General features: G+C 69.6%; 49 protein-coding genes (2 of these 49 only partly in view). 28 read left to right on the top strand and 21 right to left on the bottom strand.

What is annotated here, in order from left to right:
• The 3 genes in view from OEB96_RS14860 to OEB96_RS14870 are tightly spaced (at most 31 nt apart) and all read right to left on the bottom strand, a layout consistent with a single transcriptional unit that may run on beyond the window.
• On the bottom strand, positions 1 to 1192 hold the 5' end (the start) of the coding sequence (locus tag OEB96_RS14860) for an ATP-binding protein (RefSeq protein ID WP_266216452.1). 1670 nt of this gene lie to the left of the window's left edge; only the first 1192 of its 2862 coding nucleotides appear in the window; it begins with the start codon at positions 1190 to 1192; its stop codon lies off the left edge, out of view.
• Between the two features lie 22 nt (positions 1193 to 1214).
• Positions 1215 to 2915, bottom strand: a complete 1701-nt coding sequence (locus OEB96_RS14865) for an acyl-CoA carboxylase subunit beta (protein ID WP_266216453.1) — start codon at positions 2913 to 2915, stop codon at positions 1215 to 1217.
• A gap of 31 nt (positions 2916 to 2946) precedes the next feature.
• The gene (locus OEB96_RS14870; RefSeq protein ID WP_266216454.1) at positions 2947 to 3180 is read right to left on the bottom strand and encodes a GMC oxidoreductase; all 234 of its coding nucleotides are present in this window, start codon (positions 3178 to 3180) and stop codon (positions 2947 to 2949) included.
• A gap of 200 nt (positions 3181 to 3380) precedes the next feature.
• Here OEB96_RS14870 and OEB96_RS14875 point away from each other — a divergent pair, with 200 nt between their 5' ends.
• From OEB96_RS14875 to OEB96_RS14905, 7 genes are all read left to right on the top strand, one after another.
• Positions 3381 to 4397, top strand: a complete 1017-nt coding sequence (locus tag OEB96_RS14875; RefSeq protein ID WP_266216455.1) for a LamG domain-containing protein — start codon at positions 3381 to 3383, stop codon at positions 4395 to 4397.
• A 175-nt stretch (positions 4398 to 4572) separates the two neighbouring features.
• The gene (locus OEB96_RS14880; protein WP_266216456.1) at positions 4573 to 5691 is read left to right on the top strand and encodes a fatty acid desaturase family protein; all 1119 of its coding nucleotides are present in this window, start codon (positions 4573 to 4575) and stop codon (positions 5689 to 5691) included.
• A gap of 95 nt (positions 5692 to 5786) precedes the next feature.
• Positions 5787 to 6200, top strand: coding sequence for a VOC family protein (locus OEB96_RS14885; protein ID WP_266216457.1), 414 nt, complete (start codon positions 5787 to 5789; stop codon positions 6198 to 6200).
• On the top strand, positions 6187 to 6867 hold the full coding sequence (locus tag OEB96_RS14890; RefSeq protein ID WP_266216458.1) for a helix-turn-helix transcriptional regulator: 681 nt from the start codon (positions 6187 to 6189) through the stop codon (positions 6865 to 6867). Before OEB96_RS14885 ends, OEB96_RS14890 begins: the two co-directional genes overlap by 14 nt.
• Before the next feature lie 324 nt (positions 6868 to 7191).
• Positions 7192 to 10641, top strand: coding sequence for a response regulator (locus tag OEB96_RS14895; RefSeq protein WP_266216459.1), 3450 nt, complete (start codon positions 7192 to 7194; stop codon positions 10639 to 10641).
• Positions 10638 to 11462, top strand: coding sequence for a CheR family methyltransferase (locus tag OEB96_RS14900; protein ID WP_266216460.1), 825 nt, complete (start codon positions 10638 to 10640; stop codon positions 11460 to 11462). Before OEB96_RS14895 ends, OEB96_RS14900 begins: the two co-directional genes overlap by 4 nt.
• Positions 11459 to 12559 carry a hybrid sensor histidine kinase/response regulator gene (locus OEB96_RS14905; protein ID WP_266216461.1) on the top strand — a complete coding sequence of 367 codons (1101 nt, stop codon included), beginning with the start codon at positions 11459 to 11461 and terminating at the stop codon, positions 12557 to 12559. Before OEB96_RS14900 ends, OEB96_RS14905 begins: the two co-directional genes overlap by 4 nt.
• A gap of 25 nt (positions 12560 to 12584) precedes the next feature.
• Here OEB96_RS14905 and OEB96_RS14910 read toward each other — a convergent pair whose 3' ends face one another.
• Positions 12585 to 13076, bottom strand: coding sequence for a hypothetical protein (locus tag OEB96_RS14910; protein ID WP_266216462.1), 492 nt, complete (start codon positions 13074 to 13076; stop codon positions 12585 to 12587).
• Between the two features lie 78 nt (positions 13077 to 13154).
• Between OEB96_RS14910 and OEB96_RS14915 the strand changes: the two genes are divergently transcribed.
• The 4 genes from OEB96_RS14915 to OEB96_RS14930 all read left to right on the top strand — a co-directional run bounded on the left by OEB96_RS14915 (position 13155) and on the right by OEB96_RS14930 (position 19315).
• The gene (locus tag OEB96_RS14915; protein ID WP_266216463.1) at positions 13155 to 14942 is read left to right on the top strand and encodes a hypothetical protein; all 1788 of its coding nucleotides are present in this window, start codon (positions 13155 to 13157) and stop codon (positions 14940 to 14942) included.
• Between the two features lie 129 nt (positions 14943 to 15071).
• On the top strand, positions 15072 to 15665 hold the full coding sequence (locus tag OEB96_RS14920) for a hypothetical protein (protein ID WP_266216464.1): 594 nt from the start codon (positions 15072 to 15074) through the stop codon (positions 15663 to 15665).
• Positions 15666 to 15755: 90 nt separating this feature from the next.
• Positions 15756 to 17189 carry a hypothetical protein gene (locus tag OEB96_RS14925; RefSeq protein WP_266216465.1) on the top strand — a complete coding sequence of 478 codons (1434 nt, stop codon included), beginning with the start codon at positions 15756 to 15758 and terminating at the stop codon, positions 17187 to 17189.
• Complete coding sequence (locus OEB96_RS14930) at positions 17186 to 19315, top strand: 4Fe-4S binding protein (RefSeq protein WP_266216466.1); 2130 nt, start codon at positions 17186 to 17188, stop codon at positions 19313 to 19315. Before OEB96_RS14925 ends, OEB96_RS14930 begins: the two co-directional genes overlap by 4 nt.
• Positions 19316 to 19327: 12 nt before the next feature.
• Here the strand turns inward: OEB96_RS14930 and OEB96_RS14935 are convergent, their stop codons facing one another.
• The 4 genes from OEB96_RS14935 to OEB96_RS14950 all read right to left on the bottom strand — a co-directional run bounded on the left by OEB96_RS14935 (position 19328) and on the right by OEB96_RS14950 (position 25362).
• Positions 19328 to 21523, bottom strand: a complete 2196-nt coding sequence (locus tag OEB96_RS14935) for a putative bifunctional diguanylate cyclase/phosphodiesterase (protein WP_266216467.1) — start codon at positions 21521 to 21523, stop codon at positions 19328 to 19330.
• A 55-nt stretch (positions 21524 to 21578) separates the two neighbouring features.
• Positions 21579 to 21881 carry a His-Xaa-Ser repeat protein HxsA4 gene (gene hxsA4, locus OEB96_RS14940; protein WP_266216468.1) on the bottom strand — a complete coding sequence of 101 codons (303 nt, stop codon included), beginning with the start codon at positions 21879 to 21881 and terminating at the stop codon, positions 21579 to 21581.
• A 171-nt stretch (positions 21882 to 22052) separates the two neighbouring features.
• On the bottom strand, positions 22053 to 22274 hold the full coding sequence (locus tag OEB96_RS14945; RefSeq protein WP_266216469.1) for an HxsD-like protein: 222 nt from the start codon (positions 22272 to 22274) through the stop codon (positions 22053 to 22055).
• A 73-nt stretch (positions 22275 to 22347) separates the two neighbouring features.
• Entirely contained in the window at positions 22348 to 25362 is a 3015-nt protein-coding gene (locus OEB96_RS14950) for a serine/threonine-protein kinase (RefSeq protein WP_266216470.1), read from the bottom strand.
• Positions 25363 to 25559: 197 nt separating this feature from the next.
• Here OEB96_RS14950 and OEB96_RS14955 point away from each other — a divergent pair, with 197 nt between their 5' ends.
• Positions 25560 to 27062 (top strand): phosphodiester glycosidase family protein, encoded by a 1503-nt coding sequence (locus tag OEB96_RS14955; RefSeq protein WP_266216471.1) that lies wholly within the window; start codon positions 25560 to 25562, stop codon positions 27060 to 27062.
• Between the two features lie 11 nt (positions 27063 to 27073).
• Here OEB96_RS14955 and OEB96_RS14960 read toward each other — a convergent pair whose 3' ends face one another.
• Both OEB96_RS14960 and OEB96_RS14965 read right to left on the bottom strand, forming a co-directional pair.
• The gene (locus tag OEB96_RS14960) at positions 27074 to 27496 is read right to left on the bottom strand and encodes a YkvA family protein (RefSeq protein ID WP_266216472.1); all 423 of its coding nucleotides are present in this window, start codon (positions 27494 to 27496) and stop codon (positions 27074 to 27076) included.
• A gap of 11 nt (positions 27497 to 27507) precedes the next feature.
• Positions 27508 to 30087, bottom strand: coding sequence for an Ig-like domain-containing protein (locus OEB96_RS14965; RefSeq protein WP_266216473.1), 2580 nt, complete (start codon positions 30085 to 30087; stop codon positions 27508 to 27510).
• Between the two features lie 62 nt (positions 30088 to 30149).
• Here OEB96_RS14965 and OEB96_RS14970 point away from each other — a divergent pair, with 62 nt between their 5' ends.
• A complete protein-coding gene (locus OEB96_RS14970) occupies positions 30150 to 31376 on the top strand; it encodes a penicillin-insensitive murein endopeptidase (RefSeq protein ID WP_266216474.1) in 1227 nt (408 codons plus the stop codon).
• A gap of 7 nt (positions 31377 to 31383) precedes the next feature.
• Here the strand turns inward: OEB96_RS14970 and OEB96_RS14975 are convergent, their stop codons facing one another.
• Positions 31384 to 32232 (bottom strand): SDR family NAD(P)-dependent oxidoreductase, encoded by an 849-nt coding sequence (locus OEB96_RS14975; protein ID WP_266216475.1) that lies wholly within the window; start codon positions 32230 to 32232, stop codon positions 31384 to 31386.
• Positions 32233 to 32395: 163 nt separating this feature from the next.
• On the opposite strand from OEB96_RS14975, the gene OEB96_RS14980 reads away from it, so the two are divergent.
• Positions 32396 to 33457, top strand: coding sequence for a vWA domain-containing protein (locus tag OEB96_RS14980; RefSeq protein WP_266216476.1), 1062 nt, complete (start codon positions 32396 to 32398; stop codon positions 33455 to 33457).
• A 20-nt stretch (positions 33458 to 33477) separates the two neighbouring features.
• On the opposite strand, the gene OEB96_RS14985 is transcribed toward OEB96_RS14980, so the two are convergent.
• Together OEB96_RS14985 and OEB96_RS14990 are read right to left on the bottom strand one after the other, a co-directional pair.
• Positions 33478 to 34551, bottom strand: a complete 1074-nt coding sequence (locus tag OEB96_RS14985; RefSeq protein ID WP_266216477.1) for a hypothetical protein — start codon at positions 34549 to 34551, stop codon at positions 33478 to 33480.
• A gap of 205 nt (positions 34552 to 34756) precedes the next feature.
• Positions 34757 to 35509 (bottom strand): peroxiredoxin family protein, encoded by a 753-nt coding sequence (locus OEB96_RS14990; protein WP_266216478.1) that lies wholly within the window; start codon positions 35507 to 35509, stop codon positions 34757 to 34759.
• A 75-nt stretch (positions 35510 to 35584) separates the two neighbouring features.
• Here OEB96_RS14990 and OEB96_RS14995 point away from each other — a divergent pair, with 75 nt between their 5' ends.
• On the top strand, positions 35585 to 36940 hold the full coding sequence (locus tag OEB96_RS14995) for a M20/M25/M40 family metallo-hydrolase (protein ID WP_266216479.1): 1356 nt from the start codon (positions 35585 to 35587) through the stop codon (positions 36938 to 36940).
• A gap of 126 nt (positions 36941 to 37066) precedes the next feature.
• Positions 37067 to 37546 (top strand): hypothetical protein, encoded by a 480-nt coding sequence (locus OEB96_RS15000; RefSeq protein ID WP_266216480.1) that lies wholly within the window; start codon positions 37067 to 37069, stop codon positions 37544 to 37546.
• 28 nt (positions 37547 to 37574) lie between these two features.
• On the opposite strand, the gene OEB96_RS15005 is transcribed toward OEB96_RS15000, so the two are convergent.
• From OEB96_RS15005 to OEB96_RS15015, 3 genes are all read right to left on the bottom strand, one after another.
• On the bottom strand, positions 37575 to 38648 hold the full coding sequence (locus tag OEB96_RS15005; protein WP_266216481.1) for a 3-oxoacyl-ACP synthase III family protein: 1074 nt from the start codon (positions 38646 to 38648) through the stop codon (positions 37575 to 37577).
• A gap of 89 nt (positions 38649 to 38737) precedes the next feature.
• On the bottom strand, positions 38738 to 40525 hold the full coding sequence (locus tag OEB96_RS15010; RefSeq protein WP_266216482.1) for a thiamine pyrophosphate-dependent enzyme: 1788 nt from the start codon (positions 40523 to 40525) through the stop codon (positions 38738 to 38740).
• A gap of 417 nt (positions 40526 to 40942) precedes the next feature.
• On the bottom strand, positions 40943 to 41278 hold the full coding sequence (locus OEB96_RS15015) for a hypothetical protein (RefSeq protein ID WP_266216483.1): 336 nt from the start codon (positions 41276 to 41278) through the stop codon (positions 40943 to 40945).
• A gap of 100 nt (positions 41279 to 41378) precedes the next feature.
• On the opposite strand from OEB96_RS15015, the gene OEB96_RS15020 reads away from it, so the two are divergent.
• Positions 41379 to 42980, top strand: a complete 1602-nt coding sequence (locus tag OEB96_RS15020) for a xylulokinase (RefSeq protein WP_266216484.1) — start codon at positions 41379 to 41381, stop codon at positions 42978 to 42980.
• Positions 42977 to 44503, top strand: coding sequence for a pyridoxal phosphate-dependent decarboxylase family protein (locus tag OEB96_RS15025; protein ID WP_266216485.1), 1527 nt, complete (start codon positions 42977 to 42979; stop codon positions 44501 to 44503). The genes OEB96_RS15020 and OEB96_RS15025 overlap by 4 nt, the downstream gene beginning before the upstream one ends.
• A 20-nt stretch (positions 44504 to 44523) precedes the next feature.
• Here OEB96_RS15025 and OEB96_RS15030 read toward each other — a convergent pair whose 3' ends face one another.
• Positions 44524 to 45438 carry a hypothetical protein gene (locus OEB96_RS15030; protein WP_266216486.1) on the bottom strand — a complete coding sequence of 305 codons (915 nt, stop codon included), beginning with the start codon at positions 45436 to 45438 and terminating at the stop codon, positions 44524 to 44526.
• 175 nt (positions 45439 to 45613) lie between these two features.
• On the opposite strand from OEB96_RS15030, the gene OEB96_RS15035 reads away from it, so the two are divergent.
• Complete coding sequence (locus tag OEB96_RS15035) at positions 45614 to 46054, top strand: acyl-CoA thioesterase (protein WP_266216487.1); 441 nt, start codon at positions 45614 to 45616, stop codon at positions 46052 to 46054.
• A 33-nt stretch (positions 46055 to 46087) separates the two neighbouring features.
• Positions 46088 to 46894 carry an ATP-grasp domain-containing protein gene (locus OEB96_RS15040; protein WP_266216488.1) on the top strand — a complete coding sequence of 269 codons (807 nt, stop codon included), beginning with the start codon at positions 46088 to 46090 and terminating at the stop codon, positions 46892 to 46894.
• Positions 46895 to 46968: 74 nt separating this feature from the next.
• Here OEB96_RS15040 and OEB96_RS15045 read toward each other — a convergent pair whose 3' ends face one another.
• Positions 46969 to 47190: a hypothetical protein gene (locus OEB96_RS15045; RefSeq protein ID WP_266216489.1), complete on the bottom strand. Its 222-nt coding sequence runs from the start codon at positions 47188 to 47190 to the stop codon at positions 46969 to 46971.
• A gap of 13 nt (positions 47191 to 47203) precedes the next feature.
• Here OEB96_RS15045 and OEB96_RS15050 point away from each other — a divergent pair, with 13 nt between their 5' ends.
• The 5 genes from OEB96_RS15050 to OEB96_RS15070 all read left to right on the top strand — a co-directional run bounded on the left by OEB96_RS15050 (position 47204) and on the right by OEB96_RS15070 (position 52669).
• Entirely contained in the window at positions 47204 to 48094 is an 891-nt protein-coding gene (locus OEB96_RS15050) for a metallophosphoesterase family protein (RefSeq protein ID WP_266216490.1), read from the top strand.
• 75 nt (positions 48095 to 48169) lie between these two features.
• Positions 48170 to 48931 carry an SDR family NAD(P)-dependent oxidoreductase gene (locus OEB96_RS15055; RefSeq protein ID WP_266216491.1) on the top strand — a complete coding sequence of 254 codons (762 nt, stop codon included), beginning with the start codon at positions 48170 to 48172 and terminating at the stop codon, positions 48929 to 48931.
• A gap of 37 nt (positions 48932 to 48968) precedes the next feature.
• A complete protein-coding gene (locus tag OEB96_RS15060) occupies positions 48969 to 50183 on the top strand; it encodes an FG-GAP repeat domain-containing protein (RefSeq protein ID WP_266216492.1) in 1215 nt (404 codons plus the stop codon).
• 36 nt (positions 50184 to 50219) lie between these two features.
• Positions 50220 to 51839, top strand: coding sequence for an ABC-F family ATP-binding cassette domain-containing protein (locus OEB96_RS15065; RefSeq protein ID WP_266216493.1), 1620 nt, complete (start codon positions 50220 to 50222; stop codon positions 51837 to 51839).
• Positions 51840 to 52030: 191 nt separating this feature from the next.
• The gene (locus OEB96_RS15070; RefSeq protein WP_266216494.1) at positions 52031 to 52669 is read left to right on the top strand and encodes a PDZ domain-containing protein; all 639 of its coding nucleotides are present in this window, start codon (positions 52031 to 52033) and stop codon (positions 52667 to 52669) included.
• An 8-nt stretch (positions 52670 to 52677) separates the two neighbouring features.
• On the opposite strand, the gene OEB96_RS15075 is transcribed toward OEB96_RS15070, so the two are convergent.
• Entirely contained in the window at positions 52678 to 53421 is a 744-nt protein-coding gene (locus OEB96_RS15075) for a hypothetical protein (RefSeq protein WP_266216495.1), read from the bottom strand.
• 136 nt (positions 53422 to 53557) lie between these two features.
• On the opposite strand from OEB96_RS15075, the gene OEB96_RS15080 reads away from it, so the two are divergent.
• Positions 53558 to 53851, top strand: a complete 294-nt coding sequence (locus tag OEB96_RS15080; protein WP_266216496.1) for a carboxypeptidase-like regulatory domain-containing protein — start codon at positions 53558 to 53560, stop codon at positions 53849 to 53851.
• Positions 53852 to 53896: 45 nt separating this feature from the next.
• Here OEB96_RS15080 and OEB96_RS15085 read toward each other — a convergent pair whose 3' ends face one another.
• Positions 53897 to 54586, bottom strand: a complete 690-nt coding sequence (locus OEB96_RS15085; protein ID WP_266216497.1) for a hypothetical protein — start codon at positions 54584 to 54586, stop codon at positions 53897 to 53899.
• Between the two features lie 127 nt (positions 54587 to 54713).
• On the opposite strand from OEB96_RS15085, the gene OEB96_RS15090 reads away from it, so the two are divergent.
• Positions 54714 to 55211: a hypothetical protein gene (locus OEB96_RS15090; RefSeq protein ID WP_266216498.1), complete on the top strand. Its 498-nt coding sequence runs from the start codon at positions 54714 to 54716 to the stop codon at positions 55209 to 55211.
• Positions 55212 to 55217: 6 nt separating this feature from the next.
• Here OEB96_RS15090 and OEB96_RS15095 read toward each other — a convergent pair whose 3' ends face one another.
• Positions 55218 to 56582 carry a choice-of-anchor V domain-containing protein gene (locus tag OEB96_RS15095; RefSeq protein ID WP_266216499.1) on the bottom strand — a complete coding sequence of 455 codons (1365 nt, stop codon included), beginning with the start codon at positions 56580 to 56582 and terminating at the stop codon, positions 55218 to 55220.
• A gap of 132 nt (positions 56583 to 56714) precedes the next feature.
• On the opposite strand from OEB96_RS15095, the gene OEB96_RS15100 reads away from it, so the two are divergent.
• Positions 56715 to 57481, top strand: the 5' portion of a protein-coding gene (locus OEB96_RS15100; protein WP_266216500.1) for a hypothetical protein. The gene runs 37 nt beyond the window's last position; only the first 767 of its 804 coding nucleotides appear in the window; the start codon lies at positions 56715 to 56717; its stop codon lies off the right edge, out of view.

Consider the following 57481-nt stretch of genomic DNA (forward strand, 5'->3'; position numbering starts at 1 on the left):
GCGTGTCGATCTCCCGCTCGAGGATCCTCGCTTCCTTCGCCCTGCCGGCAGCCCGCGCCTCCGCCACGGCGCGCTCGAGCTCTTCGTGGATCACGGAGATCTCGAGCAGCTTCTGCTCGTGCATCTGCAGCGAGCAATCACGGCCTCCCATCGTGATGCACCACTCGCCATTGCCGACGACCTGGATCTCCAAGTGGCGAGTGGTCTCGATGTTGAGCTCGATCAGGATGTTCTTGTTGTCGCCCACCCCGGTGGCCTTGACCTCGCTGAGGATCTCGCGAACGAGGCCTGGCACGACGGCGGCCGCCTTCTCGATGCGCTCGCGCTCGCTGCCCTCGTGGGCGGTCGGCGCCTCCATGATGCGCTGGCCCTTGCCACCGCCGCCGCCGATCGCCTTGAGGCGGAAGCGGCTCCGCGGCGACTGCTCGAGCAGGCGGATCGCCCCCAGTCGCAGCTGCTCTGCGAGCTCCTCGATGCTGTAGAGATCGATGCCCCTGGCATACGACGCGGCCAGCACGGCATCGGCCTTGTCCTCGAGCGAGATCCCACCGTCATCGAGGTCGATGGCGACCTCCAGGCCTTCCCTGGCGACCAACGCCTTCAGCGCGGCGACATCCGGGTACCTCGCCAGCAGGGTCAGCGCGGTACCATTGTCGATTCCGGGCGTCGTCGACACGTTCACCGCCAGCGCCGTGCGCTTGGCTTCGTCCTTGAGGCCGGCCCGGTGAACCGTCTTGGAGCAGGGGCCGATGAAGCGCAGGCCCGCCCGCTCCATGGAGCCGACCATCTCCTCGTCCTCGGCCATGAAGCCGTAGCCGGCGAAGATCGAGTCGTAGCCATCGTCCTTGGCGATGCGGATGATCTGCTCGATGCGCCGGCGACGCTCTTCCTTCGTCGCCCCCGTGTAGTCGGGCACGCGGTGCACCCGCGAAGGATCGGTCAGCTTGCGCAGCTCCGGCGCGAGCGCGTTGCCGTAGGTGATGGAATCCTTCTCGGACAGCAGGATGCCGTAGCCGGCGATGCCCATCTCGTCGAACACGTCCATGGCCTCCTTGCGGATCGGGCCACGGCAGATGATGAGCGGCTTCATGTCCTCGACCCGGAAGCTGCGCACCCACGCGCTCGACGACAGCCCCAGGCGACGGTCCTCGTGGATCAGGGGGTTGCTCGAGTAGTGGTCATCGTTGGACATGCTGCCTGGCCCGAATGCCGCTCTAGTGGAACTCGCGCTGCACTCCAGACATGGGCTCCGGCGTGTAGTGCTCGAGGTGGAACCGCATGTTGTGGGCCAGCACCTTCCGCAGATCGGACGGCATGACGATCTGCGAGATCGACCCCAGGCTCAGGGCTTCGTTCGGATTCATCAGCTCGCGCTCGTAGCGCTGCGCCAGCGATGCCTCCGCCTGCTCGAGCCAGCCACGGACGGAGGCCTGCGCGGCCTCCCTCGCCTCGCGCTCGGTCAGACCGTCACGCACGAACGCCTCGCGCGCCGCGGCGACCCGCGGCTCGACCGCGCCGCGTAGCGCACGCAGCTCGTCCTTGTAGACGAACTCGACACCGGCCGGACCCATCACCGCCACGCGCGTGGTCGGCAGCGCGATGACGAAGTCGGCCCCGGTCGCATAGTTGTTGTACGAGGCATAGGCGCCGCCGAAGGCATTGCGGATCAGCACCAGGAAGCGTGGCGTACGCAGATCGATGATGGCATCGAGCATCGCGCGACCGGCCTGGACGATCCCACGGCTCTCCTGCTCGCGGCCCGGCAGGAAGCCGGTCGTGTCCTCCATGAAGATCATCGGGACGTTGTACAGGTTGCAGAAGCGAATGAAGCGCGCGTTCTTCAGCGCTGCATCGACATCGATCTGCCCCGACGCCACGGCCGAATTGTTGGCCACGAACCCGACCACGCTGCCGCCCAGGCGGCCCCACGCGCAGATCGTGTTGCGCGCCCGACCGGGCTGGAACTCGAGGTAGTCGCCGTGATCGACCAGCTGCTGAATGATGATGCCGCTGTCGAACGGCGTGTTGAAGCCGGTGGGCGAGTCGAAGGCCTTCCGCAGCAGGATGTCGACGCCCCAGGTCTCGCGATCGACCGGGTCGGACGTGGGGCGGAACGGCGCGAGCTCGGCGTGGTGGTCGGGCAGGTAGTCCAGCAGCTCGGTGACCTTGTGCAGCGCCGCGACCTCGTCATCCACCACGAAGTCGCTGACCCCCGACTGCGAGTGCACCCCCGGGCCGCCCAGCGCGTCGGGTGTCACGTCTTCACCGAGCACCGACTTGACGACACCGGCACCGGTGAGGCCGAAGAAGGTGTCGTTGGGCTGGATCATGAAGCTGCCCTGACGCGGCAGGTAGGATCCACCGCCCGCGTTGTAGCCGAACATGCACATGATCGAGGGCACGACGCCGCTGAGCTTGCGCAGCGCCGTGAATGCCTCGGCGTAGCCATCGAGGCCGCCGACCCCCGCGGGGACGTACGCGCCCGCCGAGTCGTTCAGGCCAACCACCGGAATGCGACGCTTGGCGGCCAGCTCGAACAGGCGCGCCAGCTTCTTGCCGTTGGTCGCGTCCATGGAGCCGGCTCGCACGGTGAAGTCGTGGCCATAGAGCGCGACGTGACGACCGCGGATCTCGATGATGGCCGTCACCAGCGACGCGCCGTCCAGGTTGGGGCCCCAGTTCTGGAACAGGATCGTGGGCGGCTCGTCGCTCAGAACGCGAATCCGCTCCCAGATCGTCATGCGATGCTTGTGGTGCTGACGCTCGACGTTCACCACGCTCGCCGCCTCGTTCGGGCGCCGCATCAGCTCGTGTCCGGCCTTCAGCGTGGCCTCGTAGAGGCCCGCGAGCTCCACGTGTTCGTCCTCCCCAAAGGGATTCACCAGCGAGGGAACGACCTTGGTGTTCGTCGTCATGGCGGCGGCACTCTCGTTGTTCGTCGCAAGCTCAGCGCGTGGCCAAGATCGCCCGAGCGGTGCGACGGGCCAGGGCCATGCACGTCCACATCGGGTTCGCGCCGACGGCAGTGGGGAACGCCGAGGTGTCCCCGATGAAGACGCCGCGGGCATCGTGGAGCTGGCCCAGGGGATCGGCCACCGAGGTCTTGGGGTCGCGGCCCATCCGCGCGGAGCCCATCTGGTGCGCGCAGAACGGCACCCGGCCGCCGCGCCCGAGCGGCACGTCGCGGGCCTTGGCCGCGGCTCGCTCGACGTCGTCTCCGCGCCTCGCACAGCGCCTGGAGGCCGCGTCGCTGCCTCGGGGTGAAGGGCGAGGAGGGATTGGCTCGAGTCATCGAGGGCGGAGCCCGCGGGTCATCCTACGACACTTACTTGTCGCCAACAAGTATTATGAGACCATCCACTGCCTGATACACTCGCCGCATGCGGTGGTGGCTCGGTACGGCACTCGGCACCGCCGCCGTGCTTGCGTGCAACTCGAGTGCGTTCACCTGCGCCGACGATTCCGAGTGCTCGGGCGGGGTCTGCCAGCCCACGGGTGCATGCAGCTTCCCCGATGATTCCTGCCCCTCGGGTCAGCGGTACGGTGAGCACGCCGCCGGTGATCTGGCCGGGACGTGCGTCGAGGTCGAGCAGACCGAGGGCACCATGTCGAGCACGTCGAGCACCTCGAGCCCGTCGACGGCCGGTGCCTCGACCCTGATGCTCGACGACGACTCCAGCGGCCCGCTCACCTCGACCACGGAGGGAGGGACGACGACCAGCGAGTCCTCGTCCACCGGTGAGCCCGTCGATCCCGATCTACTGCTTTGGTTTCGCTTCGAGGACCTGTCGGAGCGCGGCACGATCGACTCGGCCCATGGGTTTCAGGCCACGTGCGAGGACACCGAGTGCCCGGTCGCCGCGATGAGCCTGTTTGGGCAGGGAGCGCTCTTCGACGGCCAAGACGACGGCTTGAGCGTCCCCTTCGACCCGCTCTTCGAGGTGTCGGAGGCCTTCACCATCGCCGCGTGGATCCGCGTGGACGGAGTGCCCGGCCCGGACATCCGCATGATCTTCGGGCACCCGTTCGGCCCGGACACGTCCAACGCCTGGCTCCTCTCCGTTCGCCCCCTCTTCATGGGCTGGGGCGGCGGCATGACGATGAGCTCCGATGGTGAGCTCCACGTGGTCGTCACCCCCATGGCGTCTTCGCTCGGGGCGTGGACCCACGTGGCGGGCACCTACGACGGCTCCGAGATGACCCTGTTCGTCAATGGACAGCCGGTGGCCTCGGGCGTTGCGCCTCCTCCCGTCTTCGACGCGGGACACCCGATCACGATCGGACGCGACATCAACGCGAACCAACCGGCCGGGTTCTTCCACGGGGTGATCGACGAGGTGCGGCTGTACTCCCGGGCGCTGGATCAGGAAGAGCTCGCCGCGCTCGCAGCCGGGTGACCGGCGTGTGCCCCTTCGCACGCGCGCAATCGTCGCTTTGTCTTGGTTCGGTCGCCGTCGGGCGGGCTCGGTCACCGCTTGGTCCCCCTTTGTCCCCCTTTGTCATAGAACCGTCGCAGCGCTCCCGAGCCGTTGCCCGGTCCCCGTGCTGGTGTCCTACTGGCCCCGGCCCGACATGCGAGACGCACGAATCAGCTTCGTTCCCCGCAGCGCCTTCCATCGGCAGCTCGTCGCCCGCGTCGACGACCACTTCGAGCGCACCGGGCTGCCTCGCGACGGTGGCAGCGCGATCGTACGCAAGACGCTGGTGCTGCTCGCGACCCTCGGAGCCGGCTACTTCGCGCTCTTGCTGGGCGACCTCGGCTGGCCGGGGCTGGTCGTCGCAGCGTTGGTGGCGGGCATCGCCGTCGCCGGCCTGGGCATGGCGGTCATGCACGACGGCAGCCACGGTGCCTATGCATCGAGCGCTCGCGGCAACCTGCTCGCGGCCCGCGTGCTCGACTTCCTCGGCTGCAGCTCCTACGTCTGGAAGGTCAAGCACGTCCACGTGCACCACACCTATCCGAACATCGAGGGCGCCGACGACGACATCGCCCTCGAGCCGCTGGCCCGGTTCGCGCCGGGACAGCCCCACCACGCCGCCCACCGCTTCCAGCACCTCTACATGTTCTTCCTGTACGGGTTCGTGATCATGAAGTGGTGGATCATCGACGACTTCAAGCAGCTCGCTCGCGGCCGGATCGGCCGCCAGCCGCTGGCCGCTCCGCGGGGCGAGGAAGCCGCGGTGTTCTGGTCGTTCAAGATCATCCACGGGATCTGGGCGGTGCTGATCCCCGGGCTCGTGGTGGGCTGGCTGCCGACCCTGGCCTTCTACGTGATCTCGCAGTACACGGCCGGACTCATCCTGTCGCTCGTGTTCCAGCTCGCGCACTCCGTCGAGGAGGCCGAGTTCCTCGACCCCGAGGCCTCGGACGGCAAGCTCGAGCTGGACTTCGCGCGGCTGCAGCTGGCGACCACCGTCGACTTCGCTCCCCGTAGCCGCTGGCTCAGCTGGTACGTGGGCGGGCTGAACTTCCAGGCCATCCACCACCTGTTCCCCCGCGTCAGCCACGTGCACTATCCCGCGCTCGCGCCGATCGTCTCGCAGGTCTGCGCCGAGCACGGCGTGGAGTACAAGGTGAGGGACTCGGCCCTCTCGCTGCTGCGCTCGCACTACCGCTGGCTGCGGCGAATGGGTCGCAAGCCCGAGACGACCCCCGAGGATCAGGCGCTGCCGCTGCCCCGGGCAGCCTGATGCTCGGGCAGGCACCTCTGCTGACACCGCGCTGACAGGAGCCCCGCGGCCCCCTGACACGATGCTGTCAGGAGCCCCGCGCTAGCTTGCGCGGCATGAATCCGAACAAGCTCATCCCCCTCGTGGTCACCGACGATCTCACCGCCACCAAGGCGTTCTACGCCCAGCGTGCGGGGTTCGAGGTCAGCATCGACATGGACCAGTACCTCCAGGTCCGCTGGGGTCGCGACGCCGAAGGCCCCGAGCTGGCCTTCATGACGCCGCAGCCGGCCGGCGCGCCCATGGAGGGCCCGGAGCGCTTCGCCGGCAAGGGGCTCATCATCAGCATCCCCACCCAGGACGCCGATGCCACCCACGCGGCTCTGCGAGCGCGCGGTGCACAGCCCCGCTCGTACCCCGCCGACAAGCCCTGGGGCTGGCGTAGCTTCACCGTGGCCGACCCCAACGGAGTCGTCTTGGACTTCTTCCACGTGATCGACCAAAGTGCCGCCGCGGATGCGACGGGCTGACCGACTGTTCCAGATCGTCCAGATCCTCCAGCACCGCCGCGTCACCACGGCGGCGAGGATCGCCGAGCGGCTGCAGGTCTCGGAGCGAACCGTCTATCGGGACATCCGCGACCTCAGCCTCTCGGGCGTTCCCATCGAGGGCGAGGCCGGCGTGGGCTATCGCCTCGGCAAGGACTTCGAACTCCCTCCGCTGATGTTCACCGTCGACGAAATCCAGGCCCTCGTGCTGGGCGCACGCATGGTCGAGAGCTGGGGCGACGCCCAGCTCCAGCAGGCCGCCCTCAGCGTGCTCGAGAAGGTCGAGGCGGCCCTCCCCCACAGCGAGCGACCGCGCGTCCACAGCACGGCCCTGTTCTCGCTCGCGTTCCACGTGCCGCCCGAGGTTCGCACCCGCCTCGGCCAGCTCCGCCACGCCATCGCCGACCAGCACCACGTGTCGCTGCACTACCGCGACCGCCAGGGCGAGCTCACCACGCGCAGCGTTCGCCCCCTGGGCCTCTACTTCTGGGGCAGCACCTGGACGCTGGGGGCGTACTGCGAGCTGCGCGAGGACTTCCGCAGCTTTCGCCTCGATCGCATCGAGGACTCGAACGTGCTCGACACGACCTTCGAGCTGCAACCGCCGATCACCCTGGCCGACTACGTGCGCTCGGTGGCGGGCGATTGACCCGACTCGGCTCGACGACGCCGCACCAAGTCCACGCGCTCACGACACGACCGATCAACACTCGTTCACTGCATCGTCGGGGAATCACACGTCGGCGAGAACCCGAGACGAGCCGCGAGTCCGCCGCCGTAGGGCTTGCATCGACGACCTGGCGCGCTTGCGCATCGAGTCACTGCGGGCTAGCCTGCCGACTCGTCGTCACAACACGCGGTTTCCGTCGGGCCGCAGCGGCCCTTTCCTCGTTCGCCTTCGCAGTGCCCTCGCCTCGCCAACGACGGCACGCTCGGCGTGGCTCGTCGGTGAGGGCAACACGAGAGCGAGCCGATGAGCCACCGCATCGACAACGATCCTCCCCGCTTCCCCCAGGCGCACCGGCCGGGCAAGGGGCTCCGTGCGTCGCTGCCCCCCAAGTCCCTCGCGGGCTTCGCCGCGGCCATCCTCGCCGTCGTCGGGATCGCCCTCATCTCGCAAGAGACCCTGCACAATCGGACCGAGGGGGCCGAGCGGATGGCCCACACGCTCGAGGTCTCGATGACGCTCGAGTCGCTGCTGTCCACGATCACCGAGGCCGAGACGGGCCAGCGTGGCTACTTGCTGGCCGGTGACGGGCGCTACCTCGAGCCCTACGACGCTGCGGTCGTGGCCCTGCCCCGAGAACTCGAGCAGGCGCGCCGGGCTCTGGCACGACAGCCAGCACAGCTCGAGCGGCTCGAGGCGGCGGCCCAGCTCGCCGCCCAGCGCATGGACCGGCTCGCACGCGGGATCGAGCTCTCCCGATCCGGTCATCAACAAGACGCGCTGGCCATGATCCGCACCCACCAGGGCCGCGAGCTCATGAAGGGCCTGCGCAAGCAGCTCGCGGAGATCCGAGAGACCGAGCGCTCGCGACTGGGGCTCCACACACGGCAGTGGCGCGATGCGACCTGGTGGTCGTCGGTGGTGGTCCTCGGGGGCGCGACCATGTTGCTGTGCCTCATCGGGACCGCGGCGCTGCTGTCGTCCAGGGACTTCCGCCAGCAGCGGGTCGAGGCCTGGATCCGCACCGGACAGACCAGGCTCGCGCAGCAGATGCAGGGCGAGCACGACGTGACGCGGCTGGCCGACAAGATCGTCGCCTTCCTCGCGCACCACCTGCAGGCGCAGGTGGGCGCGGTGTACTTTGCCGACCGCGATCAGCTGCGGCTCGTGGGTGGCTACGGGCTGTCGAAGGCGGCCGCGGCCAGGACGCCCGTGGGCCTCACGCGGCAGGCCTTCGAGCACGAGTCGGTGCTGCACGTCACCAACGTGCCCGAGGGCTACTTCTTGGTCTCCTCGGGCCTGGGAAGCAGCGCGCCCGGCCACCTGCTGCTCGTGCCGACCTACGCCGACGGCAGGAACAACGCCGTCGTGGAGCTCGGGTTCTTCCACCCGATCGAGCCCCACGACATCGAGCTGCTGCGACGCAGCGCCGAGCCGATCGGGATCGCGCTGCGCTCGGCCAAGCTGCGCACCGAGCTCGAGGACCTGCTCGAAGAAACCCAGCGCCAGGCCCACGAACTGCAGACCCAGCAAGAGGAGCTGCGGGTCACCAACGAGGAGCTCGAGCAGCAGAGTCGGGCCCTACAGACCTCGCAGCAGCGGCTGCAGGGCCAGCAGACCGAGCTCGAGCACGTCAATGCCCAGCTCGAGCAGCAGACCCAGGCGCTCGAGAAGCAGCGTGACGGGCTCGTGCGGGCTCGGGCCGAGGCGCAGCGCGCCAGCACCTACAAGTCCGAGTTCCTGGCCAACATGTCCCACGAGCTGCGCACGCCGCTCAACAGCTCGCTCATCCTGGCCAAGCTCCTCATCGACAATCGCGAGGGCAACCTGACCCCCGAGCAGATCAAGTTCGCGCAGACGATCCAGTCGGCGGGCAACGACCTGCTGAACCTCATCAACGACATCCTCGATCTGTCGCGCATCGAGGCCGGCAAGCTCGACGTGCGCCCCGTGGAGGTCTCCCCCAGGCGCCAGGTCGACGAGCTCGCGCACACGCTGCGCCCGCTCGCCCAGGACAGGCAGCTCGAGCTCGAGGTCTCGGTCGCATCGGGCACCCCGCAGACCATCCATACCGACCCCACGCGGCTCCAGCAGATCCTCAGGAACCTGCTGTCCAACGCGATCAAGTTCACCGAGAGCGGCGGGGTCTCGCTGCACGTACATCCGCTCGGCCACGATCGGGTCGCGTTCGAAGTGCGCGACACCGGCATCGGCATCCCGGCCGAGCAGCACGAGCTCGTCTTCGAGGCGTTCCGGCAGGCCAACGGCAACAGCACCCGCCAGTACGGCGGCACCGGCCTCGGGCTGTCGATCTCTCGCGACCTCGCCCGGCTGCTCGGCGGAGACATCGAGCTCGACAGCGCCCCCGGGCGAGGCAGCACGTTCACGCTGGTCATCCCGGTGCGTCATGGGCCGACGCAGGCCAACGCGACGCCCCCGAGCCCTGCGGCCGCCGTGAGGGCGCAATCGCGGCCGCCCCCCACGAGCCCGCGGCCGCCGCCGAGCACGAGCCGAGCCACCACCCCCACGGACGCATCGAGCGCGGTGGCGGCGGTCGACGACCGCAGCCGCGTCTCCCCGAAGTCCCGCTCGATCCTCGTGATCGAGGACGACCCCGAGTTCGCCACCATCGTCGCCGACCTGGCCCGCGAGCTCGACTTCATGGTCCTCGTGGCCCACACCGCCGAGGAAGGGCTCAGCCTGGCTGCGCAGCACCGGCCGAGCGCGATCGTGCTCGACCTGCTGCTGCCCGATCGCTCGGGGCTCACGGTGCTCGACGCGCTCAAGCGCGACTCGGCCACGCGCCACATCCCCGTGCACATCGTCTCGGCCACCGACTCCATCCAGCCAGCGCTCGAGATGGGCGCGACCGGCTACGCCGTCAAGCCGATCGCGCGAGCACAGCTCGCGGCGGCGCTCGAGCGCCTCGAGGCCAAGATCTCGCAGAAGCTCCGGCGCGTGCTCGTGGTGGAGGACGACGACGTTCACCGCGACAGCATCTGCCGTCTGCTCGACGCCGACGACGTCCAGACGGTGGCCGTGGGCACGGCCCACGAGGCGCTCGAGCGCCTCGGATCCACCACCTTCGACTGCATGGTGCTCGACCTGTCGCTGCCCGACCGCAGCGGCCTGCAGCTGCTCGAGGAGATGTCGCGAGAGGAGCAGTACGCGTTCCCGCCGGTCATCGTCTACACCGGCCGCTCGATGTCGCGGCAGGAGGAACAGCAGCTGCGGAGGTTCTCGAGCTCGATCATCATCAAGGGCGCGCGCTCCCCCGAGCGGCTGCTCGACGAGGTCACGCTGTTCCTCCACCAGGTGGAGACCGAGCTGCCTCCGGATCGCCAGCGAATGCTGCGCGACGTTCGCCACCGCGACCGGGTGTTCGAGGACCGGCGCGTGCTGGTGGTGGAGGACGACGTCCGCAACGTGTTCGCGCTCACCAGCGTGCTCGAGCCCACCGGCGCCACCGTCGAGATCGCACGCAACGGCCGCGAGGCGCTCGAGCACCTCGCCGCCAACCCCGGGGTCGACCTCGTGCTGATGGACGTCATGATGCCCGAGATGGACGGACTGCAGGCGACCCGAGAGATCCGCAGGCAGCCAGAGCTCGCCAAGCTCCCGATCATCGCGCTCACGGCCAAGGCGATGGCCGACGATCGCAAGAGCTGCCTCGCTGCGGGCGCCAACGACTACATCGCCAAGCCCCTCGACGTGGACAAGCTCCTGTCGCTCGCTCGCGTATGGATGCCCAAGTGACGACGCACGGCGACACCGGCATCGAGCTCCAGCTGCTGCTCGAGGCGATCTTCCACGAGTACCACTACGACTTTCGCTGCTACTCGGAGGTCTCGCTGCGGCGGCGGGTGAGGGCGGCGCTCGTCCACTTCGGGTGCGGCACGATCTCGCGGCTGCAGGAGCGCTTGCTGCACGAGCCGGAGGTGTTCCCGGTGCTGCTGCGCTACCTCACCGTGCAGGTGAGCGAGATGTTCCGCGATCCTTCGTACTTCCGCTCGATCCGGGAGGTCGTCGTGCCCTACCTGGCAACCTACCCCACCGTCAAGGTGTGGGTGCCGGGGTGCGCGACGGGGGAGGAGGCATACTCGCTCGCGATCGTGCTCGCCGAGGAAGGTTTGCTCGAGCGCACGCTCATCTACGCCACCGACATCCACCCCGACAGCCTGCGGCGCGCCGAGGACGGCGTGTTCGACCTGGGGCGCTTTGCACGGTTCAGCGAGAGCTACCTGCTGGCGGGGGGCAAGGCGTCCCTGTCCGACTACTACATGGCGCGCTACTCGTCGGCGATCATCGACCGCTCGCTCAAGGAGTCGATCCTGTTCTCCGACCACAGCCTCGCCACCGACAGCGCGTTCGCGGAGGTGGAGCTGATCTCGTGCCGCAACGTGCTCATCTACTTCGAGCGCGAACTCCAGGATCGCGCGGTCGGCGTGTTCCTCGACTCGCTGTGCCGCAAGGGGTTCGTGGGCCTGGGCTCCCAGGAGTCGCTCCGATTCTCGCGGCACGCCGCCGCGTTCGCCGAGCTCGTGACCGAGGATCGGATCTACCAGAGGCTGGGATGATGACCGAGACGATCGAACTCCTCGTGGTGGACGACATCGAGGGCAACCTCGTCGCGCTCGAGGCGTTGCTGCGACGCGACGGACTCGAGGTGCTGCTGGCGCGCTCGGGGGCGGAGGCGCTCGAGCTGCTGCTCGTGCACGACGTCGCGCTCGCGTTCATCGACGTACGCATGCCCGACATGGACGGCTTCGAACTCGCCGAGCTGATGCGCAGCACCGAGCGCACGCGGCACGTGCCCATCATCTTCGTCACGGCCGGCTCGCACGACCACCAGCGCGTGTTCGCGGGCTACGAGGCCGGCGCCGTCGATTTCCTGTTCAAGCCGATCGATGCCCACGTGCTCCGCAGCAAGGCCGACGTGTTCCTGGAGCTGCACCGCCAGCGCAAGGCGCTCGCCGAGGTCCTGCGCCTCAACGAGATGTTCGTGGGCACGCTCGGCCACGACCTGCGCAACCCGCTGAGCGCCATGATGACCGGTGCAGAGCTGCTGGTCGGCCGGGCTCGCGACGACCTGGAGCGGCAGACGCTGCGCCGCATGCTCGCGGCCGGGCGCCGCATGACCGGCATGATCGATCAGCTGCTCGATCTCACGCGGGCACGGCTGGCCGGAGGCGTGGGATTCGTGCAGTCGCGCGATCGCCTCGACGTGGCACAGATCATCCGTAGCACGCTCGAGGAGCTGGTGGCGGGACCTTCGGAGCGAGGGCACGTCGCGGTGACGAGCTCCGGGGATTGCACGATCCTCGGCGACCAGCACCGGCTGCACCAGCTGTTCTCCAACCTCATCGCCAACGCGCTCGACCACGGCGCTCTCGATGAGCCGGTGTCGGTGTCGATCGAGGGCGACGAGCGCGAGCTCGTGGTGGAGGTGCACAATCACGGCACGATCCCGCCGGACATGCTGCCCACCGTCTTCGAGCCGTTCCGCCGTCGCCACCAGCGCTCGCCCAAGTCCACGGGGCTCGGGCTGGGGCTGTTCATCTCCGAGCAGATCGCCCGGGCCCACGGCGGCGGGGTGGAGGTGCAGTCGAGCGAGGCGGCGGGAACCCTCTTCACCGTGCGCTTGGCTCGACGCCGCGAGCCCACGCCGGCATGACGCGGCCACGCGCTCGGGCCCGCACTCAAGTCGGTGGCACCGCATCGCTCCACGACAGCTCGTCGCCGCAGTGGAGCATCATCGCGCCTTCGTAGGGGTTCATGACCTTGCCGTCCTTCTGCACCCACAGGCCTCCCTTGCCATCGAAGGTCATGGTGCAGTGGACGATCACCAAGCCCGCCCGACCGTCGGCGCTGGACCGTAGGTACTCGATCATGCCGTCGCTCATCTTCTTGAACGCCAGGCGGGCGGTCGCGATGTCGGGCGATCCCACGCGGGCCGCTCCCTGAACCATGGCATCGACCCCGGGCTTGCCCTCGTGGGTCTTGGCGGCCTCGATCACGTGAGCGCCGAGCTCGGGGAGCCCCTCGACCCGATCCGCGGCCAGTGTCTCTCCGATGGCGAGGTACGGAGTGATCATGGTGCCGTCGCTCACCGGCTTCGACTCACCGCCGCAGCCCACGACGAGCCCCAGCACCACCATCGAGACGATCCCACGCGCGCGTCGACCGATCATCGGGCGGGAGTCTAGCAAACCGTTGGCGAGGCCGGGCCGTGCGGAGCCCCGCCCACCGGGGTACAGTCCCGTTCCTCCATGCTGGCCCCCCTGCTCTCGCTGGTGTCCGTGCTCGGCCTCTCGGTGGTCGAGCCGGGCTCGCCGGATCCGCTTGCCACGGAGCCGCCGCTCGCGGAGGACGCGAGCACCGCCGGCCCGGCCTCGCCTTCCGCTCCCACCGTGCCTTCCGCTCCCGCCGTGGATGGGCAGCCGGAACCGCCCGCGAGCGAGACGCCACCCCCGAGCGAGGGCGCCCCCAGCGATGGCACGTTCTTCGATCCAGGGCTCGACGAGGACGAGACCGCGCCACCCGAGCCCGAGCCCGAGGCCGAGGCTCCGCCGATGCCCGAGATCGAGGAGCTCCCCCCTCGCCCGAGCACCCGGCGGTGGGTCGATCGCACGCGTCCCTCCCCCGAGCGCCCGCCCGCGGGCTCCGAGGGCGGCAGCTTCTTCGACCCCGGCAAGCTCGAGGACACCGGACCCGCGGGAGGCCTGCTGCAGATCCGCGGCTACGTGGCCGCCAACTTCTTCGTGGCCACCCGCAGCAACACGCTCGCGCGCGAGCCCAGCGGGGAATTCGAGCGCCTGCGCCCGATGCCCTTCTTCGACGTCAGCTCGGCCACGCTCTACGTGGGCGCGCCGATCTACGCCGACATGGTCCACGCACGCATGGCGGTCGAGTTCTTGTCGATCCCACAGACCCAGATCACCGCATCGCAGCCCGACATCATCGCCCAGGCCAACCGTCGGCTCTTCTTCGAGTCCGCGGCGCTCGAGGTCAACCCGTTCGCGACCGCCCGCTCGACGCCCCGGTGGTTTCGCGAGGGGTTCAAGATCACCGGCGGCGTGTTCATCGTGCCGTTCGGGCTCGAGGACGAGGAGCACGCCTCGCCGGCCAACTGGTTCATCTCGCGGCCACGCTCGATGACCTCCAACCGCGTCTACCCCGGCACCTGGAACGACGTGGGGGTGGCGCTCGAGTGGAAGCCGACGTTTCGCGAGCACTCGCCGATCCGACCGATCCAGATCGATCTGGCGATGGTCAACGGGGACCCCTGCACCCAGACCCGCTTCCTCGCCTCGCTCTACGAGCCCAACTTCCCGGCGCCGTCGTGCGCTCGCCGTCTGCGGCCGGCCGAGCGCGACGATCCGAGCGCCACCGTCCCCGAGCCGCTTCCGATCAACGCCGGCTTCTTCGGCATCGCGCCCGACAACAACGCCAACAAGGCGTTCGTGGCTCGGGTCCGGACGTTCCCCATCCCCTCGCTCGACCTCGGTGGCTCGTTCGTGTTCGCCAAGCACCCCGAGCCGGCGGTGCCCGAGCCCGGCCAGACCACGGCCGAGCTCGACCAGGCGCCCAGCTGGCGCGCAGGGGGGCACGTGGATCTGCGGCTCTCCGAGGCGATCGGCAGCCGGGTTCCGCTGCCATCGCTGCGGGGCGAGCTCGTGCTCGGGGTCGACCACGCGGTCGACGAGACGACGCATGCCGATCGACGCATGCTGGGCGGCTATGCCCAGATCTCGCAGCCGCTGTTCGTGCGCAAGCGAACGCGGCTACCCGGCCTGATGGTGCAGTATCGCTTCGACCATGCCGATCCCGATCTGGTCGTACCGGGGATCGTCGACGGCGTGCCGCTGCGCGTGGACCTGTCCAGCTTCGACTACCGCGGCGAGACCACCTTGCAGGGACACACGGTGGGGCTGCGGCTTCCCGTGGTCCCCCGGCTCATGCTCAAGGCCGAGTACACGTTCGTGCTCGAAGACGGCGGCCGCGGCAATCGCATCGCCAACGACCTGTTCGGCTTCGAGGCGGTGGCCGACTTCTGATGTGAGCGTTGGCTCCAGCGTGGCCATCCGAGGCGGCGCTGCGTCGCGCGGTCGCACCGCGCGACCTCGTGGCGCGGCCACTGCTGCCTTCGGTTGACGCCAGCGCGGCCATCACCGATGGTTGCCTTCGTGACTCGCACGTGGTTCGCCGCCGTTGCCCTGGCCTTGCTGAGCCTGAGCGCGCTCCCGGCCGAGGCCCACCTCGCCAAGTGGGGTAGCTGGGCCGTGACCCACCGCAACCTGATGAAGCTGTTTCCCGACGCCGATCCGACGGCCTGGAAGATCAAGCGCTACCAGTACGCCAAGGAAGAAGTCGAGCTGCTCGAGAAGGCCCTGGGCTTCGCGCTCTACCCCGAGGACAAGGCGCCCGAGTTCTACGTGGCCCACGACGCGGCCGGCGACCTCCTGGGCGTGGCGATCTTCATCGATCCCCGCACCAAGCCGAAGATCCTCGACGGTGGCGTGCTCACGCTCGAGGTCGGCGTGGGGGTCGATGCCCGGGGCGCGATCAGCCGCGTCAAGGTCTACGACTACCGCGGCAACGTGGAGCTGACCGAGCCCGCGTTCCTCGACCAGCTCAAGGGCCGCACCCTGAGCCACGACTTCACCATCGGCTCCAAGGGGCTCGTGGGCGTCGAGGACGAGCCCGAGGAGAGCCAGCTGGTCGCCAACGCGGGCCGCGAGGCCCTGCTGCTCATGAAGGTGGCGCTGGGGCGGCGCTGAGCCCCGATCTCGCGGGGCACCGGGCCCCGAGACCCGGTTCTTTGCTACCGTGTCGGCGTGCGGCGCGGGTGCCGAGCGTGGGTAGGGCTCTTGGTCCTCGGGTGGACCGGCGGCTGCCTGCCCGACAACCCTCCGGCCGACACCACCACCGGCGTCGACCCCATGGACGTGCCGGTGATCCCGGAGGGGGAGATGCTGGGGTGCAGCCAGGGCACGTGCACGCTGGTGGTGGTGAGCCAGACGCTCGACGACCGGATCGAGCTGCTATCCCCCGACGATCCCGAGGGCGTGGTCTACCGCGGCTCGATCGATCTCGATCTCAAGCCCAACGAGTGCTCGGGCTGCGGCCTGGGTGACAACGGCGGGGACCGCCTCGACGAGCCGTTCGGGGTGGCCGTGGCCGGGGGCCATCTGCACGTGGTGGCCGGTCACTACCCGACCCCCGAGCGCGGTACGTTGCTCTCGTTCCCCTTCGAGTTCTTTGCGGAGCGTGCGGCTGGCGACCGCGTCGATGCCTCGGCGTTCTTCAACGGGGGCACCTTCAGCGGGGTCACGGCGGTCCCGCTCGAGCGCCTCGAGCCGATCTTCGTGACCGCGGTGGAGGACAAGCTCGTGGTCGCGGTGTTCGCCAACAATCTGTTCTCCGCCGAGGACGCGTGGACGCAGCCCGGGGAGCTGCTCGTGCTCGATGCCGCGGATCCGGCGGGCGGGGTGGGCGTGGTGCCGCTCGATGCGCTCGACGGAGGGCCCTGCAACGGCGCAGCACGGATGATCGCGCTCGGCCCGGGCCAGCTGGCGGTCGCCTGCGACGGGAACGAGGCCGTCGCGTGGCTCGAGCACGGCGCGCTGACGGGCCTCTCGCCCGGCGAAGCGGCAGCGACCTTCTCCGGAGCGCTGTGCGAGATCCCGGGCTCGGTCTCGAATCGCCGGGTCCGCTACCTCGCGCCCGACACGACGGGAGGCCTGGTGGTCGCGGAAGGACCCACGCCGCTCGATGTCCTGGGCCCGGGCCGGCTGTGGCGCTTCGCCGCCGGCTGCGTGGTTCGAGGCGTGACCAACCTCCCCGGCGACGACTGGCAGCTCGCCCAGATCGCCGCGCTGCCCGGTCGTGATGCATGGGTGTTCGCCAGCGGGGCGATCTCGGCCTCGGGCAACCGTGGCGTGTTCGTGGCCGTCGAGCGCGGCGATGCCTCGGAGCTCGAGATCTGCGGTCCCCTGGCCGACATCCAGGCCCACCTGGTCGACGACGGCGGTGAGCCGCTCGAGCCGTTCGCGATCGCGGTCGCGCCGGATGGCGAGCACCTCGCGATCGGAGTCGGGCCGTTCATTCCGCCGACGAGCGGACCGGGCTTCGGCCGGATCTTGTGGGCGGAGCTGCAGGGCATCGACGATCCATGCACGATGACGGCCAGCGTCACCGACCTCGGCGCCGGACCTCCGCTGGCCCCGGCCGTCGACCCGGCCGACCCCGCCACCTACCGCCGTGCGCCCAACGTGATCGAGCTGGTGGAGGTCTCCGGATGAGCCGCCGCCTGCCGGTGCTGGGGCAATCGGCGCCCGCGCCCGATGACGACCCGCTGACGCTCCTGCGAGGCGGTCGCTTCGCCCGCGCCTTCGTCGTGGTGCTGGCGCTGGTGGGGCTTTCGTGGATCGCGTCCGAGGAGGTCGCCGCTCGCGATCATGCCAGCGCAATCCTCAAGGTCCACCTCGCCCTGGCCGAGCCCCCCGGGCCAGAGCAAGGAGCGGGCGAGGGTGCGGGCGAGGTCCCGCCCATGCCCGAGATCGAGGACATCACCCCCGAGCGCCCGAGCGAGGGCGAAGTCCCGCCCATGCCCGCGGTCGAGGACATCACCCCCGAGGTCCCGCCCATGCCCGCGGTCGAGTCGATCGACGGAGTCGATCGCTTCGGCACCAAGCGCACCAAGACCGGCGCCCTGGTGCTGGAGGGCGAAGGTGACGTCGAGGTGGGGCTCGATCCCAGGGTCTACGACGCGTTCGATCGCGGCGGCTTCTTCGACCCCGACAAGTTCCAGGACGCGCGCACGGTCAAGACCAAGGCCTATGTGCACCTGATGCCCGGGATCCCCAACGAGGTGTTCTACGCCGCCTCGGCGCTGATCCTGCTGCTGTCGTTCGTGCTGCTCGAGCGCCGCGGCGGCCCCAGGGACTCGCGCTCGCGAGCCCGGAACCACTGGTACTTCGAGCTGACCCGCTGGCGCTGGCTCGACCGCGCGATCAAGAGCCGATGGTTCCAGCCGGCATTCCAGATCCCGGTCGTGCTGGTGTTCCTCGCCGTGATCGTGATCGGCCTGGTGGGCAGCCAGGAACCCGGCCGCAACCTCGCCCCCGTGCTCACCTGGAACATCTGGTGGATCGGGCTCATCTTCCTGGTGCTCTTCCTCGGCAACACGTGGTGCTTCCTGTGCCCGTGGACCGCGATTCCCGACTGGATCATGCGGCGCTCGCTCACGAGCACCCGACCGGTGGCCTCGCTGCGCCGCAAGTACCCGCGCCTGACGCTGTGGATGTGGCCGGCCATCGTCATGTTCGCGCTGGTCACGTGGCTCGAGATCGTCTACGACGCCGCCAACCGTCCGTGGCTCACCTCGATGCTGGCGATCGGGATGGTGGTGCTGTCATGGGTGCTCCTGGTGGTCTACGAGCGCAAGGCGATGTGCCGCTACGTGTGCTTCGTGGGCCGCGTCAGCGGCCAGTACTCGCTGATGGGCATGCTCGAGCTGCGCCGCCGCGACTCGGAGCTGTGCCGCAAGGGCTGCAAGACCCGCGACTGCTTCCACGGACGCGAGGGCGTGGGCCTGCCCTGCCCCACCCATGAATTCATGGGGGCGATGAACGAGAATCAGTACTGCACGCTGTGCACCGAGTGCGTCAAGAGCTGCCCCCACGACAACATCGGCCTGCGCGTGCGCAGCAGCGGCGCCGACCTCTTGCAGCCCCACCGGGCCCGGCGCGACGAGGCCTACCTCGCCCTGCTCGTGTTCGTGGTCTCGGCCTTTCATGGGGCCGCGATGGTGCCGGTGTGGCGCGAGAGCGAGACGGCGCTGCGCGGCTGGCTCATCGACCAGCAGGCGGCGTGGCTGGGCGGCGACCCGCTGGGACTCGGGGGTACCCACGGCGGCACGATCACCTTCACGCTGATGATGGGCGCCTGCATCGTGGTGCCGGGGCTCCTCTACTGGCTGATGTGCGCCGCGATGCGTGGTGCGAGCGGACGCTCCGACGTGGGACGGCGCACCCTGTTCGTCAAGCTCGCCCACACGCTCTTGCCGATCGCGCTCTTCTATCACCTGGCCCACAACGCCACCCACGTGTTCTACGAGTGGTCGAAGCTGCGGCGCCTGGTGAGCGATCCGCTGGGCTGGGGTCACGATCTGTTCGGCACCGCTCGCGCGCCGCTGTCGGCCCTGTGGTCACCCGAGAGCATCTGGTACCTGCAGGTCGCGCTGGTGATCATCGGCCACGTGTACGGGATCGTGGTGGCCCAGCGCGAGGTCTCGCGGCTCTACGCCGGCGATCGAAGGGCCAGCGTGCGCGTGCACCTGGTGATGATGGTGGGCATGATCGCGATGAGCCTGCTCAGCCTGTGGCTGCTGGCGCAGCCGATGTACATGCGCACCGCAGACCTGTGAGCCGCTCGGGCTTCACGCCTGCTCGAGCATCACTCGGATCTCGTCGGCCGGCAGCGGCTTGCTGAACAGGTACCCCTGCCCCGACGCGCAGCCCAGCGCCTTGAGCTGGTCGGCCTGCACGTGCTCCTCGATGCCCTCGGCGATCGCCTCGACCCCCAGGTTCTCGGCCAGGCTCAGGATCGTGCGCACCATTGCAGCGCTCCCGTCGCTGCCGTCGAGCGCGTCCACGAACGCCTTGTCGATCTTGAGCCCGTTGACCGGGAACCGGTGCAGGTAGCTGAGCGACGAGTATCCCGTGCCGAAGTCGTCCACCCACAGGTGAACCCCTCGCTCCTGCAGGTCGGTGATGAACCGGTTGACGACGTCTGCGTTCTTGACCAGCACGCTCTCGGTCAGCTCGAGCTTGAGCGCGCCGGGGCCCAGCCCGAATTCCTCCACCAGGGACTGGATCTCCTCCATCAGCCGAGGATCCGCCACCTGACGCCCCGAGAGGTTGACCGCCATGTTCAGCGGCCGCCCATCGGGCAGCAGTGCCTTCCACTCGGCGAGCTGGCGCGTGGCCTCGCGCAGCACCCAGCGCCCGAGCGGCACGATGAGCCCGGTCTGCTCGGCAATGGGGATGAACTCCGCCGGGCTCACCAGATCGCGACGAGGATGACGCCAGCGCACCAGCGCCTCGAAGCCGATGAGCTTGCCGGTCTCCAGCGCCACGATCGGCTGGTAGCGCAGCTCGAACTCGTTGCGATCGACCGCCTGCCGCAGCGCCACCTCCATGCGCAGGCTCGACAGCGCATCGTCGCGCATCTTGGTCTCGAAGATCCGCAGGCGGTCGTGCCCCTCTTCCTTGGCGCGGTTGGCCGCCGCCCCCACGTCGTTGATGACGTCCTCGGCGTCTTGATAGCCCCGCCGGCTGGTGGTGAGCCCGATGCTCACCGTCGTGTAAACGGTTTGCCCCTCGACCTCGAACGGCTCGCTCACCGACCGGCGGATGCGCTCGGCGATGAGCGCCCCCTGCTGCACGTCGTCGACGTTCTCGAGCAAGATGGCGAACTTGTCGCCGCCGAAGCGGCTGACCGTGTCGCCCGGCCGCACGCAGGCGACCAGGCGCCGCGCCAGGATCGACAGCATGGTCTCGGCCGCGCGGTGCCCGATGCTGTCGGCCAGCCAGCGGAAGCGATCGACGTCGACCATCATCACCGTGAACGAGTAGTCCTCGTAGGCGTTGGCGAGGTCGATGGCGTTGCGCAGCCGCTCGAGGAACGGCTCGCGCCGCGGCAGGTTCGTCAGCGGATCCTGACGGCTCTCCTCGAGCAGCTTCTGCTCGCGCAGGCGATAGTTGGAGGTATCGGTGAGCGAGCCCGCCATGCGCACGGGGATGCCCGAGGCGTCGCGCTGCACCACGCCGCGGCTTATCACCCAGCGGTAGGTCCCATCGCTGGCCTGCAGGCGATGCTCGAACTCGTGGTAGGGCTTGTGCCCGGCGAGGTGGGTGTCGAGATCGGCCCGCAGCCCCAGCAGATCGGCCGGGTGCACGCGATCGAACCACTCGTCGCAGGAGTTGGACAGCTCGTCCACGCCGTAGCCGAGCAGCTCGCGCCACCGCCGGGAGAAGTGCATCTCCCCCGTGTCGAGCATCCACTCCCACACGCCGTCGTTGGAGCCGCGCACGGCGAGCGCGAAGCGCTCCTGGACCTCGTTGACCGCTCGCTGTAGTCGTAGCTGCTCCATGGACCCGTGGATCGCAGCTTCCATCAAGGGGCCGGTGAGCTCGTCGTCGACGAGATAGCCCGCCGCCCCCTCGTGGATCGCCTGCGAGCGTCGCAGCGCGCGGGTCTGGGGGCGCCCGGTGGGATCGATGAACAGCACCGGCAGCGCGGGCAGCCGCCGATCGCGAATGAAGCGGGACCAGGCGCTCCGCTCGGTGCGCGAGAGATAGAGGACGGCGTCGTAGTCGGAGGTCCGCAGCGCCTCGATCGCCAAGGCCTCGTCTGCGGCGTGATCGACGGTGAACAGCGGGCTGCCCACGCTCCGCAGCATCTCCGAGATCCGCGTGTGATCATCGGGCACGGATCCCACGAACAGCACGCGAAGCGAGCGGCGCTCGGGCTCGATCGGCAGCCGCGCGGCCGAGCGAGGCACGGGCGTGGCTCCGGCCTGCTCGCGCCGGTCGTCCGTGGGGATTCGCTCGTGGGGATTGGACTCGGTCATCGCGTCCCCGGTACGGTGGGCGCCAATCATCGACTCGACCGGTCGACCTGATCGGCTACCAGCTCCCGTGTGATCCGTGGGATCCGTGGCTGCCGTGCGACCCATGGCTGCCATGCGAGCCATGGCTTCCATGCGAGCCATGACTGCCGTGCGAGCAGTGGGTGGGCGCCATCATCGGACTGCCGCCCTGCTCGGGCAGATCGGGTCCGGGCCCTTCATCGGCGTGATCCCTGGCTCTCGCAGAGATCGAGCGCTGCTCGGTGCTGAGCACCTCGGCCGGCTCACGCGAGAACGAGGGCAACGCCCCGAGCTCGTCGCCGCCTTCGTCCCCCTCGAATGCACGCTCTCCCTGTGCCATCGTCCGCCCCAGGAGCCTACATCATACCAGAGGGCCGCGTCCTGGACGCGGTTTCCCTCGCGGCCGTCGTTTTTGGCGCAGTTCGCACCCCTGCCACGCCTGGGCATGGCGGCCTTTTCACGGTCGCCGCTTGGGAATCCTCGCCTCGGTGGGTCCTGGCCCGGCGGGGCTTCACGACGCGGGCGGGCCGCGCCGAACCGTGAGTCCCAGGGCGAAATTCATCAGCTCGCCGGCAACGCGGCGCTCGGCCGCGGCAGAACGGGCCGAAAGCCGCACGATCCAGTGCGACGGCGACGCCTCCCGGGTGATCTCGGCCCACGGAGCGAGCGTCTTGATGGCCTCGTCGACGGCCTCGCCGGGGTACAGCTCGCGATGGAAGCGGAGCGACTTCATGGGATCCGCCGCATCATAGCCCGAGTGCGAGGGCCCGGTGCGAAGGCCCGTGCACGAGCGCGAGGGCGCGGAATCAGCCGGGGTGCTCCCTCAACCAGGCCTCGGCCTCGTCGAGATCCGAGCGAAATACGGCACCGTACCCGGCAAATCCGTCGCGAGCCGCGCGTGCCAGGGTCACGGCCTCGTCTCGGGTGCCGGGCTCGTCCCATAGCGCCTTGGCCAGGGTCAGGCGGGCCTCGGCCCGAAACGCCTCCCCCAGCGGGCCGGCCTCGGTCAGCGACACCGCCTGGCGAAGGTGAGCCACCGCGTCCTCGCGCCGCCCGAGCGCATGCTCGACCTCGCCGAGCGCGAGCAGGGTCGAGGCGACCTCGGGGTGTCGTGGCCCGAGTGCCGCACTGGAGATCTCGAGGGCCTGGGCCAGCTCGGCCCGCGCCTCCTCGAAGCGCTCCTGGGCACGGCGCAGCGCACCACGAACATAGTGATGGTAGGCGAACGAGGGATGGCCGGGCTCGAAGCTCCGCCGGAGGATCGCCCCCGCCCGCTCGAGTCCCTGCTCGGCCTCCTCGATGCGACCCACCTCGACCAACGAGCGGCACTGGTTCACCAGCGCGTGGGCCACCGCATCGTGCTCGGCTCCCAGCGTGCCCTCGAGCACCTCGATCGCCCGCGCAAACAGGGGCAGCGCCTCTTGGTCGCGACCGAGCTGCGCCTGCACGATCGCCATGTCGATGAGCGACCAGCCGACCTCGGGATGGTGCTCGCCGTACACGGCCCGCTGGATCTCGGCGGCCTCGCGGTAGTGGGCCTCCGCCTGCGGCAGTCGATCCTGAGCCGAGGCCACGTGCCCCATCGCGGAGAGGATCCGTGCGGTCATGGGGTGGCGAGGACCGAGCGAAGACCGAGCGATCCCCAGGGCGCGGTCGTAGATCTCCGCGGCCTCGTCGTGCCTCCCCAGCTCGTCGACCGCGTGCCCGAGGTTCATCAGCGAGTGGGCCAGGTCGGGATGCTGCGCTCCGAGCACCGCCTCCATGGCGTCCAGCGAGCGGCGCATCAGCGGCTCGGACTCCGACACCCGCCCCAGCGAGGAGAGCGCCAGCGCCACGTTCTCCAGCGCTCCGGCGACCTCGGGATGCTCCTCGCCGAGCAGCTCGCGCTTGGTCGTCAGCGCGAGTTCGAATGCCGCGAGCGCCTGGTCGTACTCGCCCTTGATGGCGTGCACGATCCCCACGTTGCTGTCGAGACGGGCCCGCGCGAGCCGATCGGACGGCATCCGCTCGAGCGCCGCCTCGGCGTGTCGAGCCCAGCGCATGGCCTCGTCCGGCTGTCCGAGCTCCTCGGCGAGCACGAACACCAGCCGGGTCGCCGCATCGGCGGCGGTGGGGTGATCGCCGCTGCTCGACGCCAGCAAGGCCGCCTCGGTCAAGCCGGTCGCCGCGGCCTCGACCTGCCCCAGGTCCATCTCGAAGGTGGCCACGCGCAGGCGCGCCCGCGCGATGGTGGGCTCGTGCCCCAGCGCGATGGCGTCCTGCAGCAGCCCTCGTGCGCGCTCGCGTCCCTCGTCGTAGTGGCCGGCGCGGCCGAGCGCATCCACGGCGTCGAGGCGCTGCTGCAGCGCCTCCATCGTGGCGATGGCCTCGGGATCGGTCGGTCGCGGAGCCTCGGCGGCCAGCGCCTCCGGATCCTCGCAGCGCGACAGCCCCGGAAGCCCGGCGACCTGCGAGGCGGCGTGCTGCACGGTGACGGCATCGGCGTGGGTCAGCAGCTCCACCGTCGCCGCCATGGCTCCCCGAGCCTCGGCCAGGCACCGCATGCGTAGATCGAGCGCCGTGTCGTCGATGCCCGCGTCGTGGCAGGCCCGTGCGTGGGCCTCGACCCACGCGGCGGCATGAGCATCGAGGCGAGTGATCGCCCGCTCGGCCGCGTCGTCCGCGTAGCCCAGCGCCGTCGCCTCGAACGAGGCGCGCAGGGCCGATGCGGCGTCATCGTTCCACACCTCGGCCATGCGCGCCTCACCGGTCTCGCAGGCCTCGGGGCGAAGGTGCCACGTGCTCGCCCACACCATCCCGCCGAGCGCGGCCACCCCCGCGGTCGCCCATGCGACTCGCTGCGCGCGTCGGGGCCGACGCACGCGACCCAGCTGCCGACGCAGCGCCTCCATGCCGCCGAAGCGCCGCTCGGGATCGGGGTGCAGGCCGCGACGCAAGAGCGCCCGCAGCGAGCGTGGCAGCGACAGCCGCCCCCCGTGCAGCTCGAGCCGTCCGTCTTCCTTGCGCCGCGCCAGCTCGGTGATGTCGCGGCCGTCGAACGGACGGCGTCCCATCAGCACCTCGTAGAGCGACACGCACAGCGCGTATTGATCGGCGCGGGCATCGGCCCCCGCGCCGGTGTGCTGCTCCGGCGCCATGTAGGCGGGCGTGCCCACCACCGTGCCCTCGCGCGTGAGCTCGGTGCTCAGCGAGCCGCCCGGCTGCTCCCCGCCCCATCCCGAGCTCGAGGCGGTGGACTCGTGCTCCGAGACGCTCTCGGGATCCGAGATCCGAGCGAGTCCGAAGTCCATCACCAGCACTCGTCCATCGCGCGCGATCATCACGTTGGCCGGCTTGAGATCGCGGTGCACGAAGCCCGCCTCGTGGACCGCGGCCAGACCCGCCGCGATCTGTTCGAACACCTCGAGCACCTGCAAGAGGCTCGGCGCATCGGCGGCCCAGCGGTCGAGCGTACGGCCCACCACGTGCTCCATGGCCAGGAACACGCGACGTCCATGCACGCCCACGTCGTAGATCGCGACCACGTTGGGGTGGGACAGCTTCGCCAGCGCGAGCGCCTCGCGACGCAGGCGCTCGCGCGCCTCGGCCTGGCGCCGGCGACGTCGCTGCTCGTGCAGCACCTTGACCGCCACCGTGCGCCCGAGCCGGGGGTCGTGGGCCCGCCACACCACCCCCATCCCTCCCGCACCGAGCTGATCGACGAGGCGGTAGCGGCCCACCAGCTCGCCCGGTCGCAGGGCAGCGTCGTCCCAGGGCTCGGGCGGCAACGATTCCTGGGGCGCACCGTCGTCGTGGACCACCGTACGGGTCACGTCGTCCACGGAAGGCTCGGATGCCGACGATCCCACCTCGTCGAGGATCGAGGATCGACCCGGTGGCCGCAAGCACGACCCCATGGCCCGACGAGGGAATCCACTTCGACCGAGCCCGTCGGGGCATGATGGCTTACCGCCGTTTCCCGGACCCGAGCCCCGCTGCGTCTCGTCGTTCGAGCACCTTCGTGCGAGACTTCCCCGCCGTGAGCACCTGGCTCGACGCCGCCGCCCGCTTCGCGCAGGAGCGGGGCCTCTCCCCCGAGCACGTGGGCGTGCTGCGTTGCTTTGCCGGACCCGAGCCCCGCGGCGGCCCTCCGCCCCCGCCCGAGGAGCCCTGGGACGGAGACTTCGCCGGGCTCGAGCGCGCGCGGCTGTCCGAGTCGCTCGCCGGCATCGCCGGTCGGCTGGTGCCCGAGGTCGATCGCCACCAGGCCGAGCTGTTCGGCCGCCGGCTGCAGGCGGTCGACACCGCGCTCGCCGGTCTCGGCGACGACGTGGGACGGCTCCTGCGGGTCGGGCTGCGCCAGCGCGCGCAGGGGATCGCGTCGGCCCCGAGCGCCCGAGCCACCCGCATCCGCGCCCTCGCCGACTTCTACTTCAGCTACGCCGGCCTGCACCTGCACCGCAGCTCGGGACCGCTCGGGGCTTCGATCGAGACGCTGGCGGCCGAGGTCGCCTGGCAAGCGGTGGTTCGCGGGGTCGAGCACGCCAAGCTCACGGGGCTCAGCGATCTCGGACCGCTCCACGTCAACCTCCTGCGGATCGATCCAGCACAGGTGCGCCTTCGAACCGAGGACTGCCGCGCGGTGGTGGATCGCGGCGAGAGCTTCGAATCACACGTACGGGCACGCGGAGCCGTGGCGGGGATCTCCGGCGGGTTCTTCCTCTACTCGGAGCCCGACATCGAAGCGCCCTCGCGGCGCTTCGATCCGGTCGGGCTCTTGGTGGAGGACGGTCGTGTGCTCTCGCCCCCCGCCTTCGCCCGCGGCAGTCTGCTCGTCGACGACCGTGGCGCGGTGAGCATCGCCCGGGTGGGTCCGGGAGACTGCGAGCTCCAGCTCCCCAGCGGGCGACGCTTGCGACCCGCCGCCGCCATCAACCGCGCGCACGGCCGCCAGGGACCGAGAGCCCGAAGCATCGCCGTGGTGGGCGACGCGATCGTGGCGGTGGGCGAGTCGCTCCCCGTGCCGCTCAACGGCTTGGTCGTGCCCCTGCCCGACGACGAGCCGTCGCCGAGCGTGGGCGAGCGCGTGCGCTACCCCGCGGTGCACGGGCCCACCGGACCCGTTCACATGGGCATCGCCGGCGGGCCGCTCCTGGTCAGCGAGGGACGGCCCACGCTCGACATGCGCCGCGAGGACTTCTGGGGCACGGCCCCGCCCGTGACCTTCTCGCAGGACGAGACCGGCGATCGCAACCTGCTGCCCCGGCTCGCCGCCGGGCTCACTGGCGAGGGCATGCTGGTGCTCGCCGCGATCGACGGTCGCAACTTCGAGCGCGCGCTCGGCATGACCCTGCACGACGTGGGTCGGCTGCTGGTCGCGCTCGGCTGCCACACGGCCACCAACCTCGATGGAGGCTCGTCCAAGCGGATGGTGGTGGGAGGGCGAGCGCAGGATCTGACCAGCACCGAGATCGTGTCCGAAGGGGTTGCAACGGTCTCGATCCGGCCGGTGCACACCGGGGTGCTGGTGTTCGAGGGCTGAGAGCGGCGCCCCTACGACAGCCCCGCCATGCGCAGCACGTCCTTGGCCCGCTTGCCGAGCTCGGCGCGCGTCTCGGTGTGGACCATCGCCATCGCCTCGTCGAGATCCTCTTCTTCGGCGATCCACGCGTCCTGCAGCAGCTCCAGCGGCAGCTCGCGGCGCAGCATGCGATAGGCATGCGCCGCCGCGTAGAGATCGTCCATCAGCCCCAGCGGACCGAGCTCGGCCTCGGGCATCACGTCGTCGGGCACCACGAAGTAGGCGAGCACCGACGTCACGATCGTGCGAGCGTCGCGGGGCAGCCGCGGGTCGACGAGCATGCGCGCAAACAGGGTGAAGATCTCGGGCGCGAGCACCACCGCCCGCTGACGCGCGCCGCGATACTCGTGCACGAAGCGGCGCAGCGACGCCGCATAGTCAGGAGCCTCGAACACCCCAGGTCAGTCTACGGCATCACCACGCCGACGAGCGGCTCTTCGACCTCGAGCGTGAACACGCCGTTCGACCACGTATGCACCCCCGCCGCCACGCCCAGGTCCACGAAACCGCCCCCGCTCAGGTCGACCTCGAGCTCGTCGGTCGCATCGCCGATCACCCGCAAGGTCCGCGAGGGGCCCACCATGGCTCGTAGATCGCGAAGCCCGAAGCGCAGCACGTTGTCGCCCACGCCGGTGATGTCGATGGCCTCGAGCTCCCGCAGCGCCACGTCGGACACCACCGCGAGATCGAGCTGTACGCCCCCATCGTCGAAGACCAGCGTGTCGTGGCCGCTGCCGCCGTCGATGCGGAAGAACTGGCCGCCGCTCACCCCCAGGCGATCGTCGCCCGCACCGCCGTAGATCACGTCGGAGCCACCGCCCCCGTGGACGTCGTCGGCCCCCGCCCCGGCCACGATCCGATCGATCCCCGGTCCGCCCACGAGCAGATCGTCGCCCGCACCGCCGCGGTGGGTCAGCACGCCGCGATCGTTGCCTCCCCACACCACGTAGCTGCGACCCGCGTCGACGCCGGCCGGCCCATCGCGGCGATTGGCCGACACGATCACGTCGGGCAGGCCATCCCCATCCACGTCGCCCGCCCCCGCCACCGCCCAGCCGAGCTGATCATTGGAGGCCTGACCCAGGAGCCGATACCCCCCCATGCGCACCGTGAGGTCGATCAGATCGACCGCCGCCCCGTCACCCTTGCCGAACACCACGTAGCCCCGGCCGATGAACGACCCCGGAGAATTGAAGTTGGGCGTGCCCAGCAGCAGATCGGCGAAGCCGTCGCCGTCCACGTCGCCCGGTGCGCCCACTCCCGTGCCCACGAAGTTGCCCGCCGCCTCGCCGTCGACGACGAAGCCCCCCATGCCCGCGACCACGTTGGTCAACGGCACCGGCGCCGCGTCGGTCTTGCCCAGCACCACGTAGACGCGTCCCTGCGCGAACAGCTCGTCCTGCGCATAGCGGGCCCCCACCGCCACGTCGGCCCGTCCATCACCGTCCACGTCGCCCAGCCCCGCCACCGCGCTGCAGGCCTCGTCCAGATCGGTCTCTCCGTCGATCACGAAGCCCCCGGCGCCCAGCGTGCTCACCGTCACCAGCGAGGTGTTGGTCTTGCCGAACACCACGTAGCAGCGCCCCGCGTTGCTCTGCCCCCCGGGGTTGGCCAGGCTCGCGCCCACCAGCAGATCGTGCAGCCCGTCGGCGTTCACGTCGCGCGCCGCCGCCACGCTGTTGCCCAGGCCGTCGCCCGAGCCCGCGCCCTGGATCCCAAAGCCGCCGATGCCCATGAACACCTCCGACAGCAGCACCGGGGTCGTCTCGGTCCGTCCGTGCACCACGTAGGCCCGACCGCCCCCAGGCACCGGACCTCCGGCGGGCGCACCCACCACCAGATCGCCCAGGCCATCACCGTCCACGTCGCCTGCGGCGGACACCGACGAGCCCGCGTCCTCGCCCACGCCCTCGCCCTCGAGCACGAACCCACCCATGCCCAGCGCCACGTCGGCCAGATCCACCAGCGCGCCATCGGCCTTGCCGTGCACGAGATACGCGCGTCCCGCCGGACCAGCTCCGGGCGCGCCGAGCAAGACGTCGTCGAGGCCGTCGCCATCCACGTCGTCCACGATCGCCGCCGCGTGCCCGGCCTCGTCGCCCGGCAGCTCCCCCACGATCGAGAACCCGCCCAGTCCCATGGTCACGTCGGCCAGGTCCACCGGCATCCCATCGGCCTTGCCGAACACCACCCAGGCCTGGCCCGCCCCCGCCCCCGCCAGCGTCGACGTCACCAGCAGATCGTCGAGGCCATCACCGTCCACGTCGCCGCCGCCATCGACGGCAAACCCCGACTCCTCGTCGATCACCGCGCCCTCGATGACGAAGCCGCCCTGGCCGGCGACCACCGTGCCCAGCTCCACGGCCACCGCGCCCACCGACACCCGCACCGATCCCACGGCCGTGGCCCCGAGCTCATCGCGGACCACGTAGGAGAACAGATCGTCACCGCGGAAGTCGGCCGCCGGCGTGTACTCGAACCCACCGTCGGGCTGCATCACCACCGTGCCTCCCGCCGCGCTCATCGCATCGAAGTCGTCGATCGCCAGCCCCTCGCCATCCGGCTCGACGTCGTTGACCAGCACCCCCGCCGCCGCATCGACCACCAGCGGCGCCATGTCCTCCCGCACGAAGTAGAGATCGTCGTGAGGCAGCGGTGGCAGGTTGGGCTCGCCCGTGGTGCTGTCGGCCGCGGTCGTACCGCTGGAATCGAGGCCGGTCGTCGAGCCCGTGGTGCTGTCGGCCGCGCTCGTGGTCGAGCCCGTGCTCCCCGTCGAGTCGAGCGCGGTCGTCATGGCACTCGTGCTCTCGGTCCCGCTCGTCGAGCCCTGGGTGGGGTCGCCCTCCGTGGGCTCGGTGGTCGCGGTGGCATCGTCTGCACAGGCGCCCAGCACCATCCCCAGCGTCAACCCCAGTCCCAGGCCCCCGAGCCCTCGCATCGACTTGGTGACCGACCTGACCAACGTTACCGTCCCGTGCTTCGTCACGAGCACGATGGTAGCGCCGAGGCACGCCCGGATGGCGACGGGCTGTGATAAGAGGACGATGGATGCCCACCGGATGCGTAGCGCTGCTGGTGACGCTGGGCATGGGGCCGGTCCTCGAGGAGCAGCCCCTCGGCCACGTGCCCGCGACGGTGGACGTGGTGGCCACCGAGCCGCTCGATGACGCGCTCGATGCTCCGCCCGACGAGGAGCCCGAGCCACCGGAGCCCGAGGACGACGAGGTTCCGCTGGTCACCACGCTCGAGGAGGCGCTGGCGGGGGCCCCCGAGGTCGAGGTTCCGCCGCGCCCCACCGTGGTGCGCCACCGCGTGCGTCCACGCGAGCGCGTGGGCCAGATCGCCGTGCGCTACGGCGTCACCCCCGAAGAGCTGTGGAAGTGGAACAAGAAGCTCGATCCACAGGCGATCTACCCCGGTCACCGCCACCTGAAGGTTCGCGCCCGTCGCCTCCCGCCGCCGCGCCGCAAGGTGCGGTACCGCGTGCAAGAGGGTGAGAGCTGGATGGACGTGTCGGCCAAGTTCCAGATCGAGCACCGCGATCTCCATGCCTACAACTGGAGCGAGCGCGACCTCGAGACGGGCATGGAGCTCGTGCTGTGGGTCGACCCCGGCTGGCCGCGCACCATCCATCCCGGCGCCGGGCCGCCGATCCCCGAGCACTTCGAGCTCCCCACCGGGGCCCGCAGCGTGGGCCGCCCCAACCGCGGGCGCCTCGAGGCCGGCATCCTCCTGCCGCCGAGCGAGCTCTACACCCGCAAGGTCCCCTCCACCGGGCTCTACGGCAGCAGCCACACCATCGAGCAGATCCATCGCGCGTTCGCGATCTTCCGCCACGACGCGGGCTACGAGGGCGAGGTGATCATCGGCGCCATCAGCCGCCGTCGCGGCGGACGCTTCAGCCCGCACCTGTCGCACCAGAGCGGCCGCGACATCGACATCCGCCTGCCGCTCTGGCCCACCGTGCCCCCCAGCATCAGCTCGGCCGGGCCGGACGAGATCGACTGGTACGCCACCTGGTACCTGGTCAAGTCGTTCATCGCCACCGGTGAGGTGGCCACGATCTTCCTCGACGTGAGCCGCCACCGAAACCTCTACGAGGCCGCGCGCGCCATGGGCGAGACCCCCGACAGCCTCGAGTCGGTGATCAAGTGGCCGCGCTGGTCCGGCGGCGTGCGGCCCGGCCCGGTGGTGCGGCACTCCGAGGGGCACGACACGCACATCCACGTGCGGATCAAGTGCGGGCCCGACGAGCCGCGGTGCAAGCGGCGATAGCTCGGGATCACGACCGAGTCCGTGGCGCCCGTCCGCGATCCTTGCGGACCCTTCGCAGCAGCGGCTGGGCGAGCAGCGTGCTCGCCTCGGGCCACCAGCGGTAGAGCCCCCACATGAGCTTGGCGAACCGCGTGATGGTGATGATCCCCCGATTGGCCGCCACCCCGCGCAGGATCTCCCGAGCCGTGCGCTCCACCGGATACTCGCGGATCGGCAGCAACGCACGGATCCTCTCCTCCGTCACGCCCACGTACTTGGTGGTGTGCACGAGCGGCGTATCGATGATGCCCGGGCACACCACGCTGACCGCGACCCCGAAGGCACGGGCCTCGGCCCGCAGAGCCGTCGAGAGCCCCACCACCGCATGCTTGGTGGCGCTGTAGGCTCCCTCACCGGGCGAAGGGGCCAGACCCGCGACCGAAGCGGTGTTGACGATGTGACCCGAGCCCTGCTCGCGCATGATCTCGTAGGCCGCAGCGGTCCCGTACACCACCCCCTTGAGGTTGACCTCGATCAAGCGATCCCAGTCCTCGAGCGTGGTGTCCCGCAGCTCGGCACACACGTTGATGCCCGCGTTGTTGAACACCAGGTCGAGCCGACCGTGGTCCCGCCTGATCGCGGCGAGCAGCTCGGTCACCGCCGTCCGATCGGTGACATCGAGCGGAGCTCCCCGCACCCGCCCGCCGCGCGCTCCCAATTGCGCGACGGTGCGCTCCAGCAGGGGACGATCGATGTCGGCCAGGATCACCTCGGCTCCGTGACCGAGCAGCTCTTGGCCCAGCGCACGGCCAATGCCCGAGGCACCGCCCGTGACGACTGCGACCTTGTTGGCAAAGTGCTCGCCATGCTTGCTCATGCGTGCTCCTCGTGCGGCAGCGGGGCGCATCTCGCGAGACTCGCGCCCTCGTCACCATTTTGTGCCCCATCGGGGCCCGAGCGCGATATGGTGTGGGCGGGTTTGGGTCGTGGCGCGGACGAACGCCGTCCCGGCGGGGACCACGAGGGAAGGAAAACCAGCGATGAACGACACGATCTTGCGATGGTCGATGACGGGGGCGGTGCTCCTGGCGACGGGCTGCCCCGGCGATCCCGAGCCCTCGAGCTCGGACACGACCGGCGAGTTCCCCATGCTCACCAGCGAAGGAACCTCGTCCGGCACCACCACCGCGGACACCAACATGGTGACGACGACCTCGACCGGCACCACGGGTTCGACGAGCTCGAGCGGCACCGGCGACACCACCGAGGGCAACGACACGCAGTCGTTCACGTTCGACCTGGGCGTGCTGCCCGACGCGCCCGAGTTCGACCAGGGCTGTCGCAAGGTCGACTTCCTGTTCGTCATCGACAACTCGGGCAGCATGACGGCCCAGCAGATGCAGCTGCAGAACAGCTTCCCGGGCTTCATCACGGCCATGCAGGCCACGCTCGAGGACAGCGTCGACAGCTACCACGTGGGCGTGATCACCAGCGACAACTACAATGGCAATGCACCGGGCTGCCAGACCCTCGGTGACCTGGTCAGCAAGACCGCGGGCGGCAACTCGTCCAACATGGATTGCACGCCGTTTGCCGAGGGCCATCGGTTCGCGACCGAGATGGACGACCTGACCACCAAGTTCGAGTGCATCGGACGGGTGGGCACCAGCGGCAGCGGGACCGAGCAGCCGATCACGGCGTTGCTCGCTTCGTTCGACCCGGCCAAGCGGGGCGTCGGGGGCTGCAACGAGGCGTTCCTGCGCGACGATGCGATCTTGGTCGTCGTGGTGATCACCGACGATCCGCCCGCGGGCACGCTGGACGACGCCAACCTGATGACGGACACCAGCACCTGGTACGACTCGGTGGTCGCGGCCAAGAACGGCGATCCCGAGGCCATGGTGGTGATCGGCTTCGTGCCGTGGATGAACGTCTCGTGCGTGCCGCTCAACATCGAGAGCCCCAACCTCGTCGGCTTCGTGCAGTCGTTCGGTGCGCAAGGGGTGCTCGCGAGCGTGTGCGAGCCCGACTACGGCCCGATCTTCGCCCAGGCGGTCGACACGATCGTGACGACCTGTGAGAACTTCGAGCCACCCGCGTGAGACGGGCCGCTCGATGACCCTCAGCCGGCGCTCGCGCCCTCGCCCTCGGGTCCGGGCGTGCAGCCGATCCGCTCGGTGGAGATCACCAGATCGTCGATCCACCTCCGCAGCGGCGCCGGGGCTCCCCCCGGCCACAGGTTCTCGACCACGAGCGCATTGATCCCGTAGTCGGTCCAGCTGCCGCGCAGATCGAGATCATCGCGCGCCGCCTCGAGCCGGTCGTCGATCCAGAACTCGAACGTCCCGTCGCTCGTCCCCGGAGTGTTGAGCTCGAGGTGTCCCTCCACGCAGTGCCACTGACCCGACATCGACGCGGAGAAGAGCGGCGTCCGACCGATCATGCTGCCCAGCGACTCGAGACCGGCCTGGTCGTCGTAGCCGCTGCAATCGACCTCGGTCCCGGTCACGCAGGTGACCGGCACGCCTACGAGCGCCACGCCCGCGCTCGCCGAGCGCAGGTGGGCAACCACGGCCTCCGACCAGTCCTCGCCGGCAAAGGCCACGGTGCGGGTGAGCTGCCCCGGCCCCACGTCGGGCCAGTCGGGTTCCATCTTCACGCGCAGCCGCCAGTAGATCTCCTCGAACGAGGCATCGGGGGCATGCGTGGGGTGGTCGAGCGTCGGCAGCGGCGAGCGACCGAACGACAGCACCATCCATCCCGCCCCTTCCTCGCCCGTGCGGTAGCGAACCTCCATCGAGCGGTCGCCCGAAGCGCCGATCCCATCGACGAGCACGAACGCTCCGTCGCGATCCTGATAGTCGAGCATGACCTCGGAGGGATCGACGATCGTCTCGAAATCCTCACAGAACACCCACGCTCCCGGCTGCGACGACGGGCAGGCCTCGAACGTTCCGTCATCGTCTCCGCGGGGCGGAGGCTCGTCGCCGCCGCCCTGCCCGCCATCGTCGGCCCCGTCGGAGCCGCCAGCGCCATCTCCCGACCCGCCGCCCTCGCTCGAGCCGTGATCCCACGAGTCGCCATTGGCCTCCCCGCCGAAACCCGAGGGTGCCGCGTCTTCTTCGGCGGCCGAGCTACAGCCGCTCGAGCCGCTCGCCGCAAGCGCAAGAGCCCAGGCAAGCCATGTCCGGCTCACCGCGGTGCCCATACGAGAGGAATGTCGATCGAAGGAGATGAAACCAGGCATCGCGCACGAGCCCGCAAGTCAAGGGGCCTCGCGGTGTCGTCGAACGACGAACCGAAGGGCCGCGGAAGAAGCCAGGGCCACAGGATAGCAGGCACCTCGCGGACTTCACCAATCCTCGTCGCATGCGAGCGAGCGAGGCGAGCCTCACATGGGCTCACGCAGGCGGCTCGCCCGCCTCGTCGCCTTCCTCCGGCTCCACGAGCAGGGCCTCGAGCACCTCTCGAATCTCCGCGTAGTCCCGGCGGCAGCGCTCGTGCTCGTCTGCCTGCTCGGCTGCCTGCTCCGTTGGTGGCTCGGTTGGTGGCTCGGTTGGCGGCCGGCTGGGGCCTCCTGGATGGAATTCGGGCCCAGGATGGACGTGACGAACCACGCCCCGGCGATCGAGGACGAAGCTCACCGAGGTGTAGCGCCGCGGCCCGTGGTCCAGCCAAAAGCGGTCGAGCGTCGACCACTCCGTGTCGAGCGCAACCGGAAAGCGCCAGCCCCACGACTCGATGATCTCCGCCACCTCGGCCGGGGTGCGCACGGCCCCGCGCGGTTTGGGGTGGTACATCCCCACCACGGTCACCCCTCGGTCGCGGAAGTCGGCGTCGAGCTCGACCAACGCCGGCGCCGTGGCCCGACAAAACGGGCAGGTGTCGGTCCAGAAGCGAATCAGCACGACTTGGCCGCGCAGATCTCGCAACGAGAGGGGCTCACTGTTCAGCCAGACCATCTCGCTCCACTCGGGCGCGGGCAGCCCAAGCTGGTCGCGCCCCTCGTGCGCGACGGCGGCGTTGGAGTGCTCGGCCTCACCTGCCGCTGGCGCCACCGCCCGGTCGGCCCCGCCGCCGCACGCCAAGCTCCAGGCCAGGCCCAGCCCCACCACCGAGGCCATCGCTCTGCGCACGAAACAACCCGCGATCATGGCTGGATCCAAGCGTGGAGCAATGGTACTCGCACGACGAGTAGAACGTAGTTCTTCTGCCTGGGGAGCATGACATTGGGCAACACGAGCGACGGACTCAACGCGAAGGTCGACCAAGCCGAGCCGTGGTTTCGCGCGCATCTTCGCACACTGGTAGAGCACAAGACCGTCAGCCCCGGCAAGACCGGCGACGACGACATCCGGGCCGGCGCCGAGGCAGCCCGACGTCTCATGCAAGAGGCCGGCGGCGAGGCCGAGCTGGTCGAGTGCAGCGGTACGCCGTCGGTGCTCGCTCGCTTCACCCACCCACAGCCCAGGGCCCGCATCGTCGTCTACAACCACCTCGACGTGCAGCCGGCGGATCCGCGCCGCTGGGCGCAAGCCGACCCCTTCACGATGGAGGTACGGGCGCATCCCGATCGCGAGTGGCTCTACTGCGGGCGTGGCTCCACCGATGACAAGGGTCCCGGTCTGTGCGCCGTGTGGGCCGCGAGCTGGGCACTGCAGCAGCAGCTGCCCATCGACGTGACCGTGCTGTGGGAGACCGAGGAGGAGATCGGCAGCCCCAACTTCGCCGAAGTGGTGCACGCCCGACGCGAGCAGCTGGACTGCGATGCGGTGATCGTCTCCGATACCATTTGGCCCAGCGACGCCCAGCCGGCCATCTCCGCCGGCCTGCGAGGCTCGCTGCAGGCGATCCTGCGCCTGCGCACCGCGGGCAAGCCAGCCCACTCCGGCCTGGTCGGCGGTGCTGCGCGCAACCCCGTGCGAGAGCTGGCCGCGCTGGCCACCGCCATCGACGGCGCGCGCTTTTGGCATGACGGCGTGGTCCCTCCCAGCGCCGACGAGCTCCAGGGCTTCTTGCGCTCGGGCTTCGACCTCGAGTACTTCAAGTCGGCCCACGATCTCCACGGCCTCGAGACCGACGTACCGCTCGAGATCATGCTGCGCATCTGGGCGCGCCCCACCTTCGAGGTCCACGGCCTGACCGGTGGCCACATGGGACCCGGCGTCAAGACCATCGTGCCCGACGAGGCCGAGCTCAAGATCAGCTTCCGGCTGGTCCCCAACCAAGATCCGCAGGCCCTCGGAGCTCGCCTCGAGCAATTCGTGCACGCGCTGCGGCCCGACGTGGAAGTGGACGTCTCGGGCTTCCTGCAGCCGTACCGCGGTCCCACGGAGGGACGGGTGCACGAAGCCATCGCAGCCGCGCTCACCCAAGCCACCGGACGCGCGCCCGTGACCGTGCGCGAGGGGGGATCGATCGGTGCCGTCCCCATCCTGGCCGATCTACTGGGCTCCCCCGTGCACTTCCTCCCGCTGAGCCTGCCCGAGCACGGCTACCATGCACCCAACGAGCGCTTCGACTGGAAGCAAGCCAAGGTTGGGATGACCGCATTCGCCGAGGTCTTTCGGCGCTTGTCCGCGTGATCAGGTCGCGGCAACAACGCGCGAGGTCACGGGCTCGAGGAGCGACGGCAACCATTGGTAGACGCAAACGCGACTGCCGCCTACTCTCAGGCGAGGACGCAGGAGACGGCTCCTAGGCTCGGGATCATGGCCCACGCTGATCTGCAGGTGTTGGTGCAAGACGAGGGGTTCGTGTTCGCTCGCCTGCGTGCCCTCGGGATCCTGGTGTGGTTCAAGACGCCGACGACTCAGCGAGCACGCCTGGTTGCGGGACACCTGCGAGACATCGCCGCTGGCGGCTTTGCGCTGCTCACCATCGTCACCCCGCCGTGCGCCCCCGTGGGTGCCGACGTGCGCGCCATCTTCGACGCGGGTCTGCGCGCCAACCAGGACTCCCTCCTTGGAACCGCCACCGTGATCCAGGTCGAGGGCGTCCTCGGGGGCCTGACCCGGGCGATCTCTCGCGCGGTCACGTTGGTGAGCCGCGTCCCCTACCCCAACAACGTGTATGCCACCGTTGCCGACGCGGCCATGTGGATCCCCCAGATCCTCTCGGAATCGGCACAGCCCCCTCCGACGCCCGAGGAGATCGTCGAGAGGGTCTCGGCGGTCCTGAGGCGAAAGTAGCCGAGGGCACCACGTCCGAGGTCCGCGCTCAATGAACCGGACCGAGGGCCACGTCGCTCCAGCGCATGACGGTGGCGACCGCCGTGGAGACGCTGCCCACGGCGTACATCAACACCCAGTCCCCGTCCGAGAGCATGCCCGTCCTCGCGGACTCGTGCAGATTGATCGGCAGGAGCGCAGTGCCCGTGTTGGCGAACCGCTCATAGGTCGAGATCGCCTTGCGGCGATCGATGCCCAGCACTTCGCAGGCGAAATCGGCGTACCAAGCAGTGGGTGTATTGACGACCAGGCAACCGATGTCCTTGGGTCCGATACCCGCACGCTCGAGCGCACCCAGGCATGCTGCACGCATGGTGGGCTCCCCGGACTCGTTGATGATCTCCGCGGTGTCCTTGCTCGCGGCAATCCGGGGAACGGGGCCGAGCACCGGATCCACGACCAGGTCGAGACGAAACGTACCGCACGTGGCTGACGTGTTGACGGTGTGCTGCGCGACCCACCCCCGGTCATCGGGAACCTCGCCCACCAGCATCGCCCCCGCGCCGTCTCCCATGAACCAAGACATGGTGTCCTCCTCGGGGGCAATCCGCGAGTAGGAGCACGAGGCCACCACCAGGGCGTTGCGATAGTGACCCGCCTGCACCAGGCCAATGGCGGTGTTGAGGGAGACCAAGGTGCTCGAGCACGCCGACTCGAGGTTGATGCCAGGGCAGCACATGCCGAGGTCGCGGACGAGATAGGCCGCGTTGCCCGGGCCGAACTGGTCGGGGAGGAACGAGGACACCAGCACCAAGTCCACCTCGGAAGGACTCCAGTAGGCAGCGGCCAGGGCTTCCCTGGCCGCCGCGACCTCCATGCCCAACCCGGTCTCGTGCTCCGACAGGATGCGCCGCTCGACGGAGCCGCGGAAGGGATCGGAGAGGTAGGGCGCCATCATCCGATCGAAGGTGTTCTGCTCGTCTGCATCGCGCTTCTTCCAGAGCTTGGCGAGGCTCTTGTGCTCGGCCTGCGCCACCAGATCCGGGTGGCGCTCCTGCCAGTACGAATTGCGCCGCACTTGCTCGGGTACGAAGTATGCGACCGATTTGATTCCGATTCCCACGAACCCTCCTCTGCGCCCTGCTGCTACCCTCGAACGGGCACCCGCCGACGTGCGGATGCCGGTGACGACTCAAGCGACCGCGGCCGTCATCACTCGAGTTCCTCGCTGTGCACCCCCTGCTCGCGCAGGTTGTTGAGTCGGCTCCCGACCGGGGGCACCTCATCGGGGTCGATGACGACGTCGACCACGAATGGGCCGCGTGCCGCCATCGCTCGACGCAGCGCCCACTCGAGCTCGTCCTCCGACTCGATGCGAATGCCGTCGGCCCCCATCGAGCGAGCAAAGGCGGCAAAGTCGGTACGCGGGATCGCCGTCTCGACCGGCTCGTAGCCGGCGCTGCGCATGCCGTGCTCCACCATTCCGTACTGCGAGTCGTTGACCACGACCCAGACCACGGGTAGGTCGTACTGGACAGCCGTGCTCACCTCGCAGTTCATGAGCATCGCCCCGTCTCCGACGACCGACACGGCCTTGTCGGCGTGGTGCAACGCCGCTCCCAGCACCCCGGTCGCGCCGTGTCCCATCGAGCCCCATCCCATGTTCGCACGGTAGCGTCCGGGCCTGGGGAAGCGCAGGTAGTGGTTGGTCCAGGCGAACGAGTTGCCCGCCTCGGCCACGACGATCGCCTCGGAGTCGTCCACCACCACTCGCTGGATGGCACTCATCAGCATCTGCGGGCGAACGAGCCCCATCCGGCGCGGCATCGGCAGCAACGGCGGCTCGTGCGGCTCGAACTCGGCCGACGCCCTGGGCTCCTGGGGCAGCTGCTCGAACAGCGCCGTCAGGAACGTGGAGAGCTCGGCCTGGATGCCCAGCGTCGGCACATCGGGATAGGAGACCCCGGGGACCGTCGGGTCGACGTCGACGTGGATGAAGCTCTTGGAGGGTCGCAGCTCCGCTGACCAGCCCGAGCTGAACTCCCCCAGTCGGGTGCCGAGCACGAGGATGTGCTCGGGCTGCAGCGCCCGGACGGCCTTGCTGGGCCCCTCGTGCCCGCCGAGACCCGTGACCCCCACGTAGAGCGGATGGTTCTCGGGGAACACGCCCTTGGCCCGTGGCGTCGCCATCACCGGAGCACCGAGGTGCTCGGCGAGCTTGCGCACCAGCCGAGAGCAGTTGCGAGCGCCGTACCCCACCCAGAGCATCACGCGACCCGTCGTCAGCATGCGGGCGCAGGTCGACACGTCGTGCATGTCGATCAGGCGCTCCGGTCGCCGCTCGTCGATCTCGGGCGTGCGCGGCCGCTTGCCCAGGCTCATCGACTGGATGCTCGTGGGCATGGCGATGTGGGCCACGAAACCCTGCGGACGCCGCAGGCCTCGGGCGAGGCGGCAGATCGCAACCTCGACCTGATCCTCGTGATCGATGACGGTGGCATAGTCGAAGAGGGGTCCGGCCGTGTAGAGCCCGCCCAGCAGCGCATGCGGGCCCGACTCCTGTAGTGCCCACCGATCCCGTCGTGGCGCTGGCGTCGTCCCTGAAACGAAGATCACCTGCGCTCCCTCTCGTCGAGCCACGAACAGCCCGGTCAGGGCATTGGTGATCCCCGGTCCGGTGGTCGCGAACACCACGGATGGCCGTCCACTGGCCAATGAGGCCTCCACGGCAGCAAACGCGGCCCCGGACTCGTGGCGCGTGTGCACCACCTGGATGCGGGAGCGATTGAGCGCATCGGACATGGGCGCAATCCCGCCTCCGACCACCCCGAACGCCGTGGTCACCCCCAGATCGGTGAGCGTGCTTGCCAATGCATCACAGAGCCGAGTCGATTGCGGCTCGACGACGAAGCTCAACAGCTCGTTGGCGTCGATGCCGGAACCCTCCCCCGGGACTCCCACCTCGCCCTGGATCTCCACCAGTGCCTGCGTATTCTTCATGGCCCGTCCTTGCGTCGAGCGCCCTGATTTGCCGTTCCGTGGCGTGGACCCCGCTCCCCAGCGAGGTCCCAGGGACACTGATCCGACGCCCCCTTACATGTAGTAGTTTGTACCGTCACGGGACGCACAATCAAGGAAGCCCACGTGTTTTCCGCTCAAAAGCGTCCCCTTTTGGGAACGCACGATCTCGAGTGAAGAAAAATCCATTTGATTTCAAATGGATACCCACTGGGCGGGATCGCCTCCGGATGCTCGCCGACTCAGCGCCTACTTAATTGTGTTCAATCACGATCGCGATCGAGCACGGGCTCACCGTCATGCGCAATAGACGCGCGGCGGTGAACCCGCGATCGTACCTTCAATGCGACTCGAGCGAGGTCCCCTGCCACTGAGCGGCCGCAAATCGTCTCGGCCGCACTACTTGTTGGGTCCCTTGATCACATCGGACATCATCGACGGAAGCTCCTCGCGCTTGGGCGCACTGGTGACTTCGTCGGCCATGCCCGGATCGGCATCCTCGCCTGCGAACGTGATGACCTCGGTGCTGGGATCCTTGGCCAGGGCGTCGGGCGAGGCCTCGGCGGCGTCCTCGGACACGGGTTCCGGCTCCGGCTCCGGCTCGTCGACGATCACCACCGGGGGATCGAGCTGCGCGGCCTCGGGGTCCGCGGTGGCGGTGTCACTGGAGGCGCACCCCCAAAGCGGGGCCAGAGCAGCGGCAAGCACGAACACACGGACACGGGTCGCCATCATCGTCAAGCCTACACGCATCGACCGTGCAGTGGGTTCCTTGCCCGAGCAAGGTCGCCTCGTGACCGAGTGAGGGCGGTATGCTCCGCGCCGACGAGGCGCCTTGACCGATTCGCCGCTCATCCTCGCCATCGATCTGGGGACCTCGGGTCCCAAGGTCGCGCTCGTGACGGCCACCGGGCGGGTGCTCGGAGGCGAGACCGCCCCCACCAAGCTGTACCTATCGGAGGGCGGCGGAGCCGAGCAGGACCCCGAGGACTGGTGGGAGGCGATCGTGACCGCCGCCACCCGCCTCCACGAGCGAGGCCTCGGCGATCCCGCGCGCGTGGTCGCGGTGGGGGTGACCTCGCAGTGGGCGGGCACGGTACCCGTGGACGCCGAAGGTCGCGCGCTGGGTCGCGCCGTGATCTGGATGGACTCGCGCGGCGCCAAGTACATCGACGAGCTCGTGGGCGGGCCCGTGCGCGTGGAGGGCTACGCCGCCCACAAGCTGTGGACGTGGATCCGCCGCACCGGTGGCGCCCCGAGCCTGGTCGGCAAGGAGCCCCTGGCGCACATCCTCTTCCTGCGCCACGAGCGACCGCAGATCTATCGCGATGCGGTCAAGCTGCTCGAGCCCAAGGACTACCTCGTCGGGCGGCTCACGGGGCGGGCGATCGCCACCTACGACTCGATCGCCCTGCACTGGATCACCGACAATCGCGACGTTGGGCGCATCGACTACGATCCCGCGCTGCTGCGCCTGGCCGGGCTGCCGCGCGACAAGCTGCCGGAGCTGTGCGGGGCGACCGACGTGGTGGGCACGCTGGTGCCCGAGGCCGCGCGCGCGCTGGGCCTGTCGACCGACGTGAAGGTGGTCGGCGGCACCCCCGACGTGCAATCGGCCGCGATCGGCTCGGGCGCCGTGAGGGATCGGCAAGCCCACGTGTACCTGGGGACGTCGTCGTGGCTCACCTGCCATGTGCCGTTCAAGAAGACCGACCTACGCAACAACATGGCGTCGCTGCCCTCTGCTCTGCCCGGCCGCTACTTCGTGGCCAACGAGCAAGAGACCGCGGGTGCCTGCCTGAGCTGGCTGCGCGACAACCTGCTGCACCCCGACGACGCGCTCGGCAGCGGGCCCGCCCCCGACGACTTCTTCGTGCGCCTGGACCAGGCCGCCGCCTCGGCCGCGCCCGGAGCGGGGGGCGTGCTGTTCACCCCGTGGCTCTACGGCGAGCGCTGTCCCATCGCCGACCATGCGGTGCGGGCCGCGTTCATCAATCTCTCGCTCACCACCACGCGCGCCGACATGCTGCGGGCCGTGCTCGAGGGGGTGGCGCTCAACAGCCGCTGGCTGCTCGAGGCGCTCGAGCGCTTCGTGGGCCAGCGCCTCGAGCCGATCCGCATCATCGGCGGGGGCGCTCGCTCGGCGCTGTGGTGCCAGATCTACGCCGACGTGCTCGGCCGGGAGATCGAGCAGGTGGAGGACGCCCTGCAGTGCAACGCCCGGGGCGCCGCGCTGGTGGCCAGCCTGGGGCTGGGCCTGCTCGAGGCCGACGACATCCCGCGGCACGTGGGGGTGAGCGCTCGCTTCGCGCCGCGAACCGAGCATCGCACGACCTACGACCGCCTGTTCCACGAGTACCGCACGCTCTATCGCCGCACGCGAGCCATCTACGCGCGCCTGCACCAGGACGCCGAGGACCGGAGATCATCGCCATGACGCTCTTGCACGAGACCCGCAATCGCCTGCGCGAGCGCCTGCGCAAGCCGACCGAGCGCGCCCTCTCGGTCGCGTTCCGCTACGCCAAGCGCGTGCCGTTCGTGAAGCGGCGCCTCGAGGCCGAGTACGCCTCGATGCTCGAGGAGATCCGGGCCGCCGCCAAGCCCTACCGCGACCGCGTGCCCAGCCACCCGCGGCTGCCCGAGCTCGGGCACGATCGCGAGCAGCTGCTGGCCGAGATCGACGCGCTGCAGGCCCAGGAAGCCGACCGCTGGCGCGACGGCTTCGTCTCCGGCGCGGTCTACCACGGGGATCGCGAGCACATCGAGTTCCTGAACCAGGTCTACGCCCGCTGCTCGCAGGCCAACCCGCTGCACGCCGACCTGTGGCCCAGCGTGGTCAAGTACGAGGCCGAGATCGTGGCGATGACCGCCCACATGCTCGGCGGCGCCTACGTGAGCGAGCACGACGACGTGTGCGGCACCGTATCGTCGGGCGGGACCGAGAGCATCATGCTCGCGATGAAGACCTACCGCGACCAGGCGCGGCAGCAGCGGGGCATCAAGAGCCCGCAGATGGTCGTGCCCTCGTCGGCCCATGCCGCGTTCGACAAGGCCAGCCGCTACTTCGGGATCGAGATGATCAAGGTCCCGGTGGGCGCCGATTGCCGGGCCGACGTGGGGGCCACACGCCAGGCGATCACGCGCAACACGGTGGTGGTGGTGGGCTCGGCGCCCTCGTTCCCGCATGGAGTCGTCGATCCGATCGAGGAGCTCGCGGAGCTCGCCCGCGCGCGCGGGATCGGCTTCCACACCGATGCGTGCCTCGGTGGCTTCGTGCTGCCGTGGGCGACGGAGCTCGGCTACCCGGTGCCGCGCTTCGACTTCCGCGTGCCCGGGGTCACCTCGATCTCCGCCGATACGCACAAGTACGGCTACGCGGCCAAGGGGACCTCGGTGGTGCTCTATCGCAACAAGGGGCTGCGGCGCTTCCAGTGGTACACGACCACGGACTGGCCGGGCGGGCTCTACATGTCGCCCACGTTCGCGGGCAGCCGCCCGGGTGCGCTCTCGGCCGCGTGCTGGGCCGCGATGCTGTCGATCGGGGCGCAGGGGTACCGGGAGGCCACGCGCAGGATCCTCGAGACCGCCGCCACCATCCGGGCCGGGATCGAGAACGTACCCGGGCTGCGCGTGCTCGGCGATCCGCTCTGGGTGATCGCGTTCGCCTCGGACGAGCTCGACATCTACCGGGTGATGGACTTCATGTCGCACCGGCGGTGGAACCTCAATGGGCTGCATCGGCCGGCCTGCGTGCACCTGTGCGTCACGCTGCGGCACACCCAGCCCGGGGTGGCCGAGCGGTTCCTGGCCGACCTGCGCGAGGCGGTGCAGCACGTGCGCACGCAGCCCGCCGGCAAGGGCGGCATGGCACCGATCTACGGGCTGGCGGGGAGCCTTCCCGTGCGCGGGGCGATCTCCGACGTGCTCGAGCGGTATCTCGACGTGCTCTACGAGGTGTGAGCGACCTCGATCGCAGGCGCCTACCGAGCGAACAGCTCGCGTGCTCGTTCGACCGTGGCGGCCTGGCACAGCCAGGACTCGAGACGCTGGTCGTCGTCGCATCGCGCGAGGCGACGGCGATGCGCGGGCGCGAGGTTCAGCCCCCGCGACTGCAGCACCAGGGCAATCGCCCTGCGGCATGCTTCTCGGCGGCCCTCCTCGCGACCTTCCTCGCGACCGCGAGCGTGTCCTTCGGCGAACTTGCGTCGGCCGATCCTGGTGAAGCTGATGTTGGTTCCGATTTCCATGACGTCCTCGATTTCTCTGCGGGTCTTGGCGTCGATCGACGCCGTGATCAATTCCAGCAACAGGGTACTTCCGCCACGGTTGGCGTCCAGCCGTTCGTGCACGGCTTGCAATGCGACTCGATTGAGACGCTTCGATCCAGCACGCCGGCCGTGCACCATCACGGCGAGCGTGGCGAGCTCGGGGTGCCTTCTCGCATCTTCGAGGTCCATCGTGCGTGGGATCTGCTTGGGTCCAATGACCAGCGGCCGTAGCGTCATGCGACCGCGTCCGATGTCGATGGGGCGCGAGGCCCAGCGCGCGATCCGTGAGCAGGGCGTGAGCACCACCAGCGTGGTGGGGCACCGTAGTCGAGCCCGTACTCCGGCGAGGTGGATCGGCCAGGTCCACCATTTGTCGTCATCTTCCCCGCACTGGATCTCGTTGACGAAGGCTTCCTCGGGCGTGCCATCGCGGATCCGCTGGAGTACGACCGTACCGTCGGCCGTGTGGTCGGAGGCCCGGAGCTGCCGGACGGTCTCCGGCCCCTGACTTGCCTGGAGACCTTCGGGCAGCGCGATGTCGAGACTGCGCTGCAGCAGGACCGGCCATAGCTCGGGGTGCTCGGTCACGAGCTTGGTCAATCCCTGGTGGATGAACGAGGGGGGCATGCCGATCCCCAAAGCAAGATCGGTTCCGAGAGGCACCCTTCATGATCTCATGAAGTTGCGAGGGCGTTGGTCGTGCAGTGGCCAACCGATGGACCACCCCTTGGCCAACCGGTTGGCCACCAGGGCCGCCTCGGGTGCTTGGAGGACGTGCGGTCTGGTAGCGTGCGCGGCTGCGATGTCGACCTGGTTCGAGACGTATCGAGGCGTCGTCCACCCGTGGATGTGCGATCAATTCGGCCACCTCAACGTGCGGTTCTACGCGCACATCTTCGACGACTCGGGCTTTGCCCTGTGGCCGATGGTGGGCGTGGGGCGGTTGGCGTTCGAGCGGGCCGGGGCGCATACGGTGGTGGCTCGCACGGAGACGGACTTTCGGGCCGAGCTCCCGCCGGGGCGATTCATCGTGGTGCGCAGCCGGTTCGAGCGAGTCGGGAGCAAGAGCGTCGGCTACGTACAGGAGCTGCGCGACGCGGACACCGACCAGCTGCACGCGGAGCAGCGGGTGGTGGAGGTGTTCTTCGATCCGAGGACCCGGGCGTCGTGCCCGATGCCGGACGCGATCCGCGAGGCGCTGGAGCGAACGGTGGGGACGTCCGAGACCGACGACATGCGCTGACGAACGCCGCTCGACCGGCGTATCCTGCGGGTGATGCACTGGCTGCTCGAGCCCGACGTCTTCGGTGAAGGACCACCGCCGCTGCTCGAGCCCGCGCGACGAGCCGGGCACGAGGTGACGATCTGGCGTGACGACTGGTGGTCGTCGCAAGGGTTCCCGAGGATCGAGGACGACCGCGTGGTGTTCCACGGAAGCCTCGGCAATGCGGCCCGCATCGCGACCCAGCTCGCGACACGGCAGCGATGGTCACCGGGTGCGTACTGCAACGAACAACGCATTCGATGCTCGGCGTGGTATCCCGCGGCTCAGCGCTGGAGCCTCAACCAGCGCTACATAGCGACCACGGTGGGCGCCCTGTGTGCAGACCCCCGAGCAGTCGTGAAGGGCTTGGGCGAGGGGCTCGATGCGATCTTCGTGCGCCCCGACAGCCCGCTCAAGCCGTTCTCCGGTCGCGTCGTGCATCTCGAAGGGCTCACCCCAGGCAACCTCGACCACGGGTTCTACTACGACGACCTCGCGTTGCCGATCGTAGTCGCGCCCGTGAACGCCATCCACGAAGAGTGGCGTTTCGTGGCGGTGGGTGGAGTCGTGATCACCGGCAGCGGATATCTGGCGCAGGGACGGCGAAGCACCGGTTCAGTCCCTCCGGCGCCCGCGTGGGCGCTGGCGGAGACGATCGCACGCGAGCTGCCGGCCCCCGATCCAGTCTACGTGCTCGACCTGGGACACATCGAAGATGGGCTGCGCCTGGTGGAGATCAACCCCTTCAGCGGGTCCGACCTCCATGCCTGCGATCTCGATGCGATCGTAACGGCTGTTGCGGCGAGCGCTGTCCAGTAGATCTGGCCACCGACGGTCTCACGTAGGTGCATCGAGTGCCGCCCGCACGCCCGGGTCCGCATTTGTCGATGCGCTCACACGTTGCTACCGTTCGACATGCGTTCGCGAATCGCTGCGGTGCTCATGATGGCCGCGTCGGCGTGTACCGATGCACCCGGGCGCGAGCCCCTCGCGACGACGGGAACGAGCGGCCCGGCGTCCACATCGAGCGGCCTTCTCGACGACGGGACGAGCACCGCCGCGGACACGGCGTCGCCCGACCCGGAGACCACCGCCGCGGAGTCGACGTCGAGCACCGGATCGCTCGACATGGGCACGCCAGGGTTCGCTCCGTTGCGGGTGCTCGTGGTGTCCGATCTCAACGACAGCTACGGCAGCACGACGTACTCCGCTGCGGTCCACGACGCCGTGGCCTCGATCATCGCGCGGGAACCCGACGTCGTGCTGTCGACCGGTGACATGGTCGCGGGCCAGCAAGCGGGGCTCGACTACCCCGCGATGTGGGCGGGGTTCCACGCTGCGGTGTCCGACGAGCTCGCGGCCGCAGGCCTGCCGTTCGCCGTGTCGCCTGGCAATCACGATGCGTCGGGCTATCCGGCGTTCGCGGCCGAGCGCGCGCAGTTCGTCGCCGAGTGGATGGACCGCAAGCCCGAGCTCGAGTTCGTCGACGACTCGGACTATCCGCTGCGCTACTCGTTCAACGCCGGCGCGGCGCTGTTCGTCGCGCTCGACTCGACGACGGTCGGGGCGCTCGACGCCGAGCAGATGCAGTGGCTGGACGGCCAGCTGGGCGGAAGCGATGCGCCAACGAAGGTCGTGTTCGGCCACGTGCCGCTCGTTCCGTTCGCGGTCGGCCGCGAGGACGAGATCATCGGCGATCCTGCGCTCGAGGCGATGCTCGAGCAGCACGGCGTCACGATGTTCATCAGCGGCCACCACCACGTCTACTACCCGGGCCGTCGCGGAGCGCTCCGCCACGTCAGCATGGCGTGCCTCGGCGCCGGCCCGCGAGCGTGGATCGGCACCAACACCACATCCCCACGCGCGGTGCTCGAGCTCGAGATCGACGAGCGCGGCGCGATCGCAGGGCTCGAGGCGCTGGCCGGACCAGCGTTCGACACCCCGATCCCGCGTACCGACCTGCCCGAATCGCTCACCTACGGTCCGTGGACGGTCACCCGCGACGATCTGCCGGAGTGACGGGGCTGCCGCAACATTTTGGACGCAGCGCGCGGGGTTTTTGACCGACGGAGAACCGCGCTACCGTCCCGGTCCATGGCGCTGACGATCTCGCTCACCAACAAGGTCGCCCTGGTCACCGGAGGAGGCCGCGGCATCGGCCGTGACATCGCGCGATGCCTGGCCGAGGCAGGAGCCCAGGTGGTGATCGCCAGCCGCAAGCAGGAGCAGCTCGACGCCACCGCAGCGGAGCTCCGCGATCTCCCGGGGCGGGTGATCCCCATCGCCTGCCACGTGGGGCGCGAGGATCAGCTCACGGGGCTGTGCGATCGCGTGGAGGCGGAGGTGGGTCCGATCGACGTGCTGGTCAACAACGCCGCCACCAACATCGGCCAGGGGCCGTCGCTGGAGACGGACACGTCGATGCTCGACAAGATGGTCGACGTCAACATCAAGTCGGCGTTTCGCCTGGTGCATCGGGTGGTGCCCGGGATGATCGAGCGCGGCGGGGGCTCGGTGCTCAACATCGTGTCGATCTCGGGCCTCAAGCCACAGGCTGGCGGGCTGCTCTACAGCTTCACCAAGGCCGGGCTCATCATGCTCACTCGCAGCTGGGCCCGGGAGTTCGGCCCGCACGGGGTGCGGGTCAATGCGATCGCGCCGGGGCTGATCCAGACCGACTTCTCGGCCTACTACTGGAAGGACGAGAGCCGCAAGACCGAGCTGGTGGGCGATCAGCCGCTGCCGCGGCTGGGGCAGCCCCAAGACGTCGGGCCGGCGGCCGCGTTCCTGTGCTCGGACCTGGCGGCGTTCATCACCGGGCAGGTGCTGGTCATCGACGGCGGGGCGCTGGCCTGATCGAACGGCAGGAAACTCGTCGCCGCATGCGGCGTGCATGCCGGCACGAGGAGACGAGTCGATGGGCGAGGAACGAAGGAGCGCCCGGGCGGTCAGCGTCCTGGGCGCGATGGGTGTCGTGTGCACGATGGGTACGGGCGCGTGTGATCTGCCGGTTTCGACCGTGCTGATGGATCTGGGGGATCCAGTCACGGTGCCGCTGGGGGTGGGGATCACGCCGCTGTCGCTCGAGCCCGGCGATTTCGATGGCGATGGTGCGACCGACGTGCTGATCGGCGGGCTCTCGCCGGGCGGAGGAACGACGGGCGCGGTGCGGCGGGGCAACGGTGACGGCACGCTGCAGCCGGCCGTCGACGCCGGGCTGAACGCCTGCAGCGCCTACCCGGCCGTCGGCAACCTCAACGGGGACGCTCGCAGCGACGCGATCGCGCTCGGCTGCGCCAACGATCTGGCGGTGCTCATCGGCCGGGCCAACGCCACGCTCTCGCCGTGGTCGGCGTGGCCGCCCAACACCTACTCGCCGACCCCGGTCACCGGTCTGGCGATCGGCGACTTCGAGTCCGACGGTGACGGCGACGTCTTCGTGCTGCGCGTCGCGGCCACCGGGAGCACGGCGATCGTGCACATCGAGCTGAGCAACGCGGCGCAGGGCTTCTGGTCGACGGGTGGAACGCTCTTCAACCCCAACGAGGCGAGATTCCACCCCGAGCAGATGCTCTTGGCCCACCTCGACGACGACGACCTGCTCGACCTGGTGCTCACCGATCGCGACGCGGGGGTTGCCACCATGCTCGGCACCATCCCCGAGTCGTTTGCGCTGGCGCGGGAGCTCGAGCTGAGCGTGAACCCGTGGCTCACCCGCGTCGGCGACATGGACGGCGACGGGCTCGACGACCTGGTGGTGTTGAGCCGCACCGATGGTGCCGTGCAGGTGCTCCTGGCCGCGGGGGACGGGACCATGCTCCCGCAGCCGCCGGTGCCCGTGCCCGTAATCCTGCCCTACGACGCCGCGCTGGGCGATCTCGACGACGACGGCGACCTCGACGTGGCGCTGGTCGACGACGGCACCCCAGAGCTGCTGGTGCTGCGAGGCGATGGCGCGGGAGGCCTGGGCAACTCGACGCAGCGCACCCTGCCAAGCGGCGCCATTCGGGTCCACGCGGCCGATTTCGACGGCGACGGCATCGACGACGTGCTCGCCGCCACCTACGCCAATCACTCGCTGAGCCTGGTGCTCAGCACGATGCCGTAGCGTGGCCTCCTCGGCGGTGTAGTATCCGCGCCGCCCGTGATCACCCTCGACAACGTCTCCAAGCGACACGGCTCGCAGATCCTCTACGTCGACGCCTCGATGGCCGTGTTTCGCGGCGAGAAGATCGGCCTGGTCGGCCCCAACGGGGCCGGCAAGTCGACCATCTTCCGCATGATCGTGGGCCAGGAGGCCCCCGACGAGGGCACCGTCTCGCTCGAGCGCGGGCTCACGGTGGGCTACTTCGACCAGAACGTGGGCGAGATGTCCGGGCGCAGCGTGCTGGCGGAGACGATGGCCGGAGCGGGCGAGGTCTCGGAGCTGAAGGCCGAGCTGCACGCGCTCGAGCAGGCGATGGCCGATCCCGAGCGCATGGACGAGATGGACGCGCTGGTGGCCCGCTACGGCGAGGTGCAGCCGCGCTTCGAGGAGCTGTCGGGCTACGAGCTCGATGCCCGGGCGCAGGAGATCCTCGCGGGCCTGGGCTTCGATCCCGAGGTGGTCGAGGGCGACGTGGCCAAGCTCTCGGGCGGGTGGAAGATGCGGGTGGCGCTGGCCCGCATCCTGCTCATGCGCCCCGACGTGCTGCTGCTCGACGAGCCCACCAACCACCTCGACATCGAGTCGATCCTGTGGCTCGAGCGATTCCTGCGCGAGTTCCCGGGAGCGCTGGTCATCACCTCGCACGACCGCGAGCTGCTCGACCGGCTGGTGACCAAGATCGTCGAGATCGACGGGGGCGAGCTGACCACGTACTCGGGCAACTACGGGTTCTACGAGAAGCAGCGCGATCTGGCGGCGGCACAGCACGAGGCCCACTACGCGCGGCAGCAGGCCATGCTGGCCAAGGAGCAGGCGTTCATCGACCGCTTCGCGGCGCGGGCCAGCCACGCGGCGCAGGTGCAATCGCGGGTCAAGAAGCTCGAGAAGATCGACAAGGTGGATCCTCCGCGACGGCGCAAGGTGATCGAGTTCGAATTTCCCGCCCCTTCGCGCTCGGGCAACGACGTGGTGCGCCTCGAGGGGGTGGTCAAGCGCTACGGCTCCCGCACGATCTACGACGGGCTCGAGTTCACGGTGCGCAGGCTCGAGCGCTGGTGCGTGATGGGGGTCAACGGCGCGGGCAAGTCCACCCTGCTCAAGCTCGTGGCCGAGCAGATCACCCCCGATGCGGGAACGGTCACGATCGGCGCGAGCGTGCAGCTGGGGTACTTTGCGCAGCACGCGATGGAGCTGCTCGATCCGGAGCTGACCGTGCTCGGCGAGGTCGAGCGGGCGCACCCGAGGGCCACCCAGGGCTCGCTGCGCAATCTGCTGGGCGCATTCGGGTTCAGCGGCGACGACGTGGACAAGCGCTGCCGGGTGCTGTCGGGCGGCGAGAAGGCGCGCCTGGTGCTGGCCAAGATGCTCTATCGACCGCCGAACTTCCTCGTGCTCGACGAGCCCACCAACCACCTCGACCTGGACACCAAGGCGATGCTCACCCGGGCCCTGCGCGACTTCCAGGGCACGATGCTGTTCGTGTCCCACGACCGCGAGTTCCTGGCCAAGCTCGGCAACCGGGTGCTCGAGCTGACGCCCGAGGGGGTTCATCCCTACGAGGGCGGCTACCTCGAGTACGTGGAGCAGACGCAGCGCGAGGCGCCGGGGATGCGCTGACCCGGCGTTGCACTGGATTGCCGCGAGGTCACGCGCTGGCCGGCGGCCCGTGACGGATTGACACGCGCGGCCGGATCGAGCGCGGTGACCTCGACGCCGATGCGACGGGTGACGACGGCATTTTGGACGCCATGCAGCAGCCCGCACCCGCCAGGCCGGAGTTGGCATGGTCGTTGCCTTCAAGCCCGTGCATGACGTCGAGTGAGCATCCAGTCCCGTCTTCGCGTTGGCTCCGCACCCTGCCGTGGCTGGCGGGGCTGCTCGTCGGCGCCAGCGCCCACGTCGTGTGGTGGACCAGCATGCGGCACCAGCCCGAGGCCGAGGTTCGGGTGGTCACCGTGCCGAGCCCCACCCTGCACGTGGTCGTGCACGATCGACGAACCGCGGCACCGATGGCCGCGGAGCACGAGCGGGGACACGACTGTGGCGAGGACCGCGTGCGCAAGGCTCGACGCGATCGACGGGGGGCAAGGAGTGGGGCGGCGGGGGCGATGGTGTGCAGCGAGCGGGGCTGCCGGGTCCGCCGCAGCTTCGTCCAGGAAGCGCTGCACGAGCCCGGCTTGCTCGGGCCGGCCACGCGGGTGTCGGAGGTGCAGGACGCCGAGGGCCCGACGAGGCTTCGACTCGACGGCGTGCTCCCTGGTAGCGTGCCCGACCTCTTGGGGCTGCGCAGCGGGGACAAGATCCTCTCGGTCGACGGGCTTCCCACCGATTCACGAAGGAGCCTCGCCGAAGTGGCGCGTCGGCTCGAGCACGTGGGGGCGTTCACCATCATCGTGGAGCGCGACGGTCGGCGACATGCGCTGCGCCACCGACTCGTCGAAGGCTGAAGAGCGGCTCAGCCTCTGGCCGCGAGGCGTCGACGCTCGCGCGCCGCCTTGCGCTCGGCTCGGCGCTCGCGCCATTGCTCCCACAGGGTGGCGGTGGGCACGTAGCGAAGCCGACCAGTGCGCGAGTCCTGGGGACTCCAGCCCACGACGATCCCACGGAACGCAGCCGCCTCGGGATCGATGCTGAAGTTGGCGCGCAGCTCCATGCCCGTCCCGGGCGCATCGGGATCGACGTCGACGTTTGGCTCGAGCATCACCTCGCCATCGCGCTCGGCGTCCTCCGGGCTCGGGTCTGCGAAATCCCCGGGAGCCACCGGATCGAGCGAGCCCTCGTCGTCGAAGGCCTCGGCGGTGGGCCGAACGGGGCACCCCGGTGCGGGCTCGGCTTCGTCGAGCGCTTCGGGCACGGTGCTCGGGCCGTGATCGCGCCAGTCGACGCAGGTCACCTCGTAGCCGTCGGGATCGCGACAGGTCCAGCCCGGTGACTCGGCCTCGGGCAGGTATCCCGCGCATGCAGCCATCAGCACGGCGAGCGCTCCCAGCATCACCGGGGCGAGCATCCTTGCCGGCTCGCGTCGCAGGCGAACGTAGCCGCGCGCGTCGACGCGATAGGAGAGACACACCCTCCGTCCCTCGTGTGCGCCGAGCAGCACGTGCAGCTCGGCCTCGGTCATCGACGAGACATCGTGCACCTGATGCTGGCAGCGCTCGCAGAACCCACCATCGCCCTGCCTGGAGCCCGGGGCTGGCACGAAACCATCACAGGACCCCGCGATGGGGAGTTGCCGGCGATGCAAGGCCACGACCCGGGAGCAACGCGCCCCCGAGGGCCGACTTACACGCAAGCCCATGTAAGCGCTCGCCCGGCCGACGAGTTGGGCCGACACCATGCGCGCACTGTTCCTCGCATCGGCGATGCTGCTCGCCGGCGGAGGCTCCGGCCACCACGGGGTGATCTCCGGCCGCGTGATGAACTCGAAGACCGACGAGCCGATCCCGCACGCCCTGGTCGTCCTGCAGTGCGCGTGCCTCTCGGGCTCGCGCGAGACCCAGACCAACGACGAAGGCATCTACGCGTTCCGGGGGCTGCCCGCGGGCACGTACACCATTCAGGTGCTCGCTGGCCAGGCCGATGTTTCGAAGGTGGTCACGCTCTCGCCCAGCAAGCCTCGGTCGCCCTGACGCGACGCGGGCACGCCCACGTCGTGCGAGCTTGCGGAGCGCCGCTCAACCGGAAGTGCCGCCCGCCGGCATGCACATCGACGTGTCGAACGTGCACATCATCGGGTCGCAGGCCAGCACGCCGCCGCCCAGGCCCAGCGAGGCACAGTCGAAGCCCTGGAGATCCAGCCCGTCGCACTGCTCACCCGGATCGATGACTCCGTTGCCGCAGTTGCCCATGGGCACGCACATCGAGGTGTCGAAGGTGCATGTGATCGGATCGCAGGCCAGCACGCCGCCGCCCAGGCCCAGCGAGGCACAATCGAAGCCCTGGAGATCCAACCCGTCGCACTGCTCGCCCGGATCGATCGCCCCATTGCCGCAGCCAGGACCGCCACCCGTGGTTCCGCCGGTGGTGGTTCCACCGCTCGTGGTTCCGCCGTCCGTCGTCCCGCTGGTGGTGGTCCCGCCGCTGGTGGTCCCGCCGCTCGTGCTGGTCTCGCCCCCGGTGGTGCTCGAACCCCCGGTGGTGACTTCGCCCTGCGTGGACCCGCCCGTGGTCGCCCCCGTGGTGGTTCCCGCCGTGGTCGCCCCCGTGGTGGAGCCCGCGGTCCCGTCGGCCACGCTGGTCGCCCCGGGCTCGAAGGTGGTCACCCCCGTGCTCGTGGCAGATCCTTCGGACGACGCCGCGGTGCTCTCCCCCGAGCCAACCCCGCCGTCGTTGCCACAGGCGCCCAGTGCGAGGAGCGAAGCCACGCTCCAAGCCCATGTTCCAGCTCGGCTCGACATGCCGCGATCATCGCATGTGCACGGACGTGATGCGACGCTTGCTTGACCGCGGGTCGAACCGGCGGATACCGTTGGATCCCAGGGGATTGCACGCATGTCGAGCTCGGAGCGCACCACGACCCGTCGGCAATGGCTCATCGCCGCGCCCCTGGGCGTGGCCGCGCTGGGACTCGCGGCACACCGCTGGTGGTCGTCGCGCTCGCCCGAGGGTGGGTCGTCGGCGCTGACTTCGATCCAGGCCGGGCAGAGGCTCGATCGTTGGACCGTGGTCCGCGTGCACCCGCTCCACCTCGGCGCGGTCCCGGTGGTGCTCGAGACGGCCGATGGCAAGCGCTACCAGGTCGACGTGCTCTCGCGGGATCCCTCGGGACCCGAGGGCGTGGCGACCACCGAGCACCTGAGCCTCTACGTGGTCGACATCCAGGCCGCACCGGACAGCGACGGGCAGCGACCCACCGATGAGGAGCAAGGGCTGGGCGCGATGGTGCTGGCCCGAGCGCTGGCTCGCGAACCGGCGCCCGATGGGCTGCTGACGCTCAGCGAGCGCCAGCGTCAGTTCCCACGTGGTTCGTTCGGCGTGCCGCTGGTCTGACCCGACTTAGAAGGTCGTGGTCGCCATGGGCTCGGGAACGGGCCAGGGGGGCGGAGGCTCGCTCCACCCGGTCGACGTGCTGCCGGCCCACGAGGTGGAGCCCTGGCCGCCGTCACCCGGGCCGCCACTCGTGCCCCAGTCATCACCACCGCGGCTGGTGCCGCCGTCGGTCGTGTCCCAGTCGCCGCCGTCGCTCGTCCCCCAGTCGTCGCCGCCGTCCGAGCCTCCTTCGAGCGTCGGCTCCCACAGCGGATCACCGGGCGCGGGGTCCACCATCACGTCGTCCACGCCAAAGACGTCGAGCGAGGTGCCCTCGCCCACCGTGAAGGCAAAGCGGGCGAGCACGTAGGCGTGTCCCGCCGTGCCCGTCAGCTCGTGCTCGGCGTATGACCAGCCCTGCGACTCGCCGCCCCACATCGGACCGTGGATCGGGCTCTGATCGTCGTACCACCCCTCGCCCTCGCCGATCCCGCCCAGCGGCGCCCAGCCGACGCCACCGTCGGTCGAGAGCTCGAGCCAGCCGCCGGCCACTCCCGGCTCGGTATCGTAGTGGATTGCAAACGCGATGATCGGATCGAGCGTGGACATCGACAGGTCGAGCGGCGGCAGCTCCAGGTAGCCCACCACTCCGCCTCCCATGCCGTTGCCCGCGACCCCAAACGCCTGCGGATCCCCCACCGTGGCCGCCTGCCCCGCGCCCCACGTCCACGCGGGCATCGGGGTCGCCGGAGACTCGTACGACGTCCAGCCGCCGTCGCCGAATTCGAAATCGTGGAAGTAGGGCATGGGCAGGCGGAACACGGACAGCGTGATGCTCGAGCCGAGCCCGCCGTTGTCTCCGTTTTGATTGCCGTTTCCGTTGGCGACCACCCCGTTGTAGTGGAAGTCGACGTCACCGGCCGCCTGCGCGGGCGCAGTCCACTTGGCGGTGAACTCCCGCGTCGCACTCATCCCCCCCTTGTGCTCGAGGTACTTGCGGTTGCCGGTGTTGGCCGCGACCGACTCCTTGACGTTGGCGCCGAGGTTGCCGAACGTGCCCACGTTGTTGCGCGCTCCGTCGATGGCGGTGAGCTGGAAGCCGTAGCCGGCCGGGTTGCCCGCGCCCGCCGCGGCCGTCATCTTCACGTCGTAGACCTGCCCGGGGCGGTAGGTGGCGACCAGCTGCCCCCCCGAGGTGATCTCGAGCAGCTCGATCGTCGGGCCGAAGGGCCCGCCGTTGTGACAGCCGATGCACAGCTGCCCCGTCTCGGCCGGCGCTCCGGTGGCTCCGTGCCCACCCACCGCCGCACGCCCCCCGGAGTTGCCCATCATCATGGCAGTCGCTCCCGCGAGCGAGAGCATCACCCCCGCGACCTTGGCCTTGCTTCGCATGGACCCGACCATCGTGCTCACCCTCCCCTGCGGGCCAACCACGGCCAAGCGCCGCGCGACCAGCCCCAGCCTCAGGTGTAGCGGCTGGTGGGTGCGAGGTTCAACCAGATAGAGCTAGGATGAGCGCCGACCATGTGCTGCTTCTCGCCGCTCTCGATTCCGCACACGCTCTGGTCGCGGCTGTTTCCCCCGCGGATCAAGGTCGCCGGGACGCGCATCTTCGCGCGCATGACGGGCACGCCCGAAGCGCCGCAGCAGGTGCTGGTGTACTCGATGAGGCTCTCCACCCCCGCCGGGGTGGCGATGCTGCTGCCGATTCCAATCCCGCCGGGTGCGGGCGAGGACGCGCTCCGCTTCATCGATCTCGAGCAGCACCCTCGCTTCTTCGAAGACCTCCACGAGCTGTTCGAACCCATGCTGCTCGCGCGCAGCAAGGGCGGCCTGTCGTTCCCCCAGCGACGTCGCAAGCTCGTGGTGCACCAGGTGGGCGCGTTCTCGGCCTCGTTCGTGCCCAGCGCGGACGACTTCGATCGCGTCGACGAGCGCTTCCGCCTGCCACCGTCGATCTGGCACGAGCTGGGTGACTACGAGGGCTTCGGCTTTGCCGTGTTCCAGCTCGACCCCGGCACCGGCAAGCAGATCCATCCCATGGCCATGCGGTTCGCTGCACGCACGGCCGATCGGCTCTACTTCCCCACCGTGCACGTGCACGACGGGGCGGTCCATCCGACGGCGAAGTTCGACCACGTGCTCTACTACCAACACCCACGTCTGCGCGGCGTGCCGTATCAGCCCCACCCGCTCCACATCGACGATCTCTCGCTGTTCCCTCCCACCAAGGACGTGCAGGGGCTGCTCGACCAGGAGCTGCTGGTGGCACGACGATCGCTCCGCGGGCG

Source organism: Paraliomyxa miuraensis, assembly GCF_026337845.1.
GTDB lineage: Bacteria > Myxococcota_A > Polyangia > Nannocystales > Nannocystaceae > Paraliomyxa > Paraliomyxa miuraensis.

Bases quoted from the DNA above. Each gene is read 5' to 3' on its own strand.
- hxsA4 (WP_266216468.1), bottom strand. From the start codon at position 21,881: ATGGCACAGGGAGAGCGTGCATTCGAGGGGGACGAAGGCGGCGACGAG.
- OEB96_RS15025 (WP_266216485.1), top strand. From the start codon at position 42,977: ATGACGCTCTTGCACGAGACCCGCAATCGCCTGCGCGAGCGCCTGCGC.
- OEB96_RS15015 (WP_266216483.1), bottom strand. From the start codon at position 41,278: ATGATGGCGACCCGTGTCCGTGTGTTCGTGCTTGCCGCTGCTCTGGCC.
- OEB96_RS15090 (WP_266216498.1), top strand. From the start codon at position 54,714: ATGTCGAGCTCGGAGCGCACCACGACCCGTCGGCAATGGCTCATCGCC.
- OEB96_RS15000 (WP_266216480.1), top strand. From the start codon at position 37,067: ATGGCCCACGCTGATCTGCAGGTGTTGGTGCAAGACGAGGGGTTCGTG.
- OEB96_RS14880 (WP_266216456.1), top strand. From the start codon at position 4,573: ATGCGAGACGCACGAATCAGCTTCGTTCCCCGCAGCGCCTTCCATCGG.
- OEB96_RS15040 (WP_266216488.1), top strand. From the start codon at position 46,088: ATGCACTGGCTGCTCGAGCCCGACGTCTTCGGTGAAGGACCACCGCCG.
- OEB96_RS15060 (WP_266216492.1), top strand. From the start codon at position 48,969: ATGCCGGCACGAGGAGACGAGTCGATGGGCGAGGAACGAAGGAGCGCC.
- OEB96_RS15050 (WP_266216490.1), top strand. From the start codon at position 47,204: ATGGGCACGCCAGGGTTCGCTCCGTTGCGGGTGCTCGTGGTGTCCGAT.
- OEB96_RS14865 (WP_266216453.1), bottom strand. From the start codon at position 2,915: ATGACGACGAACACCAAGGTCGTTCCCTCGCTGGTGAATCCCTTTGGG.
- OEB96_RS14890 (WP_266216458.1), top strand. From the start codon at position 6,187: ATGCGACGGGCTGACCGACTGTTCCAGATCGTCCAGATCCTCCAGCAC.
- OEB96_RS15080 (WP_266216496.1), top strand. From the start codon at position 53,558: ATGCGCGCACTGTTCCTCGCATCGGCGATGCTGCTCGCCGGCGGAGGC.
- OEB96_RS15035 (WP_266216487.1), top strand. From the start codon at position 45,614: ATGTCGACCTGGTTCGAGACGTATCGAGGCGTCGTCCACCCGTGGATG.
- OEB96_RS14910 (WP_266216462.1), bottom strand. From the start codon at position 13,076: ATGATCGGTCGACGCGCGCGTGGGATCGTCTCGATGGTGGTGCTGGGG.
- OEB96_RS14945 (WP_266216469.1), bottom strand. From the start codon at position 22,274: ATGAAGTCGCTCCGCTTCCATCGCGAGCTGTACCCCGGCGAGGCCGTC.
- OEB96_RS14875 (WP_266216455.1), top strand. From the start codon at position 3,381: ATGCGGTGGTGGCTCGGTACGGCACTCGGCACCGCCGCCGTGCTTGCG.
- OEB96_RS14915 (WP_266216463.1), top strand. From the start codon at position 13,155: ATGCTGGCCCCCCTGCTCTCGCTGGTGTCCGTGCTCGGCCTCTCGGTG.
- OEB96_RS14935 (WP_266216467.1), bottom strand. From the start codon at position 21,523: ATGACCGAGTCCAATCCCCACGAGCGAATCCCCACGGACGACCGGCGC.
- OEB96_RS15055 (WP_266216491.1), top strand. From the start codon at position 48,170: ATGGCGCTGACGATCTCGCTCACCAACAAGGTCGCCCTGGTCACCGGA.
- OEB96_RS14975 (WP_266216475.1), bottom strand. From the start codon at position 32,232: ATGAGCAAGCATGGCGAGCACTTTGCCAACAAGGTCGCAGTCGTCACG.
- OEB96_RS14905 (WP_266216461.1), top strand. From the start codon at position 11,459: ATGATGACCGAGACGATCGAACTCCTCGTGGTGGACGACATCGAGGGC.
- OEB96_RS15030 (WP_266216486.1), bottom strand. From the start codon at position 45,438: ATGCCCCCCTCGTTCATCCACCAGGGATTGACCAAGCTCGTGACCGAG.
- OEB96_RS14895 (WP_266216459.1), top strand. From the start codon at position 7,192: ATGAGCCACCGCATCGACAACGATCCTCCCCGCTTCCCCCAGGCGCAC.
- OEB96_RS15070 (WP_266216494.1), top strand. From the start codon at position 52,031: ATGACGTCGAGTGAGCATCCAGTCCCGTCTTCGCGTTGGCTCCGCACC.
- OEB96_RS14990 (WP_266216478.1), bottom strand. From the start codon at position 35,509: ATGATCGCGGGTTGTTTCGTGCGCAGAGCGATGGCCTCGGTGGTGGGG.
- OEB96_RS14885 (WP_266216457.1), top strand. From the start codon at position 5,787: ATGAATCCGAACAAGCTCATCCCCCTCGTGGTCACCGACGATCTCACC.
- OEB96_RS15095 (WP_266216499.1), bottom strand. From the start codon at position 56,582: ATGCGAAGCAAGGCCAAGGTCGCGGGGGTGATGCTCTCGCTCGCGGGA.
- OEB96_RS15010 (WP_266216482.1), bottom strand. From the start codon at position 40,525: ATGAAGAATACGCAGGCACTGGTGGAGATCCAGGGCGAGGTGGGAGTC.
- OEB96_RS14930 (WP_266216466.1), top strand. From the start codon at position 17,186: ATGAGCCGCCGCCTGCCGGTGCTGGGGCAATCGGCGCCCGCGCCCGAT.
- OEB96_RS14970 (WP_266216474.1), top strand. From the start codon at position 30,150: ATGCCCACCGGATGCGTAGCGCTGCTGGTGACGCTGGGCATGGGGCCG.
- OEB96_RS14980 (WP_266216476.1), top strand. From the start codon at position 32,396: ATGAACGACACGATCTTGCGATGGTCGATGACGGGGGCGGTGCTCCTG.